This window comes from Nonomuraea sp. KM88, assembly GCF_052245635.1.
GTDB lineage: Bacteria > Actinomycetota > Actinomycetes > Streptosporangiales > Streptosporangiaceae > Nonomuraea.
On sequence record NZ_JBQQCC010000004.1, the window covers coordinates 167,326 to 222,750 of the forward strand.

Here is a 55,425-nt window from a genome sequence, read left to right on the forward strand (position 1 = left end):
TGAAGACCCGCGGCGGCGGCGGAACTCATCGGTCCCGCGGAAACCGGTTCTGGAAAGCTACGCCCGCAGGCCGAACACCTCCCACGACTCGCCGGGAGCCAGCCCGGCCAGCTCGCGGCCACACTCCTTGAGCACCTGCGGCCCCGAGGTGATGTGCGCGGTGCCGGCGTGGGCGTCCCTGAACAGCCGCTGCACCAGCCCGTCGCGCAGCGCCGAGGTGCCGCCCGACGCGTAGACGAACCGGGACACCTCGGCGATCGTCGAGGTGACGTGGTTGAGCGCCAGCCGCACCATCGTCTCCTGGCGTACGTCGAGCGTGCGGCCCGCATCCAGGGTGCCTTCCACGTCGTCCCACGTCTCGTGCACCAGGGCCTTGGCCGCGCGGAACGCCGCCTCCGCCCGGGCGAAGCCGGTGTGGAAGGCGTCACTGCCGGCGAGCTGGCCGGGCCGTCCCGCCCGCGCCCCCGCGTTCCGGACCAGCTCGTCGAGGAGCCGGCGGCCGACGCCGAGCGCCCAGCCGGAGTGGCAGATCAGCGCCTGGTCGACCAGGCCGAGCCGGTAGAGCGCGCCGCCGCGCAGCGGCTCGTTCTGGGTGAAGACGTGCGACTGCGACTCCGGTACGAAGGCTCCGTCGATGGCGTAGTCGATGCTGCCCGTGGCGCGCAGGCCCAGGACGTCCCAGTTGCCGAGCATCTTGACGTCGTCCAGCGGGGTGATGAAGATCCGCACCTCGTCGGAGCCCTCGACGGCGCCGAGGCTGTGGGCGTACTGCGCGTGCAGCATGCCAGAGGCGAAACTCCACTGCCCGCTGAGCCGGAACCCACCGTTCTCGCGTACGGCGGTGCCCGGCCTGGTGCCCTGGCCCGCGACGAGCGGCATCCGCGGGCCGGCGAAGATGCGTTCGACGGCGTCGTCACCCAGGTAGGCCCCGGCCGTGCCGTTCTCGAGGGTGGTGGCCATGACCACCCAGCCCGTCGAGGGGTCGGCGTACGACAGCTCCTCGAAGACGGCGATCAGTTCCCGGGGGGACGATTCGGCGCCGCCTAGGGGAACGGGCACCCATACGCCGAAAAGTCCTGCCTCGTGCAGGGCGTCCATGACGGATGTGGTGAGCCTGCCCTGCGCCTCCGCCGCGTCCGCCTCGCGCTCGATCAGGGGGCGCAGGTCGCGGGCTCGCTCCAACAGGTTGGCGCCGGCGGTGTGCAGTCGCCGTGTATCGCTCATCTCCAGGTGCTCCTGTCCGTGATCGCTGGCACTCCTCTCTGTCAGATCACGCCAGCCGCTCCTTGTCCAGCCGCCGGGGCGGGCGAGGCCGGCACGCCGGGCCGCGGCGGGCGTACGACGCGGGGCTAACCTGGCACTATGGACGTTTCCGCTGGTGGCTACGGGCTGGGGCCCGAGTCCGGGCAGCTGCTGGTGCACACGACCCGCACCGGGCTGGGCGCCAAGGCCGGGCATGACCTCACGATCGAGGTGACCCGCTGGCACGGCGAGGCCGCTGTCGATCCCGCCGATCCGGCCGGTTCCTCGGTGAGCGTCGAGGTCGACGCGGATTCGCTCGTCGTCAGGCAGGGGACGGGCGGCGTCAAGCCGCTCAAGGAGTCGGATCGCCGGGAGATCGGGAAGATCCTGGGCGAGAAGGTCCTGCACACCCGGCGCCACCCGACGATCACGTTCCGGTCGACGCGGGTCGAGGGAAGCGCGGAGGAGTTCCGCGTCGAGGGCGAGCTCACCCTCGTCGGTGTCACGCGGCCGGCCGAGGTGCGCGGCTCGCTGGCCGAGGGCCGGGTGCGCGGCTCGGCGGTCATCGTGCAGTCCCGGTGGGGCATCCGGCCCTATTCGGCGTTGTTCGGCGCGCTCAAGCTCAGCGACGAGGTCGAGGTGCGCTTCGACGTCGGCCTCGTGCCGAAGGAGCTCTGAGGCGGGCCGGGCTCAGACGCGGTCGAGCGGGCGATGGGGCCCGGCCGGGAGCTCCACCTTGACCGGGTCGCCCGGGCGCACGACGCCGCCCGTCCTGACGACGCTCATGACGCCGGTCTTGCGTACCAGGTTGCCCGCCTGGTCGCGGCCGACGACCTGCTTGAGCAGGCCGTCCTGGAAGTTGTCGATCTGCACGCAGGGGTTGCGCAGCCCGGTGACCTCCACGACGGCCTGCTCGCCGACGTGCAACAGCGTGCCGGCCGGCAGGCCGAGCAGGTCGATGCCGCTGGTGGTGACGTTCTCGCCGAGCTCGCCCGGCCTGACCGTGTAGCCGGCCTCGCCCAGTTCCGCGAACAGCTCCTCGTGGATGAGGTGCACCTGGCGCAGGTTGGGCTGGGTGGGGTCCTGGGCCACCCGGGAGCGGTGCTTGACGGTCACGCCCGCGTGCACGTCGCCTTCCACCCCTAGGCCGGCGATCAGGGTGATGCTCTCCCGGTTCGGCTTGGTGAAGGAGTATTCGCCGTTGCTGCTGACCGCCGTGACCGTCCCGTTCATCCGGTTCTGTCCCCCGTGTGGCGTGGATCGCTGGAAAGGCCAGTGTGGCAGATGCCGAAAAGGGAGCACTTTGCGCCAAATTTCTCAGCTTTGCCACACACGCCGCTGCGAGCCGGGATGATCAGGCCTGGCCGTGTGCCGCGCGAGCGGCCGGCTGATCGCGTGACGATTGGAGCAACGTGCGAAGACGATCTTCCCTGCTCGCCGCCGCATTCACGGTGCTGGCGGCGCTGTTACCTCTTTCGACGGCCGGAGCGGCGGCCGCCGCGGACGGGGCCACAGGGGTCGCCGTCAAGGGCGGCATCACCTGGGCGCCCTGCGAGGAGGAGCCGGAAGCCGAGTGCGGCAAGCTCGCCGTGCCGATCGACTGGTCCAAGCGGAACGGACCCAAGGTCGAGATCTCCCTCGCCCGCCGCAAGGCCCTCGACCCGCAGGCCCGCGTCGGATCCCTCGTGATCAACCCCGGTGGCCCCGGCGGATCCGGCGTCGAGGCCGTCTACGCCGCCCCCGGCTCCTACACCGAAGACCTGCGCAAGCACTTCGACATCGTCGGTTTCGACCCCCGGGGCGTGGGCCGCAGCCATCCGGTGACCTGCTCGGCGTCGGTGTACAACAAGTTCCCGTACGCCGTCATGAAGAGCCAGGCCGACTTCGACAAGTGGACGGCGTTCGCCAAGGAGCTGCGCGAGGACTGCCGGCAGCGCACCGGCTCCCTCTACGACCACGTCGACTCGGTCAGCGTGGCCCGTGACGTCGAAGCCATCCGCGCCGCCCTCGGCGAGGGCAAGCTCAACTTCTACGGCATCTCGTACGGCACGCTGATCGGCCAGATGTACGCCGAGCTGTTCCCGGACAACATCAGGACCATGGCGCTCGACAGCAACATGGACCACAGCCTCGGCGTCGCGGCGTTCCTGACCACCGAGGCCGCAGCCGTGGAGGACGCGTTCGACCAGTTCGTCGGCTGGTGCGAGCAGGAGACCGCGTGCGCCCTGCACGGCAAGGACGTCCGTGAGGTGTGGGAGCGGCTGCTGAAGAAGGCGCGTGACGGCAAGCTCTATTACCCGGGCGTCAAGGACCGTCCGATGACCGAGATCCAGGTCCTGTGGCAGGGCGTGCTCGGCACGGAGGGCCCGGCCTGGCAGCTGCTCAGCCAGATGCTCAACGCCCTGGACGGCGGCCCGCTGCCGGACGAGGTGCCGCCGCTGCCCGGGCGGCAGCCGGTGTCGGGGGAGACCGTCGAGCTGAACACGACGATCCTCTGCGAGGACTACAAGCTGCCGGTGCGCAACTACCGGGAGTACGCCGCGCTGATGAAGATCTCCTCCCGCATCGCCCCCGACATGCGCCTCAACCCGATGCCGGTCGAGGACCTGCCCGTGTGCCTGGGCCACCCCACCAACAACCCGCAGCACCGGCTGCGGTACACGGGTGACGCCCCGATCCTGCTGGGCAACTCGATCCACGACCCCTCCACCCCGTGGATCTGGTCCGCCAACGTGGCCCGCCAGTTCGGCTCCAAGGCCACGCTCCTCACCTACGAGGGCTGGGGCCACCGCATCTACGGCAAGGACAGGTGCAGCACCGTGCCCTTCGACGAGTACCTGATCTCGTTGAAGATGCCGAAGAAGGGCGCCCGCTGCGAGGTCGGCGGCACCGACCCGACGCTCAGGATGTTGAAGAAGGAGGTGTGGCCGACGGACGGGCTCAAGTGGGGCAGCCCGGTCGCGTCCGCGGCAGCTCGGCGCTGAAGCGCCGGCCCGCGCCGAGCTGAACGGCGCGGCCCTCTTGAGGGCGGCATCTCCGGATGCCGCCCTCTTTGTGTTCTGCCGCCACATAGACACTGGGCGGCGGCGTATCGTCGCGGTGTGGCGTGTTTCCTCTGCTTCGCATGCCGTAACCCGATCACCCTGTCCGTGCGGAAGATCCCGCTGCCCCCGTACAAGGAGCAGCCGGTCGACGCGACCGTGTGGTACGAAAGGATCAAGCAGCCGCGGATGCCGCGCGGGACGTACGCGGCCAACCACCACCCCCACGAGCTCTCGGATGAGCATCCCGGCCTGGTCATCCATCCCGACGACGCCGTCGGCATGCGGCCGCATCCGGACATCTCCCGGCTCACCGGCTGCTGCGGGATCAGCGGGACCACGGGCCCCAACCTCGTCTGCGCGGCCTGCGGCGCGGAGCTCGCCGTCCACCAGGCCGACTGTTATACGGAGAACCAGATGACGCTGCTGGTGGAGGCCGTCATCCTGTCGTACGCCCACGATTGACACCCAGGGAGTAGGGTGAGCCGCCATGGGTGAGGGGTGGCGCGTGGAGAGCATCGAGACACCGCGCCTCGCCCTGCGCCCGCTGCGCGTCGAGCACGCCGACGAGATGGCCGCCGTGCTGTCCGACCCCGCCCTGCACGCCTTCACCGGCGGCGTCCCGCTCACCGCGCAGGAGTTGCGCGCCCGCTACGAGCGGCTGGTGGCCGGGCCGCCTGGCTGGCGCAACTGGGTGGTGTGGTCGCGGGAGGAAGAGTGCCTCACCGGCTACGTGCAGGCCACGGTCGAGGGGCGGACCGCCGAGATCGCCTGGGTGATCGGCACCCCGTGGCAGGGGCGCGGCCTGGCCACGGAGGCGGCGAAGGCGTTGGTATGCCGGCTGGTGGGGCAGGGGATGGGCACGATCGTCGCGCACATCCATCCCGGCCACGCGGCCTCGGCCGCCGTCGCCGCGGCCGCGGGTCTGCGATCGACCGGACGGTTGCACGACGGCGAGATCCGCTGGGAACGCTGAGCACGGCGAGCACGGCCGGCCGTCCCTAACGAAGAAGTCACGGGCGCGGATCACCGTGATATCAGGGGACGCTTGATCATGAACAAAGGTTTACGGCGTTTGACCGATTGTAATAGTTTTTTTGGTCGTTCGAAGATCATTCGGTAACGTCGTGTGAGCAGTCCGTACGTATCCGAGACGGACACGTACTCGAACACGGACGCGTACACGAGAGAAGGCCGAGAGGAACTCGTGGAACAGCAACCACAGGACACCGGAAAAATCATGGATACCTCGGGAGGAATCAAAGCCGCCTTCCCACCCCGGACGGACTGGGTGGTGTTCGGGGTGGCCGCTGCGCTCACCCTTGCCTTCGTCATCTGGGGAGCGGTCGCCACCGACACGCTGGAGGGCGTGTCGACCTCCATGCTCGACTGGACGATGCACAACCTGGGCTGGGCATTCGTGCTCGCCGCCTCGGGCTTCGTGGTGTTCGTGCTCTGGCTGGCGTTCAGCAAGTACGGCAAGATCACCCTGGGCCAGGAGGGCGAGGAGCCCGAGTTCAGGACGGTGTCCTGGATCGCGATGATGTTCAGCGCGGGCATGGGCATCGGCCTGATGTTCTACGGGGTCAACGAGCCGCTCACGCACTTCGCCGAGCCTCCGCCCGGCACGCAGGAGGCCACCGCGGCCGCGGCGCAGCGGATGGAGACCTCGCTGGCCACCACGCTCTTCCACTGGACGCTGCATCCGTGGTCGATCTACGCCGTGGTTGGTCTGGCCATCGCCTACGGGTGTTTCCGCCGCGGCCGGCGGCAGACGATCAGTGCGGTGTTCACCCCGCTGATCGGCGAGCGGCACGCCAACGGAGCCGTCGGCAAGGTCATCGACATCCTGGCCATCTTCGCCACCCTGTTCGGCTCGGCCGCCTCGCTCGGCCTCGGCGCGCTGCAGATCGGCAGCGGCGTCAAGGAGGTCGGCTGGATGTCGGAGGTCGGCGAGACCCTGCTCATCGTGATCATCGCGGTGCTGACGGCGGCGTTCGTGTTGTCGGCGGTCTCCGGCGTGGAGAAGGGCATCCAGTGGTTGTCCAACACCAACATGGTGCTGGCGCTGGTGCTGGTCGTGTTCATCTTCCTGGTCGGCCCGACCGTGCTGATCCTGAACCTCATTCCCACCTCCGTCGGCTCGTTCATCGGTGATCTGGCCCAGATGGCGGCCCGCACCGAGGCCAGCGGCGGCGAAGAGGTCGCCACCTGGCTGTCGGGCTGGTCGGTGTTCTACTGGGCGTGGTGGATCTCCTGGACGCCCTTCGTCGGCATGTTCATCGCCCGCATCAGCCGGGGCCGCACCATCCGGCAGTTCGTCGGCGGCGTGATCCTGGTGCCCAGCGTGGTCAGCCTGGTCTGGTTCGCGGTCTTCGGCGGCACGGCGATGAACCAGGAGGCCGGCGGCGCGGGCCTGACCCGCGAAGCCACCGCGGAGGGCCAGCTGTTCGCGCTGCTCAACGAATACCCCCTGGCGGGCGCCACGACCCTGCTCGTGATGATCCTGGTCGGCATCTTCTTCGTCTCCGGGGCGGACGCCGCCTCGATCGTCATGGGCACGCTCTCGCAGCGCGGCACCATGGAGCCCAGCCGGGTCGTCGTGATCGTCTGGGGCGTGCTGACCGGCGCGGTCGCGGCCATCATGCTGCTGATCGGCGGCGGCGGCGACGCGGCGCTCACCGGACTGAAAAACCTGACCATTCTGGCCGCGGTGCCGTTCATGGTGGTGATGGCGGGCATGTGCGTGGCGCTCACGCGTGACCTGCGGCACGACCCGCTGATCCTGCGCGGTCAGCGTGGCGAGGAGGCCGTGGAGTCGGCCGTCATCACCGGCCACGAGCTCTACGACGGCGAGTTCGAACTCGCGGTCATCGGCGCCAACGGCGACAACGCCGAGGACGCCAAGGCCGCCGGCGGCACGCCGAGCGAGAAGTAGCTCCACCGAAGAAACGACGCCTCCCGGTGGCGACCGGGAGGCGTCGTCTTCTCATGGAGGGGCGCTGATCATCCAGGCGATCAGGTCAGCGCAAGGTGGCGGTGAAGGTGCGTCCGTGTGCGTGACGGGTCGCCGCCCGGACCTGGGTGCCGCCCGGCACGCGGCTCACCGTCACACCCTCGTCGGCGGTGTCCAGGCGGAGGGGCCGGCCGCGCAGGACGACCGTGACGTGGTCGCGTTTCATCGTGGGGTCGGACAGGGCGACGACCGTGCGCTCGCCGCTCCGGACGATGACCGAGGCGGGGCCGTCGACGAGCAGGCGCTCCGCGTGGCGCGGGCCGCCGCCGAAGACGTTGGCGGCGACGATCCCGAGCTGCTCGTGCTTGACCGCCTGCAGGCGCCGGTCGTTGGCCAGCACGGTGAGCGGGCCGTCCGCGTAGCCGCGCAGGCGGGCCTCCGTCGCGTTCGGGACCAGGGCGTAGGCCACGGCCGAGACCCCGCCGGCGGCCGGATGGGCGATGGAGGCGGTGAAGACGTTCTTGGTCACACTCGTGTCGGGATTGCTCGCCCGCACGGCCCTGCGGCTGCGGGTCACCGTCTCCAGGCCGGCGGAGACGGGCTGCCGGGTGAGGAAGGCGTATCCGACCGACGTGCGGCGGGTGTCGTTGGCGTACCGCAACCAGCGCGGCGGCGACGTGTCGCCCGCCCGCCAGGACCCGCCACGCCAGCCCTCGCCGGTCAGCACGACCGCGTCCCCGGGAGCGGCGATGCGGCTGTCCACGGTGGTCACCGCGGCGCGGCGGCCCTGGCCCGAGACGTCCGCGGCCAGCACCACGATCTCGTCGTCGAACATGAACCACGACTTGGTCGCGCGGGCGTTGCGGTAGACGACGAAGTCGTCGGGCAGGACGCCCCGCTGCTTGGCGGTGTAGGCGGCGTCGTCCGACTGCACCATGCCGGCCACGCCGTACGCGCCGAGCGTGGCGCCGCCGGAGAAGGCGTTGCCGGCCAGGGGGAAGTAGACGTAGGTGTTCTGCGACTCCGAGGAGGAGGTGAAGTTGAGCGGATGGTCCGGGTTCTCGTACCAGAACCGCCCGTACAGGTCGGGGACCGTGCGCCGCTCCTCCTCCGGCGCGGTGATCCCGGCCAGCCGGTACGGCGAGACGGCCGTGTAGTAGTCGACGCCGAAGACGTCGCGCTGGTCCTCGCCCGAGAGGTAGAGGTAGTAGGCGCCGTCACCCTGGAACCAGGGCATGAGGTTCTCGCCGTTCATGTACTCGTACTTGCTGATCCGGTCGGAGCTGCGCGCCAGCGCGAAGGCGTAACCGGGGCGGCGGTGCACGGTCCTGTCCATCGAGTTGAACGCCACCGAACGCTCGGGCGGGTTCAGGTCGGCCGCCGGGATGGCGGAGTCGGCGCGGATGGCCGCGTAGCGGGCGATGCTGACCGGGGAGACGAACGTGCCGGTGTCGGCCTCCGGCAGGAACTTGACGTATCTCTTCAGTGCCTGCGAGCCGTCGCCCTCGACGTGGTCGGCCAGGTCGGCGATGGCCTCCACGATCACCTGGACGTCGGAGTAGCCGGTGTTCGTCCGCGAGACCGCCCGCCCCTTGACGATCTCCATCATCCACCCCTCGAAGATCAGCGGGGCGAAGCCGTCGGAGACCCAGCGGTGGACCACGCCGGCCAGGTCGGAGCCGCCGCCGCTCGTCGCGCCTTCGAGCGTCCTGAGGGTCTGCACCACGCGGGTCAGCAGGGCACGCCCGTAGGAGCCGGTGTAGGCGACCGAGTGGTGCTGGATGAAGGAGCCGTCGTGGTAGTAGCCGTCGGTGACTCCGTGCTGCAGGTCGTAGGGGTCGATCGTGGCGAAGACGGTGGCCTGGTCGGAGATGGCCTTGGAGACGCGGGCGTCGTCGCCGGTGAGCGCGCCCTGCAGGATGCGGTTGCCGGTGATGTCGGCCAGGTTGGCCCCGGTGTGGAAGCGCGAGTCGAGGTCGACGTCGCCGTCCTTGCCGTTGCGCAGGTAGGCGTCCATCGAGGCGATGTACGTGGCCGTCAGATCGGGGCGCGTTTCCCGCACCAGCTCGTCCAGCAGGACCAGCGTCCTGCTTACGTGGGTGGGGATGCCGATCTCCCAGCTGTGCCAGTTGCCGTAGTAGCCCTTCGACTGGTCGCCGAAGTAGTGCTCGTGCAGCCACTGGAGCCCGTCGACGACCCGGCGCTGGACGGCGGCGTCACCGTCGAGCTCGCCGCCGGGGCTGCGGGTCGCGAGCGCGATCTCGTACAGGTACTGGTAGGCCGAGCGCAGGTTGGCGTCGTCGGTGCCGAGCGCCAGGCCGGCGAACAGCTCGCCGTCACCCGCCTGGTCCATCGCGGCCAGCCGGCGCCTGGCGGTGTCGAGCATCGCCGCCAGCTTGCCGGCGACCTCGGGGCGGGCGTTGACCTCCGCGGTCCCCGCGAAGGTCGCCACGGTGTTGGCGAGCAGCCGTGCGTGATCGGTCGCCGACGCGGCGGCGGCACGCAAGGGAGCGGCTGCCATCGCGAGCAGGCCGGCGGCCGGGAGGAGGGAGAGGATCTGACGACGGGACATGTGCGGCACTGCGGGCTCCATGCCATTGGGGGGTATGCCGGGCTCACCCTACATGATCTAGTTTTCCCAGCCCAGAGCGCACGTGGCTGGTCGTCACCGTACGTTGCCGGATGGCTCGCGGCCGCTTTCGCCCATGACCACCGGTGGGCCGTCGGCGAGCTTCTTCGACGGGAGGTCGCCGGATTCCACGCAGTTCCGTCCCGCGGGCAGGGCCGGCGGCCGGTCGGGGAACAGGTCGGTGACCGGCTCGTGCGAGCTCGGCGCGCGCATCTCGATGGTCATCTCGACGTCGCCAGGCAACTGCCCGAGCCCCTGGGCGACGGCGAAGTAGGACACGCCGTCCACGATCTTGTAGGCGTGCGCGGCGAACGACCACGCGTCCCAGGCGCCTTCCGCCGGCGGGTCGGGGTCACCGGACTCGCGCGGCGGCAGGCACACGGTGGCGTAGACGGTCCAGCCGCCGCCACGCAGTTTCCGCATGCCCCTCGCGGCCTGCCGCCGCGCCTCGCCGGCCGGATCCGCGGCCGGGCCGTCGGCCAGGACCACGGTCACCGTGCCCCGGGTGGCGGGCAGGTCGTCCGACTTCTGGAACGCGACCCTGCGGGCCGGCTCCTCGACGGCCTCGCCGACGAACGGCTGCGACACCATGACGTCGAGCCGCGCCTGGTCGGCGCGCGTCGTGGCGTCGGAGGCGGCACACCCGCTCAGCAGCACGCAGATCGGCACCAGCAGGAGTCGCCGGCTCATCGGGGGGTCACCACGCCCTGGACGTGGTCGTAGCCCAGGGCCGAGACGTCGCCGTTGCGGAAGTCGTCCTCGCTGACGCGGGTCATCTCCCCGCTCGGGTTGTAGAAGACCAGGTTGTCGCCCTCGTGCCCGACGAGCAGCACGTAGTGGGCCGGGTAGGAGTCGCCGATGAGGACCGGCACGGTGTGGCCGGCGTCCACCGCGCCGACGGCGTCGTTGAGCGCCGGGTTGACGGAGCCGGCGTCGGTGTCGTCGACGATCCGCCAGTCGTAGCGCGTGCCGAAGGAGTCGGCGTGCTCGTTCATCTCGCCGCTCAGCCCCCAGGGGGAGGTGCCCAGGCTCTGCGGCCACACGGTGTTGGTGGAGTCGTGGATGCGGTGCTGCTCGTCGGTGAACCTCTGCCGGAGCTCGGCGGCCGACAGCGGGTTGCCCTTGTCGTCCGTGGTCAGGCTCAGCGCGTACAGCGGGTCGTTCATGGCGCGGGCCACCATGATCGAGGTGGAGCCGCAGGTCGTCTGGTTCTGCTGCTCCAGCTCGACGCCGTTGACGAGCACCTTTCCGCTGCTCGCCGGGTCGACCAGGCTGAGGTGCTCGCGCAACCAGCTCTCGCTCTTGCCGCGGATGGTCGAGGCGAAGGTGGAGATGTCATCGACCGAGTGGCCGGCCGCGAGTGCCTTCATCAGGTAGGCGCGTTCCGCCTCGGAGCCGGCGTCGTCGAGGAGGCGTTGCATGCGGGCGCGGTCGTCGTCCGACAGCGCCTCCATCTTCTCGGCGGCCCTGGCCAGCTGCGCCGTGCTCAGGATGCCGTTCTCCTCCTGCGCGGTGCCGTCGATGCCCGCGGCCGCCAGCAGCACCGCGTCGAAGGCGTCGATGTGCGGCGAACGGACCGCGCCCGCGCGTGCCTTGCCCTGCACGTCGCGCAACCCGCGCTGCAGCGTGTCCACCGCGGTCTCCAGGTCTTCGAAGACCTTGATGGCGCCGGTGATGGCCCCGATGGCCCGGCCGATGTCGTCGGCGATGCCGCCGTCGCCGTCGAACGGCCACACGGTGTTCCACATGTTGCGCACGATGTCCTGGGCGCTGTCGAGCTCGCCCACCGCGTCGAGCAGGTCCTGCCGGTGCTCGCCGAGCCTGCGTTTCAGCCGGCGCAGCTCGTCGGCATATTCCGTCAGCAACGTGTCCGCCTTGCGCATGGCGGGCGCTGCCTGCTGCAGCAGGTCGTCGGTCGCTTTGAGCGCGGCGAGCGCCTCGGTGGCGGCCTCGCCCTTCCACACCGACGGCACCGAGACCTGCGTGTGGTCGAGATCGATGGCGGCCGTGTCGATGGCGCCCGCCATCCTGCGAAAGGCCCTGCCGAGGTCGTCGATGCCGTCGGGATCTCCGGGCACGTCCCTGAGGATCGAGCCCAGCGTGTTGATCGTGCTGATGGCCTCGCCGATCATGGTGACCGGGTTGGTGATCGTCGCGAGGAAGCCGACGCCCTGCTGAAGCCGGCTGATCGCGGTCGAGACCTGCAGATAGTCGTCCGAGGTCATGGACGGTCACCGGACGTGGGCGTCTGCCTGGACCGGAGGTAGTCCTCGACAGACTCGAACCCCGCGGCTGACGCGCGCGTCGCCAGGCACCACTTCTCGAGCACCTCGCGATAGACGGTGAACTCCTTCTCCCAGACCTCGCGCACGCCGGTGACGGCGGCGGCCGGGTCGCCGAGCTCGAGTTCGGGCTCGGGGGAGTCGACCTTCTCCTTCCACTCGCGGCGGGCGACCCGGAGGTCCTCCGCGGTGTCGCAGACGACTCCGGCTCTCTTCTTGATCCCGCTGTAGGCGTACAGGGCATCTGGAGAGCTCATGGTTCCTCCGGAGGTCAGCACGTGTGCGGATGGGATAAGAACGCACGGAAGAGACATACGTGACCAGGGCTGACAAAGTTTACAGTTCATCTGTCGTCTGCACTACGGCACGCCGTCTCTCCATGTGAGACGCCCCTGATGGCTGTGAGCATGCACGACGTGGCGCGCGCCGCCGGCGTGTCCCAGCGCACGGTCTCCAACGTCGTCAACAACTACGAACACGTCCGCCCGGAGACCCGCCAGCGCGTGCTCGACGCCATGGCCATGCTCGGCTACGTCCGCTTCGACGACGTCGAGGAGGCCCGCTACCGGGTTCGTCCGCAGTCGCCGGGAGGACGCCCCTTTCAGTGGGTTGACCAGGCGGGACAGTGCGACCTTCGGCGGGAGATTCACCAGCAGATGGACGTGGCTGCTCTCGCCGTTGAACTCGGCCAACTCGCACTCGAAGTCCCGCGCACGCCTCCCGCATGATCTGCTCCCTGCGCTCCACGTGGGCGCCAGTGAACACCTAATGCCGGAACTTGGTACGAAGACCAAATGAGCGTGCAGGGCGAAAACACAGTGTCTGCCGGTTCTGATGTCTCCATGTTAGGCCATAAACCAAAGGTAGGATCATGGTGTGCAGCTTCGGTACAACGTGCGCCTCTACCCGACCGCCGGTCAGCGCCAGGCGCTGGCCCGCGCGTTCGGGTGCGCGCGGACGGTGTACAACGACGCCCTGCGTGCGCGACAGGACGCCCATGCGGCCGGACTGCCGTACGTCTCCGACGGGAACCTGTCGAAGCGGGTCATCACGGCGGCGAAGCAGACACCGGAACGCTTCTGGCTGGGCGAGGTCTCCGCCGTGGTCCTCCAGCAGGCCCTGGCCGACCTGAACACCGCCTACCGCAACTTCTTCGCCTCGATCACCGGCAAACGCAAAGGGCCGAAGGTCGCCGCTCCCCGATTCCGGTCCAAGAGGGACAACCGGCAGGCGATCCGCTTCACCCGCAACGCTCGGTTCTCCATCACGGCGGGCGGAAGGCTGCGCCTGCCGAAGGTCGGCGACGTGCCGGTGCGCTGGTCGCGTTCCTTGCCCGCCGAGCCCTCCAGCGTGACGGTGGTCAAGGACGCCGCCGGGCGGTACTTCGCGTCGTTCGTGGTCGAGGCGGGCGACGAGCCGCTGCCGGAGACCGCCTCCGAGGTTGGTATCGACCTGGGCCTGACGCACTTTGCGGTGCTGTCGGACGGCCGGAAGATCGACAACCCGCGTTTCCTGCGCCGCGCCGAACGCCGGTTGAACAAGGCCCAGCAGGCCCTGTCCCGCAAGAGGAAAGGTTCGGCGAACAGGAAGAAGGCCGTCGCCCGGGTCGCCCGCGCGCACGCGAGGGTGGCCGACGCGCGCCGGGACTTCGCGCACAAGCTGTCCACCGCGTTGATCCGCGAGAACCAAGCGGTGTACGTGGAGGACCTTGCCGTGAAGGGCCTGGCCCGCACGAAGCTCGCCAAGTCGGTGCACGACGCCGGATGGGGCCGGTTCACGGCGATGCTGGCCTACAAAGCCGCCCGCGCCGGTCGGACCCTCGTGAGGATCGACCGCTGGTTCCCCAGTTCGAAGTTGTGCTCGGCGTGTGGCGCGCCGGCCAAGTCCATGCCGCTGAACGTCCGGTCGTGGGAGTGCCCGTGCGGCGCGGTCCACGACCGGGACGTCAACGCGGCGATCAACATCCTGGTCGCCGGACGGGCGGACAGGCTAAACGCCTGTGGAGCGCGGGTAAGACCGGGGCCTGCCCCGGCACAGCGCGACGAAGCAGGAAGCCTCAGAGGTGCCGCATGACGCGGCACGGGCTGAACCGCGGCCTTCAGGCCGGGGAGCGCGTCAATCGACGCCGTCGCTGACCTCCGTTTCCCCCGACGTCGAGTCGATGGCCGCCCACGCCGTCGCGATGCTCCACGAGCAGATCACCGGAAAGCCCGGCGGGCGCGCGTCGCACATCATGGTCGACTTCCACTTGAAATGCGCGAGTCCAGTCAGTGAGGGGCCGGCGCGCCCCGGCGTCCCGTCTCGAACGCCTCGGTGATCCGGTACGCGACCCGCAGCGAGCCGTGATGGGGCCGGTCACTGACCGCCGAGCCCGGTGGTGGCGGTCACGAAGAACGGCAACACGTAGACGAGCCCGCCCTGGCTCCTGAGGGTCTTCGACAGGTGCTTCCTCGCAGAGGGTCCGGCTGGCCCTCACAACGGGGGATGGCCGGATGTTGACTCCGGTTGGAGGAAGTGTGGCACACTCTCCTACGTAGCAAAAAGTTTTGTTTTGTCGGTAATTGTGCTTTCCGGAAGGTTGACAGATGCCGAGTTCCGCCGTGCCCCGACCGGAATACCCCCGCCCGCAGATGGTCCGGCAGGACTGGCTCACCCTCAACGGACCGTGGCAGTTCGAGATCGACGCCGGAGACTCCGGCCTTGAGCGCGGCCTGCGCGAACGCGAGCTCTCCGGGACGATCACCGTCCCCTTCGCGCCGGAGTCGGAGCTGTCCGGGCTCGGGCACACCGACTTCATGGAGGCGGTGTGGTACCGCCGCACCGTGACCATCCCGGCCGCGTGGGCGGGCCGCCGGACCTTGCTGCACTTCGGCGCCGTCGACCACGACGCCACCGTGTGGGTGAACGGCGTCGAGGTGGCCCGCCACCGCGGCGGCTTCTCCCCGTTCACGGCCGACCTGTCGGACGTGGCGCGCCCCGGCGAGGACGCCACGATCGTCGTACGCGCTCGCGACCCCCGCGAGGGACCCCAGGCGCGGGGCAAGCAGTCGACCCGGTACGCGAACTACGAGTGCCTCTACACCCGCACGACGGGAATCTGGCAGACCGTGTGGCTGGAGCCCGTCCCCGACGTGCACCTGCGCCGCCCGCGCATCACCCCCGACGTCGCGACCTCCTCCTTCACCGTCGTCACCCCGCTGTCCGGCAACCGACCCGGCAGCTCGGTCCGGGTGAGCGTCGCCGACAAGGACGGCGCCGTCGCCACCGCGACCGCCCGCGCCGACGCGGACCTCGCCCCCTCCCTGCGCCTGGAGATCGCGCAGGACCGGGTGCGCCTGTGGGAGCCGGGCGACGGCCACCTCTACGACGTGAAGGTCGAGCTGCTCGACGACGGCGGCGCCGTCACGGACACCGTCGACAGCTACGCCGGGCTGCGCTCCATCGCGATCGACGGCAAGCGCGTCCTTATCAACGGCCGTCCCGTGTTCCAGCGGCTCGTCCTCGACCAGGGCTACTACCCCGACGGCCTCATGACCGCGCCCAGCGACGCCGCGCTGCTCCGGGACATCGAGCTGGCGCTGGCCGCGGGCTTCAACGGGGCGCGCCTGCACCAGAAGGTGTTCGAGGAGCGTTTCCTCTACCACGCCGACCGGCTGGGCTACCTGGTGTGGGGGGAGTTCGGCGACTGGGGCGCCCACGACGGGCGCGAGCAGCGGCCGACCGCGTCCTTCGTCACGCAGTGGCTGGAGGTCCTGGAACGGGACGTCTCACACCCGTCGATCATCGGCTGGTGCCCGCTCAACGAGACCCGGCAGCCGATCCACGACCGCGTCTCCCAGCTCGACGACGTCACCCACGGCATGTTCCTGGCCACGAAGCTCGCCGACCCCACCCGCCCGGTCATCGACGCGTCCGGCTACAGCCACCGGGTGCCGGAGACCGACATCTACGACTCGCACAACTACGAGCAGGAGCCCGCCACCTTCGCCGACCTGATGTCCGGCCTGAAGAGGGACGAGCCGTTCGTCAACGACGCCGACGGCCGGCCCATCTCCGTGGCGTACCGGGGGCAGCCGTACTTCGTCAGCGAGTACGGCGGGATCTGGTGGAACCCCGAGCTGGCCGGGACCGATCAGCGGGCGGACCGGCAGACGTCCTGGGGATACGGGCAGCGGGTGCGGACCGAGGACGAGTTCCACGCGCGGTTCGCCGGGCTGACCGACGTGCTGCTGGATGATCCGGACATGTTCGGATACTGCTACACGCAGCTGACCGACGTGTTCCAGGAGGAGAACGGCATCTACCGGTTCGACCGGACGAACAAGCTGGACGTGGAGCGGGTGCGCGAGGTCCAGACCCGGACCGCCGCCTCCGAACGCTGACCTCAACACCGGCTCAACACGTCCTCAACGCGCGCGTACGGACACTGCCGTCATGAAGATTCTCCAAGCGGTATCCGTAGCCGTTCTCGGGGCCGGCCTGGTGCTCACCGGGGCCGGGCCGGCCTCCGCCCAGACCGCCGGCACCGCGCCGGCCTGCGTCGGGCGGTCGCACGCCGACCTGGGCGGGTTCGCGTTCGTCAAGAACCGCTCCTGCGGCAGGGCCGTACGCGTGAAGATCGTCATCAGGTTCGGCAAGGACTCGCCCTGCTGGACCCTGCAGCAGGGGCAGATGCGCCGGCACAACTACTGGGGGAAGTACCAGAAGGTCGTCACCTGCTAGCCAGGGCGGCCTGCCTCGCGCGGGGTCGTCAGAGGAACCGGGAGATCTCCCTCGCGGTGCTGAGCACGATGGGGGCGATCTCGTCGGCGTCCCGCTCCCCGATGGTCACCATGCCCACACTCGCGGTTGCCGGGCGTCCCGCGATGGAGATCGGGGCGGCGACACCCCAGGCGCCCGGCTGGAGCTCGCCTTCGGTGACCGAGTAGCCGACGGCGCGGGCCTGCGCTATCTCGGGGCGCTCGCCCGGGCGGGGCGGGCGGCCCGCCAGGATCGCGATCCCCGAGGCGGCGCGGTTCGAGGGGTGCCGGGTGCCCGCGCGATAGGTGACGTGGATCTGCGAGGCGCGCGGCTCGGCCACGGTGAGCACGACCGCCTGGCTCTCGTCGATGTCGAGCACCGTGATGAACGCGGTGGCGTTGCAGGTGTCGGCCAGCGCCTGCAACGCCGCCGAGGCCGCGCTGCGCAGCCGGTGTTGCACGGCGGCGTTGAGCTCGACGATGCCGAGGCCCAGGGTGAAGCGGTTGCCGACCCGGGCGGCCAGCCGGTGGTTGCCGAGCGCGACGAGGTGCCGGGAGACCGCGTTGCGGTGGATCCCGGTCAGCTGCGCGAGCTCGGTGATCGTCAACCCGTCCGGATGGTCCTTCAGGATCTCCAGCAGCCGCAGGCCGGTGTCGATCGTCTTCGACACCGCGGTGCCCGCCGTGCCGGGCTGGTCGGCGGTCATGCGGCGCCCAGCCTGGGTGCGGGGGTGTAGCGCAGCGGCAGGTGCTTGACGCCGCCGATGAAGTTCGACACCAGCCGCTCGGGAGGCCCGGCGAGCCGCATGTCCGGCAGCCGCCAGAGCAGCTCCCGGTAGAACGTGCGCAGTTGCAGCCGGGCGAACCGGGCGCCGAGGCACACGTGCGGCCCGTCCCCGAACGAGACGTGGTCGTTGGGCCGGCGCGCGATGTCGAAACGCATCGGGTCGGGGAAGCGCCGCTCGTCGAAGTTGGCCGCGCCGTGGAAGACGACGACCTTGTCGCCTGCGGCGATGGGCTGCTCGGCCAGGACCACGTCGCGTACGGCGGTGCGGCGGAAGCTGAGCACCGGCGGATGCCAGCGCAACATCTCCTCGACGGCGGTGTCGAGCAGCTCCGGGTCGTCGAGCAGCCGGCGATGCTGGCCCGGATGGCCGAGCAGCGCGACCAGCCCGCCGGGCAGGGCCGACCGCACGGTGTCGTTGCCCGCGATGACCAGGAGGAAGAAGAACATCGACAGCTCGGGATCGGTGAGACGCTGCCCGTCCACCTCGGCCGTGGCCAGCGCCGTCATGAGATCGTCCGCCGGCTCCCTGCGCTTGCGGGCGGCGAGCGCGTGGGCGTACTCGAACATGTCCTTGAGCATCGCCGGGGAACGGGGGTTGACCGGTCGGCCGTCCGGGCCCCGCTCGACGGTCGCGTGGTCGGGATCCTGGTAGCCGATCACGCGGTTGGTCCACTCCAGGATCTGGCCGCGGTCGGCGAGCGGGATGCCGAGGAGATCCGCGAGGTTGTGGATCGGGTAGTCGTCGGTCACGTCCACCGGCAGGTCGCACTCGCCCCGCTCGGCGATCTCGTCGATGAGCAGCCGGGCCCGCGTCGCGATGCCGGCGGCGAAACGTTCGACGCGCCTCGGGGTGAACACGCCGGAGACGATCCGCCGGAGCCGGCCGTGATCCGGCGGATCGAGGTTGAGCATCATCCGCCGGATGAACGACAGGTCGGCCGGGTCGGGGTCGCGGATCTGGGTGGCGCCGAGCCAGGAACTGAACTCGCTGGGCGACCGCAGGACACGCACGACGTCCGCGTGGCGGGTCACCGCCCAGAATCCGGGCCCGGCCGGCCAGTCGCCGACCTCGTGCTCCTCCTGCCAGCGCACGGGGTGGTGGTCACGTAGCAGGCGGTACGTCTCGTGCGGGATGCCCTGTGCGTAGATACGCGGGTCGAACACGTTGACCGTCGTACTCACGGGCAACCCTCCAAGGGATCGGTCAGGCGGCCAGGAAACGTTCGATGGCCGACACGAGGGCCAGCGGCGTCTCGTCCATCGCGTAGTGGCCGGCGTCGGCGAAGGTCAGCAGTTCGGCGTCGGTGTACCACTGCAGCCAGGTGCCCCGCATGACGTCGGCGGAGAGCGCGGGGTCGTGCTCGCCGGCGATGACGAGCACCGGCGTGGCGGAACCGGTCACCTCGGTGTGGAAGTCGGTCTTGGCCCAAGCGTCGAGGTACGCACGGTAGGCCGTCACCGTGGAGTTGCCCAGCGAGCCGGCCACCATCTGGTCGAGCCACACGCCGGGAAGCCGGTTGCCGGTGGTGAGGTCGATGATGGCGCGCCGGTTGCCGGGCTCCTCGGCGGACCCGGAGAACAGCGCCCAGCTCTGGTCGTCGAACGGCACGCCGGAGGCCGGCACCGGGGAGATGCCGACGAGCTTGCTCACCCGCCCGGGCGCGTCCAGCATCACGCGCTGCATCGCCGTCCCGCCCATCGAGTGGCCGACCAGGGAGAACGTCTCCCAGCCCAGCTTGTCGGCGAGCGCGATCACGTCGCCGGAGATCTCGGCGAGGGAGTACTCGCCGGTGAGGTCGCGCGCCTCGCCGTACCCCCGGTAGTCGGGGAAGGCGTAGCTGAACGCGTCGCCGTCCAGGTAGGGCTGGATGTTCCTGAAGGAGCTGCGGTCGCCGAACCAGCCGTGCAACACGATCACGTGGTGCTGCCCGGAGCCGGTGACGTCGTGGGGGAGGACGACAGGGGCCATGGTGTTCTCCTTAGCGTTCGGGGCAACCGGATGGGTCGGCGGGCGGCATCTCGCTCGGGTGCTGGGCGCCGCCGTGGCACTGCAGGCTGAACCAGACGTACTTGCCGTTCTCGTGCTGGACCGCGCCCCACTGGTCGGCCTGCGCCTCCACCAGGAACAGGCCGCGCCCGCTCTCGGCGAAGAAGTCGGGAGCCCGGCGCGTGGGGAGGGTCGGGTCGTGGTCGCAGACCGCCAGCCAGATCGTGGTGGCTCCGGCCCGTACGTTGATCCTGATCCCGGAGGAGCCGCAGGGTGGCGGGGCGGCGTGCTGGACCGCGTTGGTGACCAGCTCGCTGGTCAGCTCGGCGATCGTCGCCTCGTTCGCGGGGGAGAGCGGCAACTTCCAGGAGGTGAGCATCCCCGCCACCCAGCGGCGGGCGATGGACGAGGCGATCGGCGAGCAGGGCAGATCGCACCAGCGGGAGAGCAGCCGGCTCGTGGAATCGGTGAGCACGTTCACGGCGCGCTCGCTCTCGCCGGCAGCAGGTGGCAGGTCAGTGCGCCGCCGGTGCGGGCTCTCGATCCCACGCCGCCCTCCATGGGGCGCTTGGGGGTGCGTCCGGCCTCGGGTTTCAGATCAATCGCGAACACGGCGTGGGCTTCTCCCGGATGCCCAAATAATGGGCGCGGTGGTCAAAAAACGGGCGTGCAGCGAGGAAAGCATCGGCCGGAACAGGGTCGATGTCAATGCGATTGACAGAAAAAGTCGATCATTCGTCACGACGGTTGCGAAGGCGCTGCCGCGATGTCCCGTTTGCGGCGAAATGCCGCATGGTTTTCGCCGGACACACGTCGGGCGCGGGACCGGCCACCGGTCCCGCGCCCGCTGCTGTGCCCCGGCGTCTCACCGCCGATGGGGAATCTCCTGTGCGGGCTCTCGTACGGGCTCTCGTCCGGGCTCCTCGTCCGGGCGGTAGCCGAGCCGGCCCCGGGTCGCGACGATCAGCAGGAACGCCGCCGTGGCGCCCGCGAGCAGCGTGACCCGGCTCGCGTGCTCGGCGTCGGCGATCGACGGGAACATGTCCGAGTAGACGATCGACATGAAGTTGTTGACGCTGACGTGCAGCAGCATGACCAGCGGCAGGCTCTGGCCGGTCCGGTTGAACACCCAGGTGACGACCACGCTGAAGACGACGGCGAAGGCGACGAACTCGCCGATCCGCAACCGGGTGACGTCCGGCCATCCACCCCACTCGCTCAGGAACAGCGGCAGGTGCCAGACGCCCCACAGCGGACCGAGGACGACGGTGGCGCCGAGCGGGCCGAGCCTGCGCTGCATGCGGGGCAGGGCGAAGTCCCGCCAGCCGGGCTCCTCCGCCAGTCCGGTGGTGGCCATCTGGATCAGCAGGCCGGGCACGTAGGCCACCAGCGCGGCGACGGGCGGCATGTGGATGTCCTCGTCGGAGAGCGCGAACCCGGTGACGATGACGGCGGCGGGAACGCCGAGGGCCGTTCCGAGATACCAGATCCAGCTGACCCGCCACCTGGTCATCCGCCTGACCCACCGGCGGACGCCTTCCTTGCCGTCCGCGACCCTGGTCACGAGGTAGGCGGCGAAGACGGGGCCGAGATAGGCGCCGGGCAGGACGCCGGTGAACTGCGTGGTGCCGAGCAGCGTGGGGAAGGAGAAGTCCAGGATGCCCAGGCCGTTGTTCGACAGGACGTAGGGGGCCCAGGCGACCCAGCTCAGCAGGTTGGCCAGGACGAAGAAACTGATCACCGGACGGCTGCGCATGAACCCCCGGACCCCGTTCTGTCCGGCATCGACCTGGTTGTCGACGACCATCCCACTTCCTCCTCAGGTGCGCCCGCTTGGCTGACGGTGACGAGCACACCAGTCACGCACCCTCCTCGTCGCTCCCGCGTACACCCCATTCGAGGTACAGGTAGGGGCACCTGTGCGGAGAACGCCCAGGTGAGCGCGCCGTTCGCAGGTGCGGCGCATCGCCGGGGGCCGGCCGTGTGGCGGCCGGGCCGGACGCGTGCGCGGGTGAAAGTTTCATGGGCCGGAATATTCGCGAAGGAAGTGTCCGGCCATTTGGCGCGCATCTCGGGCGTTCGCCGACGGACCCTTCGGCCGGCACGTAGTTGACATTTGTATTGGTTTTTGGAGAACCTGTTTGGGAGCGCTCCCACGATTGGTCCGGAACCTTCCTCTTGAAAGGACACATCGGTGGATTCACTGCTCAAGAATCAAGGGCTCTTCCTGGCCCTGTACCGGATCGTGATAGGGCTGCTGTTCGCCTGCCACGGCGCGGCGACACTCTTCGGCGTGCTGGGCGGTCCGCAGGGCGCGGTGCCCGGCATCGGCCAGTGGCCGGGCTGGTGGGCGGCCGCCATCCAGCTGGTCGGCGGCGTGCTCGTCATGCTCGGCCTGGGTACGCGTGCCGCCGCCGTCATCTGCTCGGGCAGCATGGCCTACGCCTACTTCTTCGTCCACCAGCCGCAGGCGCTCTTCCCCATCCAGAACGGCGGGGAGAAGGCCGCGCTCTTCTGCTGGGGTTTCCTGCTCGTCGCCGTCCTCGGCCCCGGACGCTGGGCGCTGTCCACGCTGCTCGCCCCCTCACGCCCTCTCGCACACGAAAAGAGATGACGGCGGCGGCGTTGCGTACCTGCCTATTGTCATTGCCGGCACGGGAGCTATTCCTGGCCGCCGGAATTCCTCGCGCACGCGAAAACCCGTCCGCGTGATTCAGATATTCACCACGATTCGGCCTCCGGTCAGATATCCGTCCAGGGCCGGAGCTTTTCTGGATTGAGCACGGCCCAGATGCGCTTGATCCGGTCGCCTGCGACGTCGAACGCCATCACCACGATGGTGGCGCCGTCCTGCTGGGCCACGAGCCCGGGCCGGCCGTTGACCGTGCGCTCCAGGATGGTCACGTCGGGCGCCAGGCGGGCGATCTCGACGAAGCGCCGCGCGAGGCGCTCGCGGCCCTCGATCGGGCGCAGCACGGCGTTGACGACCCCGCCACCGTCGGCGGTGCCCGTGACGTCGGGGTCGAGGAGGTTGACGAGGGCGTCGATGTCCTTGGCCTCCCACGCCTGCTTGAAGTCCCTGACGATGCCGGCCTGCCGGGCCGCGGGGGCCTGGGGCGGTCGCGCGGTGCGGATGCGGCGGCGGGCCGAGGCGGCCAGCTGGCGGCAGGCCGCCTCGGTGCGCCCGACGATCCCGGCCACCTCGGCGAAGGAGTAGCGGAAGACGTCGTGCAGGATGAACGCCACCCGCTGGGCGGGAGTCATGGATTCGAGCACGACGAGGAACGCCATGTTGACCGACTCGTCGAGGGTGACCCGATCGGCCGGGTCGGTCCCGGTGGCGCCCGGCCGGCCGGCACTCCATTCCGACTGCTCGGGCAGCGGCTCGGGGATCCATTCGCCCACATATCTCTCGCGCCGGGCCCGCGCCGAGCCGAGCAGGTCGAGGCAGATGCGGCTGGCGACCGTCGTCAGCCAGGCGCCGGGGGAGTCGATGGCCTCCTGCTGCCGCCGGGACATGGCGTACCAGCGGGCGTACGTCTCCTGCACGACGTCCTCCGCGTCGGCGAGGGAGCCGAGGAGCCGGTAGGCGAGATTGATCAGGTGACGCCGCTCGCTCATGATCGCGCTCAGGCCCGGATCGGGCCGGGCGTGTGCCGGCTCGGATGGGGTGGTCATGGTGCCGCGGCTCCCTCGTTCGCATCTGTCCCTACCCGTACGACGAGACACGGCACCGAACTGTGAGGGGCGGCGAAGTGGCTAGTCGTCCTCGGTGAACACCATCTCGCGGCGCTTGCGGATCGTCGGGAGGACGGCCACGACGAGCGCCGCCAGCGCCACGGCCAGCAGCACCGCGGAGATCGGCCGGGTCAGGAAGACCGACGCGTCGCCGCGAGAGATGATCATCGCCCGCCGCAGGTTCTCCTCCAGCAGGGGCCCGAGGACGAAGCCGAGCAGCAGCGGCGCCGGCTCGCAGCCGCACTTGATCAGGATGTAGCCCAGGAGCCCGAAGAGCACGATCGCGTAGACGTCGAACGCGTTGAACCCCAGCGAGTACGTCCCGATCGAGGCGAACAGGATGATCATCGGGAACAGCACCTGGTACGGGATGCGCAGCATGCGCACCCACATGCCGATCAGCGGCAGGTTCAGCAGCACGAGCAGCACGTTGCCGATCCACATCGACGCGATCAGGCCCCAGAACAGCGCGGGCTCGTCGGTGATGACGTTCGGGCCGGGGGTGATGCCGTGCACGATGAACGCGCCGACCATCAGCGCCATCACCGGATGGGCGGGCAGCCCCAGGGTGAGCAGCGGGATGAACGACGTCTGCGCGGCCGCGTTGTTGGCCGACTCGGGGCCGGCGACGCCCTCGATCGCGCCGCGCCCGAACTCCTGCGGCCGCTTCGAGATGCGCTTCTCGACGGCGTACGAGGTGAACGAGGCCAGCACGTGGCCACCGCCGGGCAGGACGCCCAGCGCGGCGCCGAGACCGGTGCCCCGCAGGATCGGTCCGACGATCCGGCGCCGGTCCTCGCGGGTGGGCCAGAGATTCTTCACCTTGCTGACGATCGCCGTGCGGGTCTGCTCGTTCTCCAGGTTGCGCAGGATCTCGGCCACGCCGAACATGCCGACGGCGACCGACACGAAGTCGATGCCTCCGTACAGCTCGCGCTGGCCGAAGACGAACCTGGGCGTGCCGGTGTAGATGTCCTGGCCGACCGTGCCGAGCAGGACGCCGAGGAAGATCATCGCCAGGGCCTTGATCGCGTTGCCGCGCGCCAGCGCGATCGACACGATCAGGCCGAGCAGCACCAGCGAGAAGTACTCGGCCGGGCCGAACTGCAGCGCGACGCGGGCCAGCGGCGGGGCCGCGATGGCGAGCGCGACGGTGGCGATCGTGCCCGCGATGAACGACCCGATCGCGGCGGAGGCCAGCGCCGGGCCGGCCCTGCCCTGCCGGGCCATCTCGTGCCCGTCGAGCGCGGTGACCGCCGCCGACGACTCGCCGGGCAGGTTGATGAGGATTGCGGTCGTCGAGCCGCCGTACTGCGCGCCGTAATAGATGCCGGCCAGCATGATCAGCGCCGTCACCGGCTCGAAGTTGAACGTGATCGGCAGCAGCATCGCCACCGTCGCCGTCGGCCCGATGCCGGGCAGCACGCCGACCGCCGTTCCGAGCAGCACACCCACGAAGCAGTAGAGGACGTTCTGGATCAGGAGGGCCGTCGAGAAGCCCAGGGCGAGGTTGTCGAGAAGTTCCATGCCTCAATCCGGATGTCGCGTCAGAACCCCAGCCACGGGCCCCAGAGCGGGAGCCGCAGTTGGAGCCCGACGACGAAGATGAGCGTGCCGGCCAAGGTGAGCCCGGCGGACACGGCCACGGCCGTGAGCAGCCGCACGCGCGAACTGGCCAGCGTGGTGAGCAGGGCGGTCACCGCCGACGCCGGCACGAACCCGAGCCCCCGTACGGTGAACCCGAAGAACACGAGCGCGAGCGTGATGGCGGCGACCGCACGCCAGGGGATCCGCCCGAACACGATCGCCTCGCCGGCGATGAGCCCCTTGATGACGATGGCCAGGCCCAGCGCGGCCACGAGCACGCCGACCAGCAGCGGGAAGGCGCCGGGGCCCATCCGCAGCGGGGTGCCCAGCTCGTAGCCGAGCGACCCCACCACGAATGCGCCACCGATCAGGATGAAGATTCCCCCGGCGAGGACGTCGGGGAAGGAGCGGCGGCGCTCCACCTCAGGAGGCCTTGACGCCGGCGTCGGCGATGACCTTGCCCCAGGTGCCGAGCTGCTCTTCGAGCTTGGTCTTGTGCGCCTGCGGGGTCGCGCTCTCGGCCGGGACGGGCGCGGTGCCGAGCTTGGCCATCTGGTCGATGACCTTCTGGTCGGCCAGCGCGGCCTTCAGCGCCTCGGACAGCTTCTGCACGACGTCCTGCGGCGTGCCCTTCGGGACGTAGAGCCCGTGCCACACGCTGACCTCCAGGCCGGGCAGCCCGGCCTCGGCCGTGGTGGGCAGGTCGGGCAGGCTCTTGACCCGCTCCGGCGTGGTGACGGCGTACGCCTTGACCTCGCCGGCGGTGATCTGGCCGCTGGTGTTGGTCGTCTGGTCGCACATGAAGTCGACCTGGCCGCCGACGAGGTCGGTCAGCGCCGGGCCGGTGCCTTCGTACGGGACCTCCTGGAGCTTCACCCCGGCTGCGGTCTGGAACAGCAGGCCGCACAGGTGGGACGCGGCGCCGATGCCGGCGTTGGCCAGCGTGACCTTGTCGGCGTTCGCCTTCACGTGGGCCACGAGGTCCTTGAGCGTGGCGGGCGCGAAGTCCTTGCGGGCGACGACCGTCATGGGCACCTCGGTGACGAGCCCGACCGTCTCGAAGCTCTCCAGAGGCTGGTAGCCCAGGTCCTTGTAGAGGGCGGGCGCGGTCGACATGCCGATGTGGTGCATGAGCACGGTGTAGCCGTCGGGTTCTGCCCGCGCGACCTCGCCGGCGCCGACCGTGCCGCCCGCACCCTCGACGTTCTGCACGACGATCTTGCCGCCGAGCTTGGCGGCCATCGGCTCGGCGATCAGGCGGGTGACGGTGTCCGTCGGGCCGCCCGCGCTGAACGGCACGACGATCGTGATGTTGTCGTCCGGGTAGCCTCCGCCGGCGTCGGCGGTGCCTCCACCTCCGTTGCCGGAACACGCGGCGATGAGCGAAACGACGCCGATCGTGGCGATCATCCGCGCGGTGGCCCGGTATCTGCTGGACGTTCTCATGTCGAGGCCTCCTCGTCAGCGCATTCGCATCCGTCGGTGAGTGCGCGGCCTCAGTCTGGGCTGGCAGGGGCGCGGATAGTGTCAGAGGAATCCCAAGGAATCCGCAGGATGTCAGAGAAATCCCAAGAACGGGCTAACACCGGCGTCTGACCGGGTCGTACAATCCACTATGCGGATCACCATCATCGAGGATGACGACCGCGTGGCGCGGGGTCTGGTGACCGTCCTGGCTCAGGCCGGGTTCGAGGTCCACCGCATCGCCACCGCCGCCGAAGCCGTGCGCGCCGACCCCACCGACGTGGTCCTCGTCGACCTGGGCCTGCCCGACGGCGACGGGCTCGACGTGATCCGCAAGCTGCGCGACCGCCCGGAAACCGCCGTCATCGCCGTGACGGCACGCTCGGAGGAGCACGAGCGCGTACGCGGCCTGCGCGCCGGCGCCGACGACTACATCGTCAAGCCGTTCGGCATCCCGGAGCTGCTGGCCAGGATCGACGCCGTCCTGCGGCGCACCCGGCTGGCCCGCGCCCTCAGCCACCCCGACGAGCCCCTCGTCCTCGGCCCGCTGCGGATCGGTGTCGGCACCCGCGAGGTCACCGTCGACGGCGCCCCCGTGACGCTGACCCGCAAGGAGTTCGAGCTGCTCCTGCTGCTGGCCAGGCGGGCCCCCAACGTGGTGAGCCGCGACGTCATCCTCGACCAGATCTGGGGCGCCACCTGGGAGTCCTCCAGCCGCACCCTTGACACCCACATCGCGGCGCTACGGCACAAGCTCGGACCGGCCGTGGTCATCCGTACGATCCACGGGGTCGGCTACCGGCTCCTGGCCGAGCGGCCGGAGCCGACCGGCTGACCCGCCATGCACCGTCGCCTGCTCGTCGTCCTGGTGCCCCTCGCGGTGCTGCTCGTCGCGGCGCTCGGGGTGCCGCTCAGCGTCTCCGTGGCCGAACGGGAGATCCAGGAGACGTACGTCGACCGGCTCAACGACGTCGGACGGTTCTCGTCGCTGGCCGAGACCGCGCTCTCGACCGGGCGTACCGAGGCGCTCCAGCAGGAACTGGCCCGCTACCACGAGCTGTACGGGATCCCCGTCGCGGTGATCGACACCTCGGGCACGGTGCTGCTCGGACCCGCGGACGCCTACCAGGAGGCGGCCCGCAAGGAGCCGGCGCTGCCCCGCATCGTGACGGCCGCGCTGGCAGGGGCCAGACCCGAACCCTCAGGGGAATGGGCGCCGTGGGACGACTCCGCACTCGTGGTCGCCGAACCCGTGGGCCGGGACAGCGAGGTCGTCGGCGCCGTCGTGACGATCTCCGACCTGTCGAAGACGCGCTCCCGCATCCTCACGCGCTGGGCCCGGCTCGCCGGTCTCGGACTGCTGCCGCTGATCGCGCTCGTGGCCGTCGCCTGGCCCGTGTCGGCGTGGGTGCTGCGGCCGGTGCGCGAACTGGACGCGGCCAGCTCGCGCATCTCCCAGGGCGACCTGACGATCCGCGCGGACGCCGAGGCGGGCCCGGTCGAGCTGCGGCGGCTGGCCGAGTCGTTCAACACCATGATGGACGCCGTCGAGAACGCCGTGCAGCGGCAGCGGGCGTTCGTGTCCGACGCCTCCCACCAGCTGCGCAACCCGCTGACCAGCCTCCGGCTCGCCGTGGAGAGCCTGGAACCGCACCTGGGCCCGGCTGACGGGTCCGGGAACGGGGCCGGCAACAGGGCCGGCGACGGGCGTCAGGTGTACGCCGTCGCCGTCGACGAGCTGAAAGCCATGCAGCGGATGCTGAACTCCCTGCAGGCCAGCGCGCGGATGGAGAGCATAAGGACGGCGTCGCCGGTGGACCTCGACGCGGTACTGGCGACCCGGGTGGACCGGTGGCGGGCGCTGACGGAGAACGCGGGGCAGACGCTGGCGGTCGACGTACCGCCGGGTCTGCGGCTGCTGGAGCCGTCCGGAGGGCTGGGCAGCATCCTGGACGAGCTGATCAGCAACGCGTTGCGGCTGTCGGACGCGCGGGCGGTGGAGGTGACCGCCCAGGCCGATCCGGGCGAGGCCGGCGGCCCAGGTGGTGGGCCGGGTGATGGGCAGGGTGATGGGCCCGGGGTCGGTTCCGGGGGCGGTGGGGTGGTCACGATCGTCGTCCGTGACGACGGGCAGGGGATCGACGCGTCCGAGCGGGTCCAGGCGCTACGGCGGTTCTGGCGCTCGCCGCGGCACCAGAACGTGCCGGGGACCGGCCTCGGACTGGCGATCTGCGCCGACCTGGTGGGGGCGGCCGGGGGCGAACTGCGGCTGGAGGACGGGTTGCCGCGTCCGGACGGGTCGGGGCACGGATTCGCCGCGGTGGTCGCGTTGCCCGCCGTGCCCCGGGTGGCGTCGCCGTCGGACGCGCCGGCTCCTGCCCCCGCCTGAGCCTCGCCTGCGACCTCCGGCACGAGCCTCGCTCGGGACGCCTGATTCCCCAGCCTGAGACCTCCTGGATCCCGCAGCCTGAGACCTCCTGAATCGGGCGACGGAGACCTCGGCCGGCGCTCGGGATCAGCGCTTGCGGTCGCGGAACCAGGCGGCCGCGCCCGGATGGAGCGGGATCGACGCGGTGGAGATGCCGGTCCGTACGTTGATCTGCCACGCCTCGGGTATGGCTTCCGGACCGCCCCCGGCGGCGTCGGGCCCGCCGGAGGTGATCGTGCCGGTGTGCGTGAAGATCGTGTCGGTAATGGCGTGGACCAGGTCGTCGGGCAGGTCGTTGCGCGCGAGAAGCACGTTCGGGACGGCGACCGTGCGGGTGGCGGGGACACCGGCGTAGGCGGTCGCGGGGATCATGGCCGGAGTGTAGGGACCGGGGAACGCCGTGAAGAGCGCGGGCGCCTGCTCGTCCAGGTGGATCAGCCGGATCGCGTGTTGCCGGGCCAGCTCCGTGATGGCGGGTGTCGGGACGCCGGTCAGGGAGAACATCGCGTCGATCTCGCCGTCGCGCAGCGCCGCCGCCGATGCGGCCTGGCTGAGGTAGTGGCCGTCGGCGTCCACCGGCGCGGACTCCAGGACCCGCAGCGAGGTGAACTCGGTGCCCGAGTCGCGGGCGCCGAGGGAGACCCGCTTGCCCTTGAGGTCGCGGAACTCCTCGATCGGCGAACCGGCCATGACCACGAGGTGCAGGTGGCTCTCGTACAGGCGGCAGATCGCTGAGAGCCCCTCGGGAGCGCTGCCGTCAGCCATGATCAGCGCGTCCAGGCTCGTCAGCCCGAGCTGCACCTCGCCCGCCCGCAACATCCGGATGTTGTCGGTGGACGCCCCGCTCGGCACGGTGCGCACGGTGGCGCCCGGCACCCGCTCGGAGATGTGGCCGGCCAGCGCGCCGCCGATGCGCCGGTAGACCGCCCCCGCCGGCCCGGTGGCCAGCCGCAGGTCGACCTCGTCGGCCTCGGGCTGCTGGGCGCACCCGGCGAGCAGCCCTCCAGCGGCCAGGAGCACCGCCCGCCGGCTGGGCCGCGGCTCCGGGTTCAGCAGCACCATGCCCGCGATGATACGGACGGAGCCGCACCGCCAAGAAGTACCGATCAGCCGTTACGTCGCCTTCTGCCACACCGAGACGTGGGTGCGGCTGTCGCTGGTGAACGGCTCGCGCTTCCAGCCCGCCCATCGCTCGCGCAAGGTCATGCCGGCGAGCCGTGCCATCAGGTCGAGTTCGGCCGGCCACACGTAGCGATGCGGCGTCGAACGGGTCTCGAGCCGGCCGTCCACCACCCAGTAATGGTGGGAGACGGCGATCTGTGATGCCACGTCGTACTCCTCGAAACCGAGATGTTCCTGGGTCACGGTGAACGGATGGACGGTCTGGCCGGGCGGGAGACGCCGAAGCTCAGGGACATAGACCTCGATGACGAAACAGCCGCCGGGTGCCAGCTGCGCCGCCGGAGCTCAGCGCGCGGCGCAGCGCCTCGTCGTACGACGCCTGCGTCGCCCTGGGCAGCCCCGCGACCAGCAGGCAGGCGCTCAACGTCAGCGCGAGGAGCACGCCCATCGTGCGCAGGTGCTCCCGTGCGAGTCGCCAGAACCGCACCGTTTCTCCCGAGAGCCGAGCCCTTGCCCTGCGTGGGTCGTGTGCCGGCGCGGCGACGGTCGCGGCCGGAACCCGGGCACCGCGCAAGCTACCACCTACGGGTGCGGCTCGGCGTACGTGGACGTGCCGTCACGCCCTGGCCAGGGGAATGATCCTGCGGAACTTGCCACCGGGCGACTGCTGCGGTGGTTCCTCGGCGCGTTCGAGGGTGACGGCCCCGGCCTGGTGCTCGGCGAGCAGGTGGGTCACCTGGTCGCGCGTGGTCTCCCACACGCGGTCGGCGTCCGCGCCGTCGGCGGTTCGCAGGCGTACGCGCAAGGTGGTGGGTGCCGTCTGGACGAGCTGGAACTGCTCGACGCCCGGCACGTGCAGCGCGGCGCCGAAGACCATGGGGGAGATGCTGACGTGGTCGCCACCGCCGGTGGGGAAGGCGAGCAGCTCGGCGGCGCGGCCCTGCACCCGGATGGCGGGGAGCGGGCTGCCGCAGGGGCAGGCGTCGGGCCGGACGATGACGTTGTCACCGAGGTCGTAACGGAGGATCGGCTGGACCCGGTTGGCGAGGTTGCTGATCAGGACGGTGTGCGAGAGCTGACCCGGTGGGACGGGCCGGTGGTCGGCGTCGACCGGTTCCAGGACGGCCCAGTCGCTGTTGACGTGATACCAGCCGTCCGTGCAGCCGGCGCTCAGGAAGCCGCACTCGGCCGAGGCGTAGGTGGCGCGGACCTTGGCTCCGAACGCGGTGGCGATCCGCTCCCGGGCGTGCGGAGACAGCGTCTCACCGCCCGGGATGACCAGGGAGGGGTGGATGCGCAGGCGGCCCGCTTCCTGTTCGCCGGCGAGCAGGGTGAGCATGCCTGCGAAGCCGGCGACACTGGCGGGGTTGAACCGGTTGAGCTGGTCGACCAGGTCCGCGATCGGCTGGTTGATGGGGAAGATCCGCATCATCCGGCCGAGCCATGGCCTGTCCAACGCCATCCGGGCCGGTCCCGCGACCGTGGCGAAATGGCCGCCGGGCGCGGTGACGATGGCGGTACGGCCCGCGCGGGCGAGGGTCCGGACGACGTCCCCGGCCGACAGCCCTCCACCGGAGCGCAGGCCGAGGCCGGTGTGCACGGTCATGTTCCGGTCGTCCAGCACGAAGAGGCCGCGCAGGCCGCTGGTGCCGGTGGTGGTGACCACCAGGTAGCGGCCGCAGAACGGGTGCCCCACGAGACGCGGGTCGGCCACGAACGCCTCGACCTTCTCGAGAGTCACCTGCCGGTCGGTGACCCAGTCGTCGAAGCGGGCCATCAGCGCCTTCTTGTCGGTGGCCGGAAGCAGCGCCGGGTCGTCGACCTGATCCGGCAGGCCTTCGTACAGTTCGCGGTAGTAGGGCGAGTGGGCGCGGGCGTAGGCCACCGCCTCGGCCAGGCGGGCACGCCGGCGCCGCATGAGCCCCGCGGTGCCCTCCCGCGCGGCGCGTCGTGCGTCGCGGGCCACCTGCCGGATGTTCTCCCTCATGGCGGGCCGATCCTTTCTGCGGTATGCCGCCGGCCTTGTGGGCCGGCCCCGGGTTACGCGCCTTCGGCGTGCGGTCGCGCCGAACGCAGGCCTTGCATGGCGATGTCGACGGCATGCCGCGCCGCCTCCCACAATTCGTCCTGCGACCGGCCGAGCTGAACGCTCGTCCAGCTCGCCTGCTGGATCGCGCCCAGCAGCGCGCCGGTCATCGCCGCGGCGGTGATGGGGTCGAGCCGGTCGGGGAACGCCTTCTGCAACTCGCCGGCGATCCGGTGCTGCAGGTCAAGCATCAGGTAGAGCCCTTTCGCCTGCAGGGCGGGCGTGTTCAGCACAAGACGGGCCGTCGCGGACAGCTCTTCGGGCTCTTTCTGTGGAACCTTGGGCCGGCGGTGGGCGGCGTACTCCTGGATCATCCTCGCCAGCACCTCGCCGGGACCCTCCTCCGGCCGGCGTTCCGCGATCGCCCGGAAGAGCACGTCGAAGTCCCGCTCGCTGCCGACCCACAGAACCTCGTCCTTGCTGCGGAAGTAGTTGGAGAAGGTCTTGGGGTCGACGTCCGCCGCCGCGGCGATCTGCGCCATCGTGGTCTGCTCGTATCCCTGCTCCTCGAACAGCTTGATCGCCACCATGACGATCCGTTGCCGCGTCTCACGCTTCTTCCGCTCCCGCCGCGACTCCTGCATGGACCAGAACATACGCTTACCGAAACTTCCCTGCAACCGGAAAGTTCCATGATCGGGAATTTTGTCCCGGCCGAGATCGGGCTATCCTGAGGCCGCCACTGATCACCTGGTGATCACCGCCTGCTGTTCGCCGCGGCGGCGACGCTTGTCGTTCATGCAGGGCGGTGCCGGCCGGCGCGGGAGGTGAGACGTGCAAGACGACCTGGAGCAGGGCGACCGGGCCCGGGGGCGACGGGTGCGGATGATCGACGTGGCCAACTCGCTGGGGTTGTCCCGGGCCACCGTCTCGCTGGTGATGCGGAACAGCCCGCTGGTGTCGGCGGCGACCCGGAGCGCGGTCCTGGCCGAGGCCGAGCGGCTGGGATACATCTACAACCAGGCCGCCGCGAACCTGCGGACCCAGCGTAACGACCTGGTCGGGCTGGTGATGCCGGACGTGATGAACCCGTTCGTCGCCGAGGTGTCGCTGGGCGTGCAGGAGGTGCTCGGCGAGGTCGGCTTCTTCGTCACGATCGCCAACACGGTCGACCGGCTGGACCTGCAGCGACAGATCCTGCAGTCCCTGGTCGGGCACCGGGCGGCCGGCGTCGTCACCATCCCGGCGCTGACCTCGGCGGCCGACCATTTCGCCGGCATCCGCCGCAGCGGCCTGCCGACGGTGCTGCTGTTGCGGCACATCGACGGTGTCGACCTGCCCTTCGTCGGCACTGACGAGGTGGCCATCGGCCGGCTCGGCGCCGAGCACCTCATCGCCGTGCACGGCTGCCGCCGGGTGGCCTACTTCGGCGGCGACCCGCTGGCCTCGCCGCGGGTGGGCCGGATGCGGGCCTTCCGCGAGGCGGTCGCCGGGGCCGGCGCCGGCTGGGACGCGGCCTGGTCGGAGCCGCTGGAGGCGACCGCGGACGCGGCGCGCCGCCGCGCCGCCGACCTGCTCGCCGCGGGGCCGCCGCCGGACGGGGTGCTGTGCCACAGCGACAACGTGGCCTACGGCCTGGCAAAGGCGCTGCGGCTCGGCACGCCCGACGCGACGCCCTGCGCGGTGCTGGGCATCGACGACCTTCACCAGTCGGCGATGTGGAACCCGTCGATCAGCAGCATCGCCACCGATCCTGTCGAGCTGGGCCGGGTCTGCGGCCGCGTGCTGCTGGCGGAGATGGGGATGCCGGTCGAGGGCGGCCGTACGCCTCCGCCGCCCGAAATCCACGCGCGCGCGTCCTGCGGTTGCCACTGAACTATTCCACCCTTGACCTACCGGTTTTTGTCGATATGGTTGACCCGTCGGTTTAGATCGATCTAAGGTCCATACCGAGTTGATGAGGCCCCATCGGCGCGAGCCCAGGGCCGGCGCACTCGACCGAGGGAGGGGGCACGGATGCCCGCAGCCGTCCGCACTCCCCGTCGCGCGCAGTGGCACCGGCGCGAGGACGGCGTCGGCCGCCTGATGTTGCTGCCGAGCCTGCTGCCCTACCTAGCCTTCGCGCTGCTGCCCATCGGCTGGCTGTTCTGGTTCAGCTTCCAGCGCTGGAACGGGTTCACGGAGCCGCGGTTCACCGGGGCCGCCAACTACGAGCGGATGATCGGCGACGGGCAGTGGTGGCTCGCGGTGCTGAACACGGTGAAGTTCGGGGCCGGCCGGCTGATCATCGAGATCCCGCTGGCACTGGTGCTGGCCTACGTGTTCTTCCGCGGGGTGCGCGCCGGAACCGTCTACCGGACGATCCTGTTCCTGCCGCACGTGTTGTCGCCGGCGATCGTCGGCATCATCTTCGTCTTCCTGCTGCGCGAGACCGGCGGGCCGATCAACCAGCTGCTCGTCGGATCGGGCCTGGTGGAGACGCCGATCCGCTTCCTGGGTGAGGCCGGCAGCGCGCTCGCCAGCCTCATCGGCGTCGGCGTGTGGGCCCACCTCGGGATCAACCTGCTGCTCTTCTTCGCCGGCATGATGACGATCCCGAACGAGCTGCTCGAAAGCGCGTCGCTGGAAGGCGCCGGTCACTGGTCGACGCTGCGCCACATCGTGCTGCCGATGCTGGCCCCGGTGACACGGGTGGTGATCCTGATCTCGATCATCGGTACGCTGCGCAGCTTCGACCTGGTCAAAACGCTCACCGACGGCGGACCGGCCGGCGGCACCGAGGTGATGTTCACCTACCTCTACCGGTTCTTCTTCGAGCCCGAATCGGTGCCGCAGATCGGCTACGCCGCCGCGCTCGGCGTCACCGCGAGCGTGATCGTCGGCATCATCTCCGTGGCCTACCTGCGGATCAGCCGGAGCGGGAGGGCGGCACCATGACCACACCCACCGTCACCGAACCCGCGACCCCGACGGCCGCCCAGCCCGTGCCGTCCGGGCGCCCGCGCCGCATCCGCCCGCTGACCGCGCTGCTGCACGCGGTCCTGATCGCGGCTGCGCTGATCATGCTGTCGCCGCTGGTCTTCGGGCTGTTCGCCTCGGTGTCGCCGCTGGAACAGATCCTCAGCAGGAACGGCGGCCTGCTGCCCAGGGTCTGGGAGTGGGGCACCTACCTCCAGGCCTGGACCACGGCCAGCTTCTCCCGCTATTTCGTCAACAGCGTGATCGTCACGACCCTGGTCGTGGTGCTGGACACGCTCGCCTCCAGCATGACCGGCTACGTGCTGGCGCGGCGCCGGCTCCGCGGCCAGCGATTCCTCGAAGGCCTGTACGTCGGCACCCTGTTCGTCGGCCTGACCACGGCGACGCTCTACCCGCAGTACGTGATCGCCGAGGCGCTGGGCCTGGCCAATCTGCTCGGGATCGCGCTGGTCCAGCTGGCCGGCATCATGCTGGTGCACATCTTCCTGATCAAGGCGTTCGTGCTCGGCCTCGGCACCGAGATGGAGGACGCCGCCCGCGTCGACGGCTGCGGGTTGTTCGGCACCTACTGGCGCATCGCCTTCCCGATGATGCGGCCGATCCTCGCCACCACGGTGATCCTCGGTTTCCAGGCCTCGTGGAACAACTACCAGGTGCCGCTGGTGTTCTCGCTCGCCGCACCCGACCTGCGCACGCTGGTCGTGGGCGTGAGCGCGCTGCAGTACGACGCCGCCGAGGGGATGACGCCGTACAACACGGTGCTGGCCGGCGCGAACATGGCGCTGGTGCCGATCGTGGTGATCTTCATCCTGCTGCAGCGGCACTTCGTGCGCGGCTGGACGGACGGGTCGGTGAAGGGATGACCCTGCTCGCTCCGGACGGCGCCCTGCTGCGCGGCTGGTCCCGCTGGTGGTTCTGGGCCTGGACCAGCTGCTGCTGGCTGCTGTTGAGCCTGCCCGTGATCACCGCCCCCGCGGCCACCCTGTGGCTGGTCGCCCAGCAACGCCGGCAGGCCCGCGGCGAGGCCGCACTCGGGCCCGGCGAGACGCTGCGGTTCCTGGCCCGCCGGCTGCTGCCCGCCCTGCGGCTGGCCGGCTGCCATCTCGGCATCGCCTGCCTGGTGCTCATCGGCCTGCTCGGCCCGTCTCCCGGCGGGCCCTACGGCTGGCTGGTGCTGGTCACCAGCGTGGTGGCCGGGGTGACCTGGGCGCTCGTCGCCCCGTGGTCAGTCGTGATGTTCGAGCGCACCGGCCGTACCGTGGCGGCGCTGCGGATGGCGTACGTGCTGGCGCTGTCGCGGATCGAGCTGGCACTGACCGCGACGGTGGCCATGCTGGTCGCCGCCGTCGCCGGGCCGTTCCTGGCGACCCAGGTGCCGTACGCCGGCCCGCTGCTGGCGATCGCGCTGCCTGCGGCCACGGCCAGTTTCGTGATCATGCTCGGCGATCGGGCCGCCGCGGTCCACGACGTGGTCTCCGCCGGCCGGATCGGGGTCCGGTTCGGTCCCTTCCGGATGAGAAAGGCCCCCTGATGATCGATCCCTCCTTGACCCGCCGCGGACTGTTCGGCACGCTCGCCGCCGGCGCCGCGGGTGTCCTCGTCGGCTGCGGCGGCTCCTCGAGCGGTTCCACCGATCCTGACGAGCTGACCACGATCGTGGTCTGGGACCGGGCGGGCGCGCACGCCAAGGCCCGGCAGGAGTTCTTCCGTACCTGGAACCAGCAGGAGGGCAAGTCTCTCGGCATCGCGGTGCGGTACGAGCCGCAGGCGACGGACAAGTACGAAGAGATCGTCCGGCTCGGCTTCCAGACCAAGAGGGCGCCCGACCTGTTCCACAGCCCGTCGGCGCAGCTGGGCGCGTTCGTCGCGGCCGGGTGGGTGCAGCCGCTGCCGGACCTGGTCGACAAGGCCGTGCTGGACAAGGCCGCGCCCTACCACCAGAAGAACAGCGAGCTGGTCTGGGGCGGCGTGCCGTATGCGGTGCCGACCACCGCGTTCACCAACCGGATGCTGATCAACACCGACCTGTTCGAGAAGGCCGGGCTGGACCCGGACTCGCCGCCCGCGACGTTCTCGGAGGTACGGGAGGCGGCGGCGGTCATCACCAGGAGCGGCAAGGGTGACGCGTTCGGCATGCTGATCCCGATCAAGGCGACCGGGTTCCGGCAGTGGAGCGTCGACATCCTGCTGATGGCGGCCGACCCGGCGCTGGCCCAGTTCGGGCTGTTCAACGCGGCCACGCAGAAGTACGAGTCGGCCAAGTACGCGCCACTGCTCGAGCTCTACCGGAGCATGCTCACCGACAAGACCGCCTACCCGGGCGCCGCGACGCTGACCGGTGACGTCGCCATCAACGCCTTCGGCAAGGGCGAGGCCGGGATGTACGTCACCAGCAGCGCGGTCGTGTCCTCGCTGGCCGATCTCGGCAGCGAGGTCAAGGCGGCCGCGGCCCCGCTGCCGGTGCCGGACGGGCAGAAGCCGGTGCGGTCGCCGATGAACGCCGGTTACCCGTACGCGATCTCGTCGACCACCGGGAACCCGGAGAAGGCCGCCAAGGTGTTCGAGGTGATGGTCGGCGACGGGATGCAGGAGGCGCTGGCCGCGAAGGCGGCGCCGCCGCTGAACGCCGCCGTCTGGGACTCCGCCGCGATCAAGGACAACGCGCTGCTCCAGCAGTTCCGGCCGGCCGAAGGCGACGAGCAGTGGCCGAAGACGCCCGGCGGCCTGCTGCAGGTGGATGGGGAGAGCGTCGATCAGACCGTGGAGAAGCTGCTGCTCGACCCGTCGGCGGCTCTCGGACCGGCGCTCACCGCCATGCAACAGCGCATGCAGGCCGCCTACGACGCCGCGGTGAAGAGCGGCGAGATCGACCCGCGGGAGTTCCAGGCGTGACGGTCCCGAACCTCGTCGTGCTGCTGGCCGACCAGTGGCGGAGCCAGGACCAGGGCTGGCTCGGCGGCGCCCGCGGACGAGCCTCCCAGGTCCGCACACCGCACCTGGACCGGCTGGCGGCCGGCGGCGCCGCGATCGCGGGCGGCTGCTCCAGCTCGCCGGTCTGCGGACCGAGCCGGGGCAGCCTGCTCACCGGCCGCCTGCCCCACCAGCACGGCGTGGTCGCCAACGACCTGCCGCTCTCGCCCCGGCTGGAGACTCTGGGGACGGCGCTGTCCGCCGCCGGGTACCGGACCGGCTGGATCGGCAAGTGGCATCTGGCCGGGCTGCCACGGGACAAGTGGGTGCCGCCCGCCGCGCGGCCGGGAATCGAGCACTGGGCGGGGGTCGACTGCTCGCATGACCACGTCGACGGCCACTACTACGTCGGCGTCGAGAGCCCGACCAGGGTCGACTTCGTCGGATACGAGCCCGAGGTGCAGACCGACCTCGCCTTGGAGTTCCTCGCCGGGCAGGACGCCCCCTTCTTCCTCACGCTGTGCTACAACCCGCCGCACGACCCGTACGACTCGGTGCCGGAGCACCTTCGCACGGGTTACCCGATCGAGCGGATGACGGTGCCGCCGAACACGCCAGACGGCGACGAGCAGCGCGAGGTGCAGCGGCTCTACTGGAGCGCGATCACGGCGGTGGACGCGCAGATCGGCCGGGTCGTGGCGGAGCTGGACCGGCTCGGGCTGCGCGAGAACACGATCGTCGTGGTCACCTCCGACCACGGCGACATGCTCGGAGCCCACGGCCTGCGGGCCAAGCAGAGCCCGTACGCGGAGGCCGTCAGGGTGCCGATGGTGATCAGCGGGCCAGGCGTTCCCGCCGGCCGCCCGGCCGGCCTGCTCGGCCTGGTCGATCTCGCTCCGACCCTGCTCGGACTGCTCGGGCTGCCGCCGATCGGGGTGTACGGCCGCGACCTGAGCGATCGGCTCAGAGCCGGCGCCTCCCTGCGCACGGAGCTGCTGATCGGCAACTGGGTCAGCTTCGACAACGGCTACGACCAGGGCATCGGCGAGTGGCGGGGCTTCGTCACCGACGAGCTGACCTACGCGCGTACCGTCGACGGCCGGCCCTGGCTGCTGTTCGACGACCGCGCCGATCCCTGGCAGCTGAACAACCTGGCCGGCGACCCGGCGGCGGCCGGCCGGGTCGCCGCGGCCGACGACCGCCTGTCGGCGCTGCTGGCGGAGTCCGGGGACACGTTCTGGCCGGCTGACCGGTTGCTGACCGAGCTGGGCCTGGTCGATGACTGGAACGCCCGCGAGATCTCCCTGCGGGGCGACAAGGCCCGGCTGCTGCCGACTCTGTGAGGAGAGACCCGTTCATGCCCACCCGCCCGAACGTGCTGTTCGTGATGACCGACCAGCAGCGGTTCGACACCATCGCGGCGCTCGGCAACCCCCATGTCGCGACGCCCCATCTCGATCGGCTGGCGGCCCGCGGGACCGTCTTCGACAACGCGTACTCCACTTCCCCGGTCTGCGTCCCGGCCCGCTACACGCTGCGCAGCGGATGCGAACCGACCAGGACCGGGGTGTACGACAACACCGTCCCCGACGGGGGACACGCCGCGATCCGGGAACGCTGCGGCCCGTACCTGGCCGATGCGATGGGCCTGCGCGGGTACCGCACCTGGGGCGTCGGCAAGTTCCACACCGAGCCGTGGGACGCGCCGGTCGGTTACGAGGTGCAGCGGCACAGCGAGGAGTTCTACGGCAGCCCCGAGCAGCGCGCAGGGGACGCGTACGCGTCGTGGATCGCGACGGAACACCCTGAGTACGACTGGATCGAGGCACTGATGGGGGAGCGGACCGACATGTACTACATGCCGCAGCTCAGCCCCTTGCCGGCCGACTGCACCGTCGAGTCGTGGGCCACGCGGGAGGCGATCGAGCTGATGGCCGCCGACGACGACCGGCCCTGGTTCGGATTCGTGTCCTACATCGGCCCGCACCCCCCGTTCGCGCCGCCGCTGCCGTACAACCGGATGTACGACCCCGACCAGATGCCCGACCCTGTGTGCGGCGATCGTGCCATTGACCATCTCGACCAGCACATCCCCTGGATGAACCACCTGGTCTACGCCGAAGACGTCGACCCGCACCGCGCCCGGACGCTGAAGGCCCGCTATTACGGCGAGATCAGCTACATCGACGGCTGCGTCGGCGACCTGCTCGATGCGGTGGAGCGAAGACCGGACGCCGACAACACCCTGATCTGCTTCTACGCCGACCACGGCGACCTGCTCGGTGACCATCACGGCTGGCAGAAGGAGAGCTTCTTCGAAGCGTCAGCCCGGGTCCCGTTCCTGATCTCCTGGCCGGAGCGGATCGCGCCCGGTGACCGCCGATCGGAGCCGGTCTGCCTGACCGACCTGTTCGGCCTGGCCACCTCCGCCGCGGGGCAGCCGGAGCTGCGGCAGGGGAGTGACCTGTTCGGCCTGCTGGCCGGTACGGCGCCGCCCAGGGAGACGCTCTTCGGCTACCACGGGCGGCCCGGCACCCGGCGGTTCAAGGCGATGGTCCGCCAGGATCACCTGAAGCTGATCTGGCTGGCCAACGGCGGGCACCGGCTGCTGTTCGATCTCGCGGCCGACCCGCACGAGCTCAAGCCGGTGCAGGCGGAACGGCCGGAAGACGCCGACCGGCTGACCGCGCTGCTGGCCGCGCAACTCCGGTCCGAGGGCGTGGCCGAGGCCTTCGACCGCGAAACCCTCGGCCGGGACCTGCGGACCTTCCCGTACGAGGAATGGCCGCTGACGAGGATCCACCAGTTCGACCTGTCGCGAGGGGTCACCGGCTACGGCGCCGCCGGGTAACCGGATGGCGGTCCGTCCGGCGGGATGCGACCATCGGCGGGTGGACGCATGTGTCTTCTGCGAGATCGTCGCCGGGCGGGCTCCCGCCTACCGGGTGATGGAGGACGAGCACGCGGTCGCGTTCCTGGACATCGCCCCCGCCGCGCCTGGTCACACGCTGGTCGTGCCGCGCGGGCATGCGCGGGATGTGTGGGAGCTGCCCGAGGACGCCTGCGCCGAGGTCGCCCGGCTGGTGCATCGGGTGAGCGCGCTGCTGCGGGTGGCGCTGGCCCCCGACGGACTGTCGGTCACCCACGCCACGGGGGAGGCGGCCGGGCAGGACGTCTTCCACTTCCACGCGCACGTCGTCCCGCGGTGGCGGGGCGACGACGTGAGGCTGATGTGGAAGACCCGGCGAGCTTCGTCTCAGGAGCTGCACGAGGTGCTGGAGCGGGTGACCGCGGCCAGGTGAGCGGTGAAGCGATCTTCGGCGTGCGGGTGGGCGGTCACCGGCGTCACCTCACCTCAGGAACTCCCGCGCGCCCCGCAGGCGGGTCCTGAGCCGCCGCTGGGTCATGCCGCACTCCAGGCGCACGTCCACCGGGCCGGGCACGCCGGCGTCCGCTCTCCGGGCAGAGGGCAGCCGGTCGGCGTCGAGGCCGTCGCGCCGGGCGATGAGCCGCCCCAGCTCGTACCGGCTCACCGCGTCGGCCCCGGCGACGTGGTGGATGCCGTGGTGGCCGGAGACGGCGAGTTCGAGCAGCGCCGCGGCGAGATCGGCGACGTGCACGGGGCATCGTACGTCGTCGGTGAACAGCGCTCCTCTCGCCCTGCCGGTGGCCAGGGCGTGCACCAGCGCCTCGTGCGCAGAACCGCCGCCACCGATGATCAGGGAGGTCCTGGCCGTCACCGCGGCAGGCGCGATCGCGTGCACGGCGGTCTCGGCGGCGGCTTTGGCGGCGCCGTACGGGGTGATGGGGTCGGGGGCGCACGTCTCGTCGTAACGGATGGCGGCGCCGGAGAAGACCGCGTCGCTGGACACCTGGACCAGGCGCGCACCTGCCGCGGCGGCGGCCAGGGCCACGTGCACGGCTCCCGTCGCCGTGGTCGCCCAGTCCGTCTGCCGGAAGGCGGCGTTGATCACGACCTCTGGCCGGCGTGCCGAGATCAGCGCCCCGACGTCGTCCCGCCGGCGCACGTCGAGCGGCGACCACGCGACACCTTCCGTCTCTCCCGGCCGGGAGAGGTAGGTCGCGGCCACCTCGTGTCCGGCCGTCGAACACTGCCTGGCGAGTTCGCCGCCGAGCAGGCCGCTGCCGCCGACGATGAGGACCCTCATAGCGGGCCACCACAAGAGACCGTCATTGGGGCGGTCAGTGGTGCTCGGCGTAGTGGCGCGCGAGCAGGTCCTCGCCCCAGTCGTTGCGCAGGTCGCGCCACACGGAGTGGATGTGGTTGGCGTCGTCCTGGGTGTTGTCGTACTCGAGGAGAAACGTGGGCCCGGCGACGCAGTAGTAGTGGCCCTGCCCGCGCTCGTCGGACCCCATCCACGCGAACGTCACCTTGTCGAGCCCGGCGTCGAGCACGTCGCGCCAGCAGGTCTCGCCGTACCAGCCCGGGGCACGGTCGAAATAGCGGCGGATCAGCCGTTCGAGCAGTTCCTTGGACGACGTGGACATGTCGGCGCAGGGCAGCCCGTGGGGGATGAGGCCGGGATCGGCCGCGGGGTCGTTGCGGGTGAGGACGTCGTCCGGGGCCGCCTGGCTGGTGACCGCGATCGAGCGCTGGTGCGGCGCGAGGTCGGCGAGCAGCGCCCGGCCCAGCTCCTCCTCCTCGGCGAGCAGCCGCAGACCCCGCTGCGGCCCGGACAGGACCATGGCCGGTTCTGCGCCGAGGAAGCTCGGCGTGACGGCGACCGCGTCGCCGGCGACCGTGATGTGCACCGCGAGGTGGTGGCCGTTGACCCGCCACGTCCACGGGTCCACTCCTCCCGGGTCGCCGAAGACCCGGAACCAGTAGCGGTCGCCGTCGATCTGGTCGACGCCGGTCGCCAGCCGGCGCCGGACGCGTTCGAGCTCGATGACGCCTCTCGCCGTGCGCGCGCCGGCCACGCCGCAGCCGGCGTCGAGCAGGGCGAGTGCCAGCTCCTGCTGCCCGGAGGTCATCTCGGCCAGCGGCAGCCCCGGACGGGGACCCGGCAGATAGGACCACTCGGTGCGCTCGGGCGAGCCGAACGCCGCCGTCGCCGCGGCCCTCCGCTCGGTGTCGAGCGAGCCGAGGAAGCGCAGCACCGCCTGGCGCATCGTATGGACGTCATGGGAACTCATGGAAGCTTCCTTAACGGGAGGAGGGAGTCGTGAAGGTCAGAACACGGGCTCTGACGCCACGAACCGCAACATCCTGCAATCTAAACGACAGCAAGGTGGTACGGATCGCCGATCGTCCCGTTCAGCCGGCCCGCGCGGCGTGGATCGCGCTGAACGCCAGGAGAGGGGCGGCGGTCCGTCCCGGATCCTCCATGATGGGCGTGTGCCCGAGACCGGGCAGCATCTCGACCCTCGCTCCGGGGACGACGCGGTAGCCGGCGGCGGATGAGGACCGCCATCGACGATCGTCCTCGCCGAAGATCACCAGCAGCGGCTTGCCGAGCACCCTCAGCCGATCCGGCAGCGCCCGCTCCTCCAGGTAGGCGCGGGTGGCCTGCATCGTCGTGGTGAACGTGTGGTAGGTCATGCTGCGCACCTCGTCCAGGAACTCGTCGGGGATCCGGTAGCCCGCGCGGCTGAAGGCAGGGCCCGCCAGCCGGCGGACCTGCTCGTTGGCCGGCGGCCACTGAGAGGGCCCGATCGCGGCCGTCTCCGGGGCTATGAAGGCGTCCAGGCTCGGGCCGGTGTTGATGAGCGCGAGCGCGCTCACCAGGTCGGGCCGCTCCTCGGTGAGGGCGGTGGCGACCGCGCCGCCGCTGGAATGGCCGGCGACCAGGGCACGCCTGACGCCGAGCCGGTCCAGTGCCGCGCCGACCCGGCGCCCCTGCTCCGGGAGCGCGTAGCTGCGGTCGGCGGGTTTGGCTGACCGGCCGTGCCCGAGCAGGTCGATCCGGATGACGCGATGAGCTCCGGTCAGCATCGGAACCAGCGCGTCCCACGAGCGGGCCGAGGACGCGGACCCATGGATGAGCAGCAGCGCGGGTGCGTCGCGGGGGCCGTCCTGGCACACGTGGATGTCGCCGTCGTCCAGTGACAGCGTCGTGTTCTCTGTGGCCTCAGCGTGCGTGCCGTCAGGAATCGTCATGGTGTCACTGTGGCCGCCGGCGCGCACCGGTGGATTGGACGAATGTTCCCCTCGGCCGGCTTGCCTAGCATGGAAACATGCGGACGTTCGTCCACGGTGCGGCGGTGTGGGGCGTCGCGTGCCCACGGAGGCCCAGCCGGGTGGCGGGTGTCACCATGGCCGGGTTCCGGGTCCGTGACCTGAGCGCGCTGCGCATGATCCCGCACCCGGCCGTGACCCTGATCGTGGAGTTCGGCGCCGGTTCGCCCGTGGTGGACCATGCCGCCGGGCGGCTGCGGGGCAGCGTCGCAGCCGGGCCGGGGATCGGGGCGGGAGGCGCGGTCTGGGCGTCGGGCGAGAACGTGGAGTGCGTGCAGGTGCGCCTGTCCCCGGTGATCGCACGCGCGGTTCTGGGCGTCTCCCCGGCCGACCTCGACGGCGTCGTGGTGGCCCTCGATGACCTGTGGGGCCGGGAGGCGTCGCGGATCCGCGAGCGGCTGGGCGAGGTCTCGTCGTGGCAGTATCGTTTCGCGCTGACGGACGCGATGCTCGCCAGCCGGCGTGCCGCGGGGCCGCCGGTGGACCCTGAGGTGGCCTGGGCCTGGAGGCGGATCGCCGGCGACCGCGGCCGGACCCGGATCGACGGGCTCGCGGCGGAGGTCGGATGGAGCCGCAAGCGCCTGTGGTCCCGGTTCCGGTCGCAGCTCGGCCTGCCGCCCAAACGCGCCGCGAAGCTGGTCCGCTTCGACCATGCCGCCCATCGCCTGGTGGCGGGCGAAGACGCCGCCCGAGTAGCGGCCGACGTCGGCTACGCCGACCAGTCCCACCTGCACCGGGACGTCGTGGCGTTCACCGGGGTGACTCCCGCGACCGTGGCCGGCGAGCCGTTTCTGGCGGTCGACGACCTGGCATGGAGCGGCCACGTCTCCGGGGATCTCGGGCTCGGGCGCCGGCCGTCGCGGTGATCTGCGGCTCACACGTCTTCGATGGCCGTCTCGTTGGCCTGCTCGGCACGCTTGTGGTTGCCCGAGTGCTCGATGATGCCGTCGGCCAGACGGTGCAACTGCTCGATGAGGGATGCGTACGCCTCCGGCATCGTGCCCAGCAGGTCCGTGTATTCGGCGTCGAACCCGGCGCTGGGTTCCGCGGCGTCGCCCACCGGGTGCCGGCCGGCGATGGTGAGCGTCTGCTTGGTGAGGTCGTCGAGATTTTTCACCACATCCTGGACCGCCTCCGAGGCGGCTCTGAGGCTGGTGTGGTGAACTTCCTGATCATGCGGTTGATCCCCATGCGCGTAAGCCACCTCCGAAACCCTAGCCTTTCGTCAAGGCGTATGTCCGGACAAATCACCACTTAGGCACGAGGATGTCGCTCACTGGCTTGAGGAACCGGCGGCTCCACTCCCCGCCGAACTGCTCTTCATAGCCGGCCGACCGCGCCCACGCGCGAAGCGCCTCGCGACCGGCCTCGTCTCCGACCCGCTGCGCCTCATCAGCGGACAGCGGGGGCTGGCCTCGCCGCTCCCGCACGGTGTTCTCTTCATAGACGGCATCCTGGTACGCCCATCCGTATTCGCCCTCGTGCACCAGTTGCTCCCCGCGGGCGGCTGCCAGCTGCCTTCGCATCTCGTACGCCTTCACCTGCCCATCGACTTCCTCCTCGATGGCCGCCCTGATGTATTCTTCCCGCCCCATGCCGACCGGGTTCGGCTTGCCCTCGTTACGCGCATGGTTCACCTCGTGGACGAACGTCTCGGCGAGTTCTTCGGGTGTCTGGCCGGAAACGCCGATGAGCAACAGGTTCAGGTCGTCCTGGTAGGACCCGAGGACACCGTCGAGCCCGCCCGGCTTGTAGACCACGGTGACGCCGTGCTCCTTCACCCAGTCGAGGGCTTCCCTGCCCGCGGGCGTCTCGCGAAGCACCTCCTCGGTACGCCGCCGTGCCTCCTCGTCCGACCGCATCAGCCCGGCTCCGCCCATGTAGATTGCGATCGCCGGCTGGAGCACCGGAGCCGCGTACAGGGGGAGCAACGCATAGGCGAGCGCCCTGGCTCTGTGCAGGGTGTCGCGGACGACCGACGCCACGTGCTCGCCGAACTTCTTTCTCATCTGCGCCAGCGCGCGACGCGCTCCCGCGACCCGTGCCTGCCGGATGTACGCGCTGGCCGGACCGGCCGCGAGGGCGGCGAGCAGCGAGACCGCCAGGATCGCCACGGCATAGGTGACGTATGCCTTCCACATCACCCGGAGGATCACGATCGTCAACGTCCCGAGGCCGGTGAGCAACGCGCCCTGGCTTGCCCCCGTAAGCCGGTGTCCCGGCCCGTTCTCGCCCTCCCAGTGGGCCTGGAATGCCGCGACGTCGCCGCCCTTGTTGACCGTCCACGCGTGCCGCGCGGCCGACTCGGTCTCGGCGGAAGCCGTACGCAGTCCGAGGCCGAGGTCGATCCACGCACGAGCGGACCTGATGCGTTGCTCTTCGTCCGGCGAGCCGAGCGGCGCCACATCTTTCACGAGATTATGCACATTTACCAGATGCGGCGGGAGTTCCACGATCTCAATCCTCACAACGGGCCCTGGCCGCAGCCGACTGCCCATGGCCGGGCGGAAGGGTCCGCATAGTAGCCGATCTACCTTGCGGTCGTCGACACGGGCCGGCTGCCCGGCGCAGGTCCGAGGTCAGACGGGACGGTGCTCGTCCGGCGCCTCACGGCCAGTGGTGGCGCCAGGTGGCGCAGAGCGGCCTGGGACGGCGAACCGATGACGGCGGTGAAGACGTCCAGGCGCAGGGGCTGGTCGTCCGGCAGGGGCAGCAACTCGCCGTGCAACTCGATGAGCCCTGCCTCCGGATGCTCCAGCCGGTAGACGCGGGAGGTCACCCCGGCGACGTGCTGGGCGTTCCAGAGCGAGTCGAACTCGGCGCTGGCCTCGCGCATCTGCCTGATGTGGGACGTCAGCGCGGCGTCGTCGGGATAGCGCGCGACCAGCGTGCGCAAGTGCGCGACCGCATCCCGGGCGACCCGGGGCAGATGATCGCCGTACATGCGCCGGAAGTCCGGGTCCAGGAAGAGGAAGTGGCTCATGGTACGACGGTCCCGAGGAATGGCCGCGAAGTCGGCGAACACGGCGGCGCCGAGCCGGTTCCAGGCCAGCACGGTGGTGTCGATGTCGAGGACGAGCGCCGGGATGTTGTCCAGCGAGGCAAGAAGCTGGCGTAGTCCCTGGCGGATCAAGGGCGTCTCCCGGGGCGGGGCGGGTGCGGGGCTGAAGCCGGGGTGGACGCGGCGGTGCAGGTACAGGCGTTCGTCCTCGGTCAGGCGGAGGGCGCGGGCGATCGCGTCGAGCACGGCGGCCGACACGTTCTGGGTGTTCCCCTGCTCCAGCCGTGTGTAGTGGGCGACGCTCACCCCGGCGAGCGCGGCCAGCTCCTCGCGGCGCAACCCGGGCACGCGCCGCCGCTCGCCCGACTCGGGCAGGCCGACGTCCGTTGGCCTCAGCCGGGCCCGCCGCGACCGCATGAACGCCGCGAGCTCCTTGTCTTTCCGCATGTGCGGACATGTTAGCGAGGAAGGTGGTCAATCTTTGCGTAGGCAGGACTGAGGGCTGGATGGGGGGCCTGGGGTGCTCAAGGCTGGTGCCGGGCGGACCAAAGGCCGTCCACGAACCTTGGAGGAACGCCGATGACCTCACCATCGATCCTTTCCGAGCGTGCGCCCGATGCCACAGGCGCGGCTCAGCGCCGCCGCAACAGGCTGATCCTCATGCTGCCGGCGCTTGGCAGCATCATCACCGCGATCGACAACAACATCGTCTATGTCGCGCTCCCGGCGATCGGGCACGAGCTGGGTTTCTCGGCGCAGACGCTGCAGTGGGTGGTCAGCGCCTATGCCGTGATCTACGGCGGCTTCCTGCTGTTGGGCGGGCGGATGTCCGACCTGCTCGGACGGCGCCGCATGTTCCTGCTCGGGCTCGGGCTGTTCGCGGTCGCCTCACTGGTGGGCGGGCTGGCCAACGCACCAGAGCTGCTGATCGCCGCCCGTGCCGTGCAGGGCCTGGGCGGCGCCGTGCTGTTCCCGGCCACGCTGGCGCTGGTGACATCCGGTTTCACCGAGGGGAGCGAGCGCAACCGGGCGCTGTCGGTGTGGGCGGGCGCCGGGGCATCGGGCCTGGTGCTCGGTTCCCTGCTGGGCGGGGTGCTGACCCAGACGTTCGGCTGGGAGGCGGTCTTCTACGTCAACGTGCCGATCGCCGTCGCCGGCATCGTGCTGGCGTTGCTGCTGCTGCCGGTCGACGAACGCCGCCGGGAACGCGCCCGCGTCGACTATCCGGGCGCGCTGTCTGCGACCGGCGGCGTGACCTTGCTGGTGCTGGCCCTCGTCCAAGGGCCGGAGATCGGCTGGGGATCGCCGGCCATCCTCTCCGCCGCCATTGTCGGCGTGCTGCTGCTGGCCGCCTTCGTCGTGATCCAGGCGCGGACCGATGAGCCGCTGATGCCGCCGCGGCTGCTGCGCCACCGCAACCTGGCCGTCGGTGTCCTTCTGACGTTCGCCTTCGCGGCCACTTTCCTGCCCCAGCTGTACTTCGCGACCGTCTACTTCCAGTCGGTGCACGGCTACGACGCGCTGCGGACCGGGGCGGCCTTCCTGGTGCCGATGGCCGGAGCCATGGTGGGCTCCTCCCAGGGGGCGCGGCTGACCGCGCGTCTCGGAAACCGGCGGACCCTGCTGCTCGGGCTGGCGCTGGGCACGGCCGGGGCGGCCTGGTTCGGCCTGGCCATGTCGGTGACCGGGACCTACCTGGCGGTGGCGGCCGGGCTGCTGCTGGTCGGGCTGGGCCAGGGCACGGTCTACAGTGCCGTGTTCGCCGCCGCCTCGGTCGGGGTTCCCGGGCACGACCAGGGTGTGGCGTCCGGGATGGCTTCCACCGGGCTCCAGGTGGGCAGCGCGGTGGGGCTGGCCGTCCTGGTGGCGCTGGCGAACGCCGGCAGGGACGGATTGGCGGGGCAGGCACTCCGTGTGGCCATCACAGACGGGCTGCGTACTGCCGTGTTCATCGCCGCTGCCGGAATGGCGGCGTCCATGCTGATCGCGCTCGGTTTCCGCGAAGAAGGAGCCCGCCGCGTCACGGCGTAGGCCGGACGCGTTCCTTTCGCACGAGATGACCAAACGAAAGCAGAGGAGAGCAGCGTGATGTCCCAGAGCGGTAGTGCTGCGGCGCTGGAGTGGGTGGCGGCCTTTCGATCCGGGGTGATCAGCCCTTTTGAGCAGATCCAGCTGGCGCCGCCACGCGGTTTCCGCGACCAGACGGTGCGGCAGACGCTGGTGCCGGCCGGAGGCGGCGAGCATGTGCGCGTCCGGTTGACCAACCGCTATGGTCGCGTGCCGCTGACGCTCGGCGCAGTACGCGTCGCGCTGCGCGAGACCAGCGATGAGATCGTGCCGGAGACCGAACGTGAGGTGCGGTTCGGAGGTGTCGGTGAGGTGTCGATCCCGCCGGGCGGCGACGTGGTCAGCGATCCGGTGGACCTGCCCGTCGAGGCGGGCACCCCGTTGTCGCTGAGCCTGTACCTGCCGGGCGAGACGGCGCTCGCCACGTTCTCCCATCAGCCGATGGAGATGGCGTACGTGGCAGAGGGCGACCAGGTGAGCGCCCCGGCGCTGCCCGAGGCCGAAGAGATCGCAGCCCGCTTCTACGTCTCTGGTCTGGACGTGCTGGCACCGGAGGGCACGGCGATCGCGGTGGCGTTCGGTGACTCCTGGTTCGAGGGAGTGGGCACCACGATGGGCGCCAACCGACGGTCGGTGGACGCGCTGAACGCCCGACTGGAGCGCGGCTGGGTGGTCAACCAGGGCATCGCGGGCAACAGGCTGCTGGTCGACGAGGTCGGCGAGCACGCCTTGGCACGTCTGGAGCGCGATGCTCTGTCGGTGCCGGGAGTAACCCATGTGCTGCTGTGCTTCGGCATCAACGACCTGGGCCTGCCGGGCATGGCCGGGCAGGCCGCTGCTGCGGCCGAAGACCTGATCGCCGGGTTCACCGAGCTGGCCCGGCGCGTCCGCGGCAGGGGGTTGACGAGCCTGGTCAGCACCATCGGCCCGTTCGCCGGGGCGACCTATCCAGGGATCAGCACGCCGGAGGGGCTGGCCGCGCGCCGGCGAGTGAACCAGTGGATCCGGACCGGCGGCGTGTTCGACGGGATCTTCGATGTCGCGCACGCCGTACAGGATCCGGCGAATCCAGACTTCATCCGGCCGGACTTCGACAGCGGGGACGGCATGCACCTCAACGACGCCGGCGCGCGCGCCATGGCCGAGGCGGTGGACCTGGCTACGCTGCTCCTGTGACCGGTGTCAGAGGAGACAGCCCGGTGCGAGCGCGTGGTCGGTGAGGACGTCCACCTGGAGCGCCGGTCGGCGACATCCCCCGTGCTCCCTGCTTCCCAGGCGGGTGGTTAAGCGCCTGGCCCGGGGTCCCATCCGGTGTGATCGGCTCTGGCAGGAATGGGGTTTCGCTCGTTACCCATACGCAAGGATCCGGTGCGGCAAGGCAAAGATCGAGGACAGGCGTGCGGTGTCCGGAACTCCTTTCTCGCGATGCTGCGGATCGATGAGGAACGATCGAATGCCGAATTGTGTGGGGCCGTGGTAATCCGCGAGATAGCTGTCTCCGACGAAGACGGCTTCACTGGCGTCGATCTTCAAGGTTCGAAGGGCGGTGGCGTAGATTTCGGTGTGCGGTTTGCGCCAGCCAACCTGCAGTGATGTGATCACGGCGTCAAAGAGGTGGCTGATGCCCATGGTTTCCAGATGGCTTGCGATGAGGTAGGGGTCTTGGGTGTTGCTGACGATGGCCAGCTTGTGGCGGATAGCCAGGCTGTCCACCAACGCATCGAGACCGGGCAGGTGGTAGACGCCTCGATCCCACTCCAACAGATAGGTCTCGATCAGCAGATCCACTTCAGCGGTCACGGAATCTCGTTTGAGGACCTCATTCAGAAAGACCTTGCCGATGTCCGTCATACCATATTCGCGATGATCGATTTCGCTGAGCTTGTTGAACTGCTGGGTAACCTTCGACCAAGTCGTAAGGAATTCCTGATATGATATGGACGCGCCAAACGATTGCAGGACGCGATAAGATTGCCGGAAATCTTGCGGAGCAGGAGAAGTTCCGACAAGGGTCCCGAAGAAATCGAAGAGCAAGGCTTTGGGCGCAGCGTCACTGATCACCAGGCTATCGTAGTTGCCGGATCGACCGTGATGATTTCGTGCCACTGAAGCTATTCCGACGGCTTCGCGCAACTGTCGGCGACGATATCGGCGAAGGCCCTGGCGAGCGGAGGAAGCGCGTCCCAACGGCGTACCGCCCAGCCGACGGACAGAGGCTGCAGCGCCGAAATGGGGATGAGCCGCAGCGCCGTACGGTCGCCGGAGGCAAGCAAGTTCGGCAGGGCGGGTACGACGGCGTGGCCCAGTCCGAGTTCGGCCAGCAACAGGGCCGTGTCCCAATCGGCCACGCTCGTGTCCGAGCCGACGTTGACGCCCAGCTTGGCGAAGGCGGTGTCCAACTGAGCGCCGGAAGCGGAGTCCGGCGGCAGCCGGATGAAACGGATGCCCGTGAGGTCCGCCACGTCGATGCAGGACCGGGTGGCAAGCGGGTCATCGAGCCGTGCGGCGAGCATCCAGGGCAGATCGAGGACGGCCCGTTGCTCGACGCCACGCACCGGTCCGCCGATGGTGATCCAGGCCAGGTCGAGATCGCTGGACAGGAGGGCGTCGAAGCATCTGCGGCTGGAGGTCTCGGTCTGAAATTCCAGGCTCACTTTGGGGTAGCGTCGGCGGAAGGAGACGATCGCCCCGGCCATGAAGTGCCGTACGGTGGTGCCGCCGGTCGTGATCCGCACGGAGCCGTTCGTGCCGTTCACAAGGTCTCCGAGGTGGCGCAGCGCAAGATCGAGTCCCGCGATCCCACCGGCGGCTGCGTCGCACAGGATGCGTCCGGCCTGCGTGGGCACGACCCCGCGAGGTCGGCGCTCCAGCAGGCTCACGCCGGTCTCCCGCTCCAGCCGCTTGACGTGCTGGCTCACTGCCGACTGTGTACGGGACAGGTCCCTGGCCACGGCGCTCAGGCTCCCCGCCTGGCACACGGCTACGAACACGCGCAGGTCATCCAGAGTCACGTCCCCCAAGCTATACCTTCGCTATAGCGAGCAATGCCAAGGATTGACTAGGCCTTCACGCGTCTCGAAGATTGGTGGCGGGCTCATGCGGCAGCTCGTCCGGCGTTTGCCCGAGGATCCGGACTCGCCGGGGTGCGCCCGGGCAGATGCCGGCCGATCAAGTTCCCGAAAGGAACACCAAAACATGCTTTCTCCGTCCGCCGCGGCTGTCACCTTCCTGCGCCAGTTCGGCGCCGACGACATCGCCCATCCGGGCGGCACCCTCCTGGCTCATCTCGAGCGTGTGCGGACCCAGCTCGTTACCTGGAATGCCCGCCCCGCGCTCCAGCTCGCAGGCCTGTGCCACGCGTTCTACGGCACCGACGGCTTCCCCAGGGCGCTGCTGCCACTCGACCGCCGCGCGGACCTCGTAGCGATGATCGGCACCGAGGCCGAGGCCATCGTGTACCTTTACGCCTCATGTGGCCGGAAGGCCACCTACCCAACCCTCGCGCAGCCCGACGGTGCTTTCCATGATCGGTTCACCGGCCGGGTTCACACCCCGGGCCCGCAGGCGCGCCGGGACTTCGCCGAGCTGTCCGCCGCCAACGAACTCGACATCGCGCGCGCCGACTCCGCCTTTCGGGAGAGATGGGGCCCCGAACTGCTCACCTTGTTCACGCGGGTGCGCGACTTGCTCAGCGACGAGGCCTGGCTCGACTGCCGCACCCTTCTCGCCGCGCCCGCCCCTGACGAACGAGCTCAGCGCACGATCTGAACGTCCGTTCGGAATAGCCTTGCATGTGGGTTGGTCTTGTCTCCTCCATATCGGCTGTGGCGCATGTCGGCGCGTTACTCGATGTGGGCCGTGACAAGCGGGCGTCACGCGCGAGCGCCCGGGTGGGGGCGCGTCCACCCTTCCGAGGCGGTCACCTGGCGACCCCGCGGGGGTGCGGGTTCGACGGGGCGGCCCTCGTACGGTGTCGAGAGCACGACGTGGGAGTTCATCTCGCCGTGCTCGCCGAGCCGTTCGAGCAGCCCCTCCAGGTGCGGCATCGAGGCGACCCGCACCTTGAGCATCGTGCACCAGTTGCCGCTCAGCTTGTGCACCTCGGTGACCTCGGGCAGGTCCTCGGCGGCCGTGGTCTTGAGCAGGCAGCGGCCGTGCGCGCAGCGCATCTGGACGAAGGCCGTCAGGGGCTGCCCGGCGCGGGACGGGTCGATGCGCGCCTGGTAGCCGGTGATCACTCCTGACTCCTCGAGCCGGCGTACGCGTTCCGCCACGGCGGGTGCGGAGAGGTTGACGCGCTGGGCGAGCTTGTTGAAGGAGAGCCGGCCGTCCCGCTGGAGTTCGCCGATGATGCGCCAGTCCGTCCGATCCATCTGCAAAGCCTCGCATGCCTGATTCCTTATGAACCAGTGGTCCATGGCGTCGAACTCCGGTGTTTGCCCATTCACCGGCGGGTTCGGCGTTCCTATCGTGAAGGCCATGGTTGTTGAGGTGCGGGCGGGCGGCGTGACCCGCAGGCGGCCGATGGCGGCACTGTGCTCGGGGACCGCCCTGATGAACGCGGCGATGGCGGTCGCGAGCGCGGCGGGCACGCTGGTCGCGGGGGACCGGCTCGGAGCGGGCTGGGCCGGCGTGCCGGTTACGGCGGGCATCGTCGGGACCGGTGCGGGGGCGCTGGTGCTGACCCGGCTGACGGACCGGGCGGGCCGGCGCGCGGCCCTGGTGACCGGCTACGTCGCGGCGGCGGCAGGAGCCTGCCTGGCGGTCGCCGGGGTCGTGGCGGGCGACATGATCGGCCTGACCGCCGGGATGCTCCTGCTCGGGCTGGGCAACGCCGGGGCGCAGCTGTCACGGTACGCCGCCGCGGAGCTGCATCCGGCGGCGCGGCGGGGGTTCGCCATCGGGGTCGTGGTGTGGTCGGCCGCCATCGGAGCGGTCGGTGGCCCGCTGCTGCTCGACGTGTCCGGTGACACGGCCGCCGCGATGGGGTTCACGTCGCTGGCGGGCCCCTTCCTGCTGGCGTCGCTCGCCTGCGCCGCGGCCGCGCTCGCCTCCGTCGCGGCGCCCTCGCGGCCGGGTCGCCGCGACGGCGCACGGCCCTCGCGGGCGCGGGAGGCCATCGCGCCGCGCGTGTCCCTGCGGGCGCTCGCCCGTACGCCGGCCGCGCGGTCCGCGCTGGTCGTCATGGTGTCGGCGCAGGTCGTGATGGTCGCGGTGATGACGGCCGCGCCGCTGGAGATGCACCTGCACGGCGACGGGCTCGGGGCGGTCGGGGCCACGCTGTCCGCGCACACGCTGGGCATGTTCGCGCTGTCGCCGGTGACGGGCCGCCTGTTCGACCGTTTCGGAGCCCGGCCGGTGATGCTCGGCGGGCTGCTCCTGCTGGCCTTCTCGGCGGGGACGGCCGCCTTCGCTCCGGTACGTCCCGTGGGGTTGTTCCTGCTGGGCTACGCCTGGAACCTGTGTTTCGTCGGCGGCAGCGGCCGGCTCGCCCGGGACCTGCCCGATGCCGAACGGCTGCACGTCGAGGGCGCTGTCGACGCCGCCGTCTGGACCGTCGCGGCGGTTGCCGGACTCCTGTCCACCGTGATCATGTCGGCGGGCGGGTACGGTGCTCTCACCGTGACGACCTGCGCCATCGCCGTCCTGGCGACGTTCGCCCAGGTCCGCCTGCGAGGGAGCGGCTGAAGCCGGCCGCGTACGGGTGGCGCGGGGGCGGGTTCTCATGGAGTTCTCAGGCGGACTTTGTAGCACTTTCGCCTGAAATTTATGACTATGGGGCGATGGAGCGCGTGCCGCAGGAGGCCGGTGCGGCCGAGGCTCAGCAAGCTCGAAGAGCCGTGGCCGGAAAGGCTCGGCGGATGGTCATCGGGGGCGGCGTCCTCGTCGTCGTGGCGCTGCTGGCGTACTGGATGGGGAGCGGTGGCGGGCACGGCGAAGGAGCCGCGCCCAGGCCGAGCCCGACACCGACGCCCAGCGCGACGCTCGCGGCGCCGGACGTCTTCAAGAGAGTCGGGCCCTCCGTGGTGGTCATCCAGGCAGGGAAGTCGCTCGGCACCGGGGTGATCGCGGCCGACGACGGGACGATCCTGACCGCGCACCACGTCGTCAAAGGTACGAAGGACGTCAACCTGACGTTCGCCGACGGCACCAAGGCCAGGGCCGTGGTCGCGTCGTCGAACCCCAAGAAGGACGTCGCGACGCTCAAGCCCGCGAAGTTGCCGGAGATCGTCGTCCCGGC

At 70.4% G+C, this 55,425-nt stretch carries 56 protein-coding genes and 2 pseudogenes (1 of these 58 only partly in view); 27 read left to right on the forward strand and 31 right to left on the reverse strand.

Translation table 11 applies throughout. From position 1 onward, the window contains the following. Positions 1–57: 57 nt before the first annotated feature. Positions 58–1,224 (reverse strand): acyl-CoA dehydrogenase family protein, encoded by a 1,167-nt coding sequence (locus ACTWPV_RS14095; protein WP_443152077.1) that lies wholly within the window; start codon positions 1,222–1,224, stop codon positions 58–60. A gap of 138 nt (positions 1,225–1,362) precedes the next feature. On the opposite strand from ACTWPV_RS14095, the gene ACTWPV_RS14100 reads away from it, so the two are divergent. Beyond that, positions 1,363–1,920, forward strand: coding sequence for a YceI family protein (locus ACTWPV_RS14100; protein WP_443152078.1), 558 nt, complete (start codon positions 1,363–1,365; stop codon positions 1,918–1,920). A gap of 12 nt (positions 1,921–1,932) precedes the next feature. Here ACTWPV_RS14100 and ACTWPV_RS14105 read toward each other — a convergent pair whose 3' ends face one another. Beyond that, positions 1,933–2,475: an MOSC domain-containing protein gene (locus ACTWPV_RS14105; RefSeq protein WP_347645691.1), complete on the reverse strand. Its 543-nt coding sequence runs from the start codon at positions 2,473–2,475 to the stop codon at positions 1,933–1,935. 179 nt (positions 2,476–2,654) lie between these two features. On the opposite strand from ACTWPV_RS14105, the gene ACTWPV_RS14110 reads away from it, so the two are divergent. The 4 genes from ACTWPV_RS14110 (at position 2,655) to ACTWPV_RS14125 (ending at position 7,221) form a co-directional block, all read left to right on the forward strand. Further along, a complete protein-coding gene (locus tag ACTWPV_RS14110) occupies positions 2,655–4,226 on the forward strand; it encodes an alpha/beta fold hydrolase (RefSeq protein ID WP_443152079.1) in 1,572 nt (523 codons plus the stop codon). Between the two features lie 117 nt (positions 4,227–4,343). Beyond that, positions 4,344–4,748, forward strand: coding sequence for a hypothetical protein (locus ACTWPV_RS14115; RefSeq protein ID WP_443152080.1), 405 nt, complete (start codon positions 4,344–4,346; stop codon positions 4,746–4,748). Positions 4,749–4,773: 25 nt separating this feature from the next. Continuing rightward, positions 4,774–5,259: a GNAT family N-acetyltransferase gene (locus ACTWPV_RS14120; RefSeq protein ID WP_443152081.1), complete on the forward strand. Its 486-nt coding sequence runs from the start codon at positions 4,774–4,776 to the stop codon at positions 5,257–5,259. Positions 5,260–5,586: 327 nt separating this feature from the next. Then, positions 5,587–7,221 (forward strand): BCCT family transporter, encoded by a 1,635-nt coding sequence (locus tag ACTWPV_RS14125; RefSeq protein ID WP_443152082.1) that lies wholly within the window; start codon positions 5,587–5,589, stop codon positions 7,219–7,221. Positions 7,222–7,306: 85 nt separating this feature from the next. Here the strand turns inward: ACTWPV_RS14125 and ACTWPV_RS14130 are convergent, their stop codons facing one another. The 4 genes from ACTWPV_RS14130 to ACTWPV_RS14145 all read right to left on the reverse strand — a co-directional run bounded on the left by ACTWPV_RS14130 (position 7,307) and on the right by ACTWPV_RS14145 (position 12,407). Beyond that, positions 7,307–9,811, reverse strand: coding sequence for a polysaccharide lyase family 8 super-sandwich domain-containing protein (locus tag ACTWPV_RS14130; RefSeq protein WP_443152083.1), 2,505 nt, complete (start codon positions 9,809–9,811; stop codon positions 7,307–7,309). 93 nt (positions 9,812–9,904) lie between these two features. Continuing rightward, positions 9,905–10,558 (reverse strand): hypothetical protein, encoded by a 654-nt coding sequence (locus tag ACTWPV_RS14135; RefSeq protein ID WP_443152084.1) that lies wholly within the window; start codon positions 10,556–10,558, stop codon positions 9,905–9,907. Further along, entirely contained in the window at positions 10,555–12,093 is a 1,539-nt protein-coding gene (locus ACTWPV_RS14140; RefSeq protein ID WP_443152085.1) for a WXG100-like domain-containing protein, read from the reverse strand. The genes ACTWPV_RS14135 and ACTWPV_RS14140 overlap by 4 nt, the downstream gene beginning before the upstream one ends. Beyond that, complete coding sequence (locus ACTWPV_RS14145; RefSeq protein ID WP_443152086.1) at positions 12,090–12,407, reverse strand: hypothetical protein; 318 nt, start codon at positions 12,405–12,407, stop codon at positions 12,090–12,092. The genes ACTWPV_RS14140 and ACTWPV_RS14145 overlap by 4 nt, the downstream gene beginning before the upstream one ends. Before the next feature lie 150 nt (positions 12,408–12,557). Between ACTWPV_RS14145 and ACTWPV_RS14150 the strand changes: the two are divergent. After that, a pseudogene (locus ACTWPV_RS14150) lies at positions 12,558–12,674 on the forward strand (LacI family DNA-binding transcriptional regulator); the annotation flags it as partial. A 51-nt stretch (positions 12,675–12,725) separates the two neighbouring features. Here ACTWPV_RS14150 and ACTWPV_RS14155 read toward each other — a convergent pair. Continuing rightward, positions 12,726–12,944: pseudogene (locus tag ACTWPV_RS14155) on the reverse strand (IS200/IS605 family transposase); the annotation flags it as partial. An 82-nt stretch (positions 12,945–13,026) separates the two neighbouring features. On the opposite strand from ACTWPV_RS14155, the gene ACTWPV_RS14160 reads away from it, so the two are divergent. The 4 genes from ACTWPV_RS14160 (at position 13,027) to ACTWPV_RS14175 (ending at position 16,872) form a co-directional block, all read left to right on the forward strand. Further along, positions 13,027–14,223 (forward strand): RNA-guided endonuclease InsQ/TnpB family protein, encoded by a 1,197-nt coding sequence (locus ACTWPV_RS14160; protein ID WP_443152087.1) that lies wholly within the window; start codon positions 13,027–13,029, stop codon positions 14,221–14,223. Further along, positions 14,213–14,467, forward strand: a complete 255-nt coding sequence (locus ACTWPV_RS14165; protein ID WP_443152088.1) for a substrate-binding domain-containing protein — start codon at positions 14,213–14,215, stop codon at positions 14,465–14,467. The genes ACTWPV_RS14160 and ACTWPV_RS14165 overlap by 11 nt, the downstream gene beginning before the upstream one ends. 268 nt (positions 14,468–14,735) lie before the next feature. Continuing rightward, the gene (locus ACTWPV_RS14170; RefSeq protein WP_443152089.1) at positions 14,736–16,532 is read left to right on the forward strand and encodes a glycoside hydrolase family 2 protein; all 1,797 of its coding nucleotides are present in this window, start codon (positions 14,736–14,738) and stop codon (positions 16,530–16,532) included. Positions 16,533–16,584: 52 nt separating this feature from the next. After that, positions 16,585–16,872, forward strand: coding sequence for a hypothetical protein (locus ACTWPV_RS14175; RefSeq protein WP_347645703.1), 288 nt, complete (start codon positions 16,585–16,587; stop codon positions 16,870–16,872). Between the two features lie 28 nt (positions 16,873–16,900). Here the strand turns inward: ACTWPV_RS14175 and ACTWPV_RS14180 are convergent, their stop codons facing one another. The 6 genes from ACTWPV_RS14180 to ACTWPV_RS14205 form a co-directional block, all read right to left on the reverse strand. Continuing rightward, entirely contained in the window at positions 16,901–17,596 is a 696-nt protein-coding gene (locus ACTWPV_RS14180; protein WP_347645704.1) for an IclR family transcriptional regulator, read from the reverse strand. Then, positions 17,593–18,858, reverse strand: coding sequence for a cytochrome P450 (locus tag ACTWPV_RS14185; RefSeq protein ID WP_443152090.1), 1,266 nt, complete (start codon positions 18,856–18,858; stop codon positions 17,593–17,595). Before ACTWPV_RS14185 ends, ACTWPV_RS14180 begins: the two co-directional genes overlap by 4 nt. A 22-nt stretch (positions 18,859–18,880) precedes the next feature. Beyond that, entirely contained in the window at positions 18,881–19,645 is a 765-nt protein-coding gene (locus tag ACTWPV_RS14190) for an alpha/beta fold hydrolase (protein WP_443152091.1), read from the reverse strand. A 10-nt stretch (positions 19,646–19,655) separates the two neighbouring features. After that, positions 19,656–20,144: an ATP-binding protein gene (locus ACTWPV_RS14195; protein ID WP_443152092.1), complete on the reverse strand. Its 489-nt coding sequence runs from the start codon at positions 20,142–20,144 to the stop codon at positions 19,656–19,658. Then, positions 20,141–20,275 (reverse strand): hypothetical protein, encoded by a 135-nt coding sequence (locus ACTWPV_RS14200; RefSeq protein ID WP_347645708.1) that lies wholly within the window; start codon positions 20,273–20,275, stop codon positions 20,141–20,143. Before ACTWPV_RS14200 ends, ACTWPV_RS14195 begins: the two co-directional genes overlap by 4 nt. 253 nt (positions 20,276–20,528) lie before the next feature. Continuing rightward, entirely contained in the window at positions 20,529–21,470 is a 942-nt protein-coding gene (locus tag ACTWPV_RS14205) for a CPBP family intramembrane glutamic endopeptidase (RefSeq protein ID WP_443152093.1), read from the reverse strand. A gap of 387 nt (positions 21,471–21,857) precedes the next feature. Between ACTWPV_RS14205 and ACTWPV_RS14210 the strand changes: the two genes are divergently transcribed. Beyond that, on the forward strand, positions 21,858–22,277 hold the full coding sequence (locus tag ACTWPV_RS14210; RefSeq protein ID WP_443152094.1) for a DoxX family protein: 420 nt from the start codon (positions 21,858–21,860) through the stop codon (positions 22,275–22,277). 128 nt (positions 22,278–22,405) lie between these two features. Here ACTWPV_RS14210 and sigJ read toward each other — a convergent pair whose 3' ends face one another. The 4 genes from sigJ to ACTWPV_RS14230 all read right to left on the reverse strand — a co-directional run bounded on the left by sigJ (position 22,406) and on the right by ACTWPV_RS14230 (position 26,434). After that, entirely contained in the window at positions 22,406–23,341 is a 936-nt protein-coding gene (gene sigJ / locus ACTWPV_RS14215; RefSeq protein WP_347645711.1) for an RNA polymerase sigma factor SigJ, read from the reverse strand. Between the two features lie 81 nt (positions 23,342–23,422). After that, positions 23,423–24,928: a tripartite tricarboxylate transporter permease gene (locus ACTWPV_RS14220; RefSeq protein WP_347645712.1), complete on the reverse strand. Its 1,506-nt coding sequence runs from the start codon at positions 24,926–24,928 to the stop codon at positions 23,423–23,425. A 20-nt stretch (positions 24,929–24,948) separates the two neighbouring features. After that, complete coding sequence (locus tag ACTWPV_RS14225; protein WP_347645713.1) at positions 24,949–25,410, reverse strand: tripartite tricarboxylate transporter TctB family protein; 462 nt, start codon at positions 25,408–25,410, stop codon at positions 24,949–24,951. A gap of 1 nt (position 25,411) precedes the next feature. Next, positions 25,412–26,434, reverse strand: coding sequence for a tripartite tricarboxylate transporter substrate-binding protein (locus tag ACTWPV_RS14230; RefSeq protein WP_347645714.1), 1,023 nt, complete (start codon positions 26,432–26,434; stop codon positions 25,412–25,414). Positions 26,435–26,603: 169 nt separating this feature from the next. Here ACTWPV_RS14230 and ACTWPV_RS14235 point away from each other — a divergent pair, with 169 nt between their 5' ends. Then, positions 26,604–27,287 (forward strand): response regulator transcription factor, encoded by a 684-nt coding sequence (locus tag ACTWPV_RS14235; protein WP_347645715.1) that lies wholly within the window; start codon positions 26,604–26,606, stop codon positions 27,285–27,287. 6 nt (positions 27,288–27,293) lie between these two features. Continuing rightward, complete coding sequence (locus tag ACTWPV_RS14240) at positions 27,294–28,841, forward strand: sensor histidine kinase (RefSeq protein ID WP_443152095.1); 1,548 nt, start codon at positions 27,294–27,296, stop codon at positions 28,839–28,841. Between the two features lie 126 nt (positions 28,842–28,967). On the opposite strand, the gene ACTWPV_RS14245 is transcribed toward ACTWPV_RS14240, so the two are convergent. The 5 genes from ACTWPV_RS14245 to ACTWPV_RS14265 all read right to left on the reverse strand — a co-directional run bounded on the left by ACTWPV_RS14245 (position 28,968) and on the right by ACTWPV_RS14265 (position 32,672). Next, positions 28,968–29,942: a TAXI family TRAP transporter solute-binding subunit gene (locus ACTWPV_RS14245; protein ID WP_443152096.1), complete on the reverse strand. Its 975-nt coding sequence runs from the start codon at positions 29,940–29,942 to the stop codon at positions 28,968–28,970. A 51-nt stretch (positions 29,943–29,993) separates the two neighbouring features. Continuing rightward, positions 29,994–30,209, reverse strand: a complete 216-nt coding sequence (locus ACTWPV_RS14250) for a hypothetical protein (protein ID WP_443152097.1) — start codon at positions 30,207–30,209, stop codon at positions 29,994–29,996. 79 nt (positions 30,210–30,288) lie between these two features. After that, positions 30,289–30,489, reverse strand: coding sequence for a hypothetical protein (locus ACTWPV_RS14255; RefSeq protein ID WP_443152098.1), 201 nt, complete (start codon positions 30,487–30,489; stop codon positions 30,289–30,291). A gap of 129 nt (positions 30,490–30,618) precedes the next feature. Further along, positions 30,619–31,989 (reverse strand): hypothetical protein, encoded by a 1,371-nt coding sequence (locus ACTWPV_RS14260; protein ID WP_443152099.1) that lies wholly within the window; start codon positions 31,987–31,989, stop codon positions 30,619–30,621. 53 nt (positions 31,990–32,042) lie between these two features. Continuing rightward, entirely contained in the window at positions 32,043–32,672 is a 630-nt protein-coding gene (locus ACTWPV_RS14265) for a TetR/AcrR family transcriptional regulator (protein ID WP_443152100.1), read from the reverse strand. Between the two features lie 190 nt (positions 32,673–32,862). Between ACTWPV_RS14265 and ACTWPV_RS14270 the strand changes: the two genes are divergently transcribed. From ACTWPV_RS14270 to ACTWPV_RS14305, 8 genes are all read left to right on the forward strand, one after another. Then, positions 32,863–33,903 carry a LacI family DNA-binding transcriptional regulator gene (locus ACTWPV_RS14270; protein ID WP_443152101.1) on the forward strand — a complete coding sequence of 347 codons (1,041 nt, stop codon included), beginning with the start codon at positions 32,863–32,865 and terminating at the stop codon, positions 33,901–33,903. Between the two features lie 141 nt (positions 33,904–34,044). Continuing rightward, entirely contained in the window at positions 34,045–34,965 is a 921-nt protein-coding gene (locus ACTWPV_RS14275) for a carbohydrate ABC transporter permease (RefSeq protein ID WP_347645723.1), read from the forward strand. Further along, positions 34,962–35,870: a carbohydrate ABC transporter permease gene (locus ACTWPV_RS14280; RefSeq protein WP_443152102.1), complete on the forward strand. Its 909-nt coding sequence runs from the start codon at positions 34,962–34,964 to the stop codon at positions 35,868–35,870. Before ACTWPV_RS14275 ends, ACTWPV_RS14280 begins: the two co-directional genes overlap by 4 nt. Further along, positions 35,867–36,538, forward strand: coding sequence for a hypothetical protein (locus ACTWPV_RS14285; RefSeq protein WP_443152103.1), 672 nt, complete (start codon positions 35,867–35,869; stop codon positions 36,536–36,538). Before ACTWPV_RS14280 ends, ACTWPV_RS14285 begins: the two co-directional genes overlap by 4 nt. Then, complete coding sequence (locus ACTWPV_RS14290; protein WP_443152104.1) at positions 36,538–37,899, forward strand: ABC transporter substrate-binding protein; 1,362 nt, start codon at positions 36,538–36,540, stop codon at positions 37,897–37,899. The genes ACTWPV_RS14285 and ACTWPV_RS14290 overlap by 1 nt, the downstream gene beginning before the upstream one ends. Beyond that, positions 37,896–39,260 carry a sulfatase-like hydrolase/transferase gene (locus ACTWPV_RS14295; RefSeq protein WP_347645727.1) on the forward strand — a complete coding sequence of 455 codons (1,365 nt, stop codon included), beginning with the start codon at positions 37,896–37,898 and terminating at the stop codon, positions 39,258–39,260. The genes ACTWPV_RS14290 and ACTWPV_RS14295 overlap by 4 nt, the downstream gene beginning before the upstream one ends. A 14-nt stretch (positions 39,261–39,274) precedes the next feature. Further along, entirely contained in the window at positions 39,275–40,768 is a 1,494-nt protein-coding gene (locus ACTWPV_RS14300; protein WP_443152105.1) for a sulfatase family protein, read from the forward strand. A gap of 40 nt (positions 40,769–40,808) precedes the next feature. Beyond that, positions 40,809–41,219 carry an HIT family protein gene (locus ACTWPV_RS14305; RefSeq protein ID WP_443152106.1) on the forward strand — a complete coding sequence of 137 codons (411 nt, stop codon included), beginning with the start codon at positions 40,809–40,811 and terminating at the stop codon, positions 41,217–41,219. A 48-nt stretch (positions 41,220–41,267) separates the two neighbouring features. On the opposite strand, the gene ACTWPV_RS14310 is transcribed toward ACTWPV_RS14305, so the two are convergent. From ACTWPV_RS14310 to ACTWPV_RS14320, 3 genes are all read right to left on the reverse strand, one after another. Next, positions 41,268–42,086: a sugar nucleotide-binding protein gene (locus tag ACTWPV_RS14310; protein WP_443152107.1), complete on the reverse strand. Its 819-nt coding sequence runs from the start codon at positions 42,084–42,086 to the stop codon at positions 41,268–41,270. A gap of 34 nt (positions 42,087–42,120) precedes the next feature. Beyond that, positions 42,121–43,074, reverse strand: coding sequence for a DUF3500 domain-containing protein (locus ACTWPV_RS14315; protein WP_443152108.1), 954 nt, complete (start codon positions 43,072–43,074; stop codon positions 42,121–42,123). A gap of 121 nt (positions 43,075–43,195) precedes the next feature. Next, positions 43,196–44,038: an alpha/beta fold hydrolase gene (locus ACTWPV_RS14320; RefSeq protein ID WP_443152109.1), complete on the reverse strand. Its 843-nt coding sequence runs from the start codon at positions 44,036–44,038 to the stop codon at positions 43,196–43,198. A gap of 77 nt (positions 44,039–44,115) precedes the next feature. On the opposite strand from ACTWPV_RS14320, the gene ACTWPV_RS14325 reads away from it, so the two are divergent. Further along, complete coding sequence (locus tag ACTWPV_RS14325) at positions 44,116–44,982, forward strand: helix-turn-helix domain-containing protein (RefSeq protein WP_443152110.1); 867 nt, start codon at positions 44,116–44,118, stop codon at positions 44,980–44,982. 8 nt (positions 44,983–44,990) lie between these two features. Here the strand turns inward: ACTWPV_RS14325 and ACTWPV_RS14330 are convergent, their stop codons facing one another. The 3 genes from ACTWPV_RS14330 to ACTWPV_RS14340 form a co-directional block, all read right to left on the reverse strand. Next, positions 44,991–45,233, reverse strand: a complete 243-nt coding sequence (locus ACTWPV_RS14330; RefSeq protein WP_443152111.1) for a hypothetical protein — start codon at positions 45,231–45,233, stop codon at positions 44,991–44,993. 130 nt (positions 45,234–45,363) lie between these two features. Further along, positions 45,364–46,569: a hypothetical protein gene (locus ACTWPV_RS14335; RefSeq protein ID WP_443152112.1), complete on the reverse strand. Its 1,206-nt coding sequence runs from the start codon at positions 46,567–46,569 to the stop codon at positions 45,364–45,366. Between the two features lie 77 nt (positions 46,570–46,646). Then, the gene (locus ACTWPV_RS14340; RefSeq protein WP_443152113.1) at positions 46,647–47,564 is read right to left on the reverse strand and encodes a helix-turn-helix domain-containing protein; all 918 of its coding nucleotides are present in this window, start codon (positions 47,562–47,564) and stop codon (positions 46,647–46,649) included. Between the two features lie 213 nt (positions 47,565–47,777). Here ACTWPV_RS14340 and ACTWPV_RS14345 point away from each other — a divergent pair, with 213 nt between their 5' ends. Then, positions 47,778–49,148, forward strand: a complete 1,371-nt coding sequence (locus tag ACTWPV_RS14345) for an MFS transporter (protein WP_443152114.1) — start codon at positions 47,778–47,780, stop codon at positions 49,146–49,148. 57 nt (positions 49,149–49,205) lie between these two features. Then, positions 49,206–50,360, forward strand: coding sequence for a GDSL-type esterase/lipase family protein (locus ACTWPV_RS14350; protein ID WP_443152446.1), 1,155 nt, complete (start codon positions 49,206–49,208; stop codon positions 50,358–50,360). 171 nt (positions 50,361–50,531) lie between these two features. Here the strand turns inward: ACTWPV_RS14350 and ACTWPV_RS14355 are convergent, their stop codons facing one another. Together ACTWPV_RS14355 and ACTWPV_RS14360 are read right to left on the reverse strand one after the other, a co-directional pair. Further along, on the reverse strand, positions 50,532–51,245 hold the full coding sequence (locus ACTWPV_RS14355; RefSeq protein ID WP_443152115.1) for an HAD family hydrolase: 714 nt from the start codon (positions 51,243–51,245) through the stop codon (positions 50,532–50,534). Positions 51,246–51,295: 50 nt separating this feature from the next. Then, positions 51,296–52,195, reverse strand: coding sequence for a LysR family transcriptional regulator (locus tag ACTWPV_RS14360; RefSeq protein ID WP_443152116.1), 900 nt, complete (start codon positions 52,193–52,195; stop codon positions 51,296–51,298). An 85-nt stretch (positions 52,196–52,280) separates the two neighbouring features. Here ACTWPV_RS14360 and ACTWPV_RS14365 point away from each other — a divergent pair, with 85 nt between their 5' ends. After that, positions 52,281–52,952 carry a DUF6817 domain-containing protein gene (locus ACTWPV_RS14365; protein ID WP_443152117.1) on the forward strand — a complete coding sequence of 224 codons (672 nt, stop codon included), beginning with the start codon at positions 52,281–52,283 and terminating at the stop codon, positions 52,950–52,952. Between the two features lie 104 nt (positions 52,953–53,056). Here the strand turns inward: ACTWPV_RS14365 and ACTWPV_RS14370 are convergent, their stop codons facing one another. Continuing rightward, positions 53,057–53,557 carry an Lrp/AsnC family transcriptional regulator gene (locus ACTWPV_RS14370; RefSeq protein WP_347645739.1) on the reverse strand — a complete coding sequence of 167 codons (501 nt, stop codon included), beginning with the start codon at positions 53,555–53,557 and terminating at the stop codon, positions 53,057–53,059. 106 nt (positions 53,558–53,663) lie between these two features. Between ACTWPV_RS14370 and ACTWPV_RS14375 the strand changes: the two genes are divergently transcribed. Next, positions 53,664–54,872 carry an MFS transporter gene (locus tag ACTWPV_RS14375; RefSeq protein WP_443152118.1) on the forward strand — a complete coding sequence of 403 codons (1,209 nt, stop codon included), beginning with the start codon at positions 53,664–53,666 and terminating at the stop codon, positions 54,870–54,872. Positions 54,873–54,967: 95 nt separating this feature from the next. Continuing rightward, positions 54,968–55,425 carry the 5' portion of a S1C family serine protease gene (locus ACTWPV_RS14380; protein ID WP_443152119.1) on the forward strand. 352 nt of this gene lie beyond the right edge of the window, so the window shows 458 of its 810 coding nt (coding positions 1–458); its start codon is at positions 54,968–54,970; the stop codon falls past the right edge of the window.

Coding starts and splice junctions, on each gene's coding strand:
- ACTWPV_RS14095 (WP_443152077.1), bottom strand. CDS start 1,224: ATGAGCGATACACGGCGACTGCACACCGCCGGCGCCAACCTGTTGGAG.
- ACTWPV_RS14100 (WP_443152078.1), top strand. CDS start 1,363: ATGGACGTTTCCGCTGGTGGCTACGGGCTGGGGCCCGAGTCCGGGCAG.
- ACTWPV_RS14105 (WP_347645691.1), bottom strand. CDS start 2,475: ATGAACGGGACGGTCACGGCGGTCAGCAGCAACGGCGAATACTCCTTC.
- ACTWPV_RS14120 (WP_443152081.1), top strand. CDS start 4,774: ATGGGTGAGGGGTGGCGCGTGGAGAGCATCGAGACACCGCGCCTCGCC.
- ACTWPV_RS14130 (WP_443152083.1), bottom strand. CDS start 9,811: ATGTCCCGTCGTCAGATCCTCTCCCTCCTCCCGGCCGCCGGCCTGCTC.
- ACTWPV_RS14135 (WP_443152084.1), bottom strand. CDS start 10,558: ATGAGCCGGCGACTCCTGCTGGTGCCGATCTGCGTGCTGCTGAGCGGG.
- ACTWPV_RS14140 (WP_443152085.1), bottom strand. CDS start 12,093: ATGACCTCGGACGACTATCTGCAGGTCTCGACCGCGATCAGCCGGCTT.
- ACTWPV_RS14145 (WP_443152086.1), bottom strand. CDS start 12,407: ATGAGCTCTCCAGATGCCCTGTACGCCTACAGCGGGATCAAGAAGAGA.
- ACTWPV_RS14170 (WP_443152089.1), top strand. CDS start 14,736: ATGCCGAGTTCCGCCGTGCCCCGACCGGAATACCCCCGCCCGCAGATG.
- ACTWPV_RS14175 (WP_347645703.1), top strand. CDS start 16,585: ATGAAGATTCTCCAAGCGGTATCCGTAGCCGTTCTCGGGGCCGGCCTG.
- ACTWPV_RS14180 (WP_347645704.1), bottom strand. CDS start 17,596: ATGACCGCCGACCAGCCCGGCACGGCGGGCACCGCGGTGTCGAAGACG.
- ACTWPV_RS14190 (WP_443152091.1), bottom strand. CDS start 19,645: ATGGCCCCTGTCGTCCTCCCCCACGACGTCACCGGCTCCGGGCAGCAC.
- ACTWPV_RS14205 (WP_443152093.1), bottom strand. CDS start 21,470: ATGGTCGTCGACAACCAGGTCGATGCCGGACAGAACGGGGTCCGGGGG.
- sigJ (WP_347645711.1), bottom strand. CDS start 23,341: ATGACCACCCCATCCGAGCCGGCACACGCCCGGCCCGATCCGGGCCTG.
- ACTWPV_RS14220 (WP_347645712.1), bottom strand. CDS start 24,928: ATGGAACTTCTCGACAACCTCGCCCTGGGCTTCTCGACGGCCCTCCTG.
- ACTWPV_RS14230 (WP_347645714.1), bottom strand. CDS start 26,434: ATGAGAACGTCCAGCAGATACCGGGCCACCGCGCGGATGATCGCCACG.
- ACTWPV_RS14235 (WP_347645715.1), top strand. CDS start 26,604: ATGCGGATCACCATCATCGAGGATGACGACCGCGTGGCGCGGGGTCTG.
- ACTWPV_RS14240 (WP_443152095.1), top strand. CDS start 27,294: ATGCACCGTCGCCTGCTCGTCGTCCTGGTGCCCCTCGCGGTGCTGCTC.
- ACTWPV_RS14245 (WP_443152096.1), bottom strand. CDS start 29,942: ATGGTGCTGCTGAACCCGGAGCCGCGGCCCAGCCGGCGGGCGGTGCTC.
- ACTWPV_RS14260 (WP_443152099.1), bottom strand. CDS start 31,989: ATGAGGGAGAACATCCGGCAGGTGGCCCGCGACGCACGACGCGCCGCG.
- ACTWPV_RS14265 (WP_443152100.1), bottom strand. CDS start 32,672: ATGCAGGAGTCGCGGCGGGAGCGGAAGAAGCGTGAGACGCGGCAACGG.
- ACTWPV_RS14275 (WP_347645723.1), top strand. CDS start 34,045: ATGCCCGCAGCCGTCCGCACTCCCCGTCGCGCGCAGTGGCACCGGCGC.
- ACTWPV_RS14280 (WP_443152102.1), top strand. CDS start 34,962: ATGACCACACCCACCGTCACCGAACCCGCGACCCCGACGGCCGCCCAG.
- ACTWPV_RS14285 (WP_443152103.1), top strand. CDS start 35,867: ATGACCCTGCTCGCTCCGGACGGCGCCCTGCTGCGCGGCTGGTCCCGC.
- ACTWPV_RS14290 (WP_443152104.1), top strand. CDS start 36,538: ATGATCGATCCCTCCTTGACCCGCCGCGGACTGTTCGGCACGCTCGCC.
- ACTWPV_RS14300 (WP_443152105.1), top strand. CDS start 39,275: ATGCCCACCCGCCCGAACGTGCTGTTCGTGATGACCGACCAGCAGCGG.
- ACTWPV_RS14310 (WP_443152107.1), bottom strand. CDS start 42,086: ATGAGGGTCCTCATCGTCGGCGGCAGCGGCCTGCTCGGCGGCGAACTC.
- ACTWPV_RS14315 (WP_443152108.1), bottom strand. CDS start 43,074: ATGAGTTCCCATGACGTCCATACGATGCGCCAGGCGGTGCTGCGCTTC.
- ACTWPV_RS14320 (WP_443152109.1), bottom strand. CDS start 44,038: ATGACGATTCCTGACGGCACGCACGCTGAGGCCACAGAGAACACGACG.
- ACTWPV_RS14325 (WP_443152110.1), top strand. CDS start 44,116: ATGCGGACGTTCGTCCACGGTGCGGCGGTGTGGGGCGTCGCGTGCCCA.
- ACTWPV_RS14340 (WP_443152113.1), bottom strand. CDS start 47,564: ATGCGGAAAGACAAGGAGCTCGCGGCGTTCATGCGGTCGCGGCGGGCC.
- ACTWPV_RS14345 (WP_443152114.1), top strand. CDS start 47,778: ATGCTGCCGGCGCTTGGCAGCATCATCACCGCGATCGACAACAACATC.
- ACTWPV_RS14350 (WP_443152446.1), top strand. CDS start 49,206: ATGTCCCAGAGCGGTAGTGCTGCGGCGCTGGAGTGGGTGGCGGCCTTT.
- ACTWPV_RS14365 (WP_443152117.1), top strand. CDS start 52,281: ATGCGGCAGCTCGTCCGGCGTTTGCCCGAGGATCCGGACTCGCCGGGG.
- ACTWPV_RS14370 (WP_347645739.1), bottom strand. CDS start 53,557: ATGGATCGGACGGACTGGCGCATCATCGGCGAACTCCAGCGGGACGGC.
- ACTWPV_RS14375 (WP_443152118.1), top strand. CDS start 53,664: ATGGTTGTTGAGGTGCGGGCGGGCGGCGTGACCCGCAGGCGGCCGATG.